Source organism: Hydrogenophaga crocea (assembly GCF_011388215.1).
In the GTDB taxonomy this organism is placed as follows: Bacteria; Pseudomonadota; Gammaproteobacteria; order Burkholderiales; family Burkholderiaceae_C; genus Hydrogenophaga; species Hydrogenophaga crocea.
In genome coordinates, this window is sequence record NZ_CP049989.1 from 171,538 (window position 1) to 228,307 (window position 56,770).

At 61.9% G+C, this 56,770-nt stretch carries 50 protein-coding genes and 2 pseudogenes (2 of these 52 running past the window's edge); 36 read left to right on the forward strand and 16 right to left on the reverse strand.

Annotated elements, in window-relative coordinates; all coding sequences use genetic code 11:
- The 3 genes from G9Q37_RS00795 to G9Q37_RS00805 form a co-directional block, all read right to left on the reverse strand.
- A protein-coding gene (locus G9Q37_RS00795) for a helix-turn-helix domain-containing protein (protein ID WP_166223145.1) crosses the window boundary here: on the reverse strand, window positions 1-345 show its 5' portion. It extends 111 nt beyond the left edge of the window; only the first 345 of its 456 coding nucleotides appear in the window; it begins with the start codon at window positions 343-345; its stop codon lies off the left edge, out of view.
- Window positions 346-507: 162 nt separating this feature from the next.
- Window positions 508-927: a hypothetical protein gene (locus tag G9Q37_RS00800; protein WP_166223147.1), complete on the reverse strand. Its 420-nt coding sequence runs from the start codon at window positions 925-927 to the stop codon at window positions 508-510.
- A 392-nt stretch (window positions 928-1,319) separates the two neighbouring features.
- A complete protein-coding gene (locus tag G9Q37_RS00805) occupies window positions 1,320-3,044 on the reverse strand; it encodes a recombinase family protein (protein ID WP_240936470.1) in 1,725 nt (574 codons plus the stop codon).
- 94 nt (window positions 3,045-3,138) lie between these two features.
- On the opposite strand from G9Q37_RS00805, the gene G9Q37_RS00810 reads away from it, so the two are divergent.
- The 3 genes from G9Q37_RS00810 to G9Q37_RS00820 are packed head-to-tail and all read left to right on the forward strand — an operon-like array spanning window position 3,139 to window position 5,692.
- The gene (locus G9Q37_RS00810) at window positions 3,139-3,552 is read left to right on the forward strand and encodes a DUF3489 domain-containing protein (RefSeq protein WP_205710700.1); all 414 of its coding nucleotides are present in this window, start codon (window positions 3,139-3,141) and stop codon (window positions 3,550-3,552) included.
- Window positions 3,549-3,929, forward strand: a complete 381-nt coding sequence (locus G9Q37_RS00815) for a DUF2924 domain-containing protein (RefSeq protein WP_166223151.1) — start codon at window positions 3,549-3,551, stop codon at window positions 3,927-3,929. Before G9Q37_RS00810 ends, G9Q37_RS00815 begins: the two co-directional genes overlap by 4 nt.
- Window positions 3,929-5,692, forward strand: coding sequence for a recombinase family protein (locus tag G9Q37_RS00820; protein ID WP_205710701.1), 1,764 nt, complete (start codon window positions 3,929-3,931; stop codon window positions 5,690-5,692). Before G9Q37_RS00815 ends, G9Q37_RS00820 begins: the two co-directional genes overlap by 1 nt.
- A gap of 6 nt (window positions 5,693-5,698) precedes the next feature.
- Here the strand turns inward: G9Q37_RS00820 and G9Q37_RS00825 are convergent, their stop codons facing one another.
- Complete coding sequence (locus G9Q37_RS00825; RefSeq protein WP_338074441.1) at window positions 5,699-6,028, reverse strand: helix-turn-helix domain-containing protein; 330 nt, start codon at window positions 6,026-6,028, stop codon at window positions 5,699-5,701.
- A gap of 184 nt (window positions 6,029-6,212) precedes the next feature.
- Between G9Q37_RS00825 and G9Q37_RS00830 the strand changes: the two genes are divergently transcribed.
- The gene (locus G9Q37_RS00830; RefSeq protein ID WP_166223153.1) at window positions 6,213-7,010 is read left to right on the forward strand and encodes a hypothetical protein; all 798 of its coding nucleotides are present in this window, start codon (window positions 6,213-6,215) and stop codon (window positions 7,008-7,010) included.
- Window positions 7,011-7,316: 306 nt separating this feature from the next.
- Here the strand turns inward: G9Q37_RS00830 and G9Q37_RS00835 are convergent, their stop codons facing one another.
- Window positions 7,317-8,213, reverse strand: coding sequence for a DUF3800 domain-containing protein (locus tag G9Q37_RS00835; protein WP_166223155.1), 897 nt, complete (start codon window positions 8,211-8,213; stop codon window positions 7,317-7,319).
- Window positions 8,214-8,289: 76 nt separating this feature from the next.
- Here G9Q37_RS00835 and G9Q37_RS00840 point away from each other — a divergent pair, with 76 nt between their 5' ends.
- Window positions 8,290-9,396 carry a DUF4238 domain-containing protein gene (locus G9Q37_RS00840; protein WP_166223157.1) on the forward strand — a complete coding sequence of 369 codons (1,107 nt, stop codon included), beginning with the start codon at window positions 8,290-8,292 and terminating at the stop codon, window positions 9,394-9,396.
- On the opposite strand, the gene G9Q37_RS22010 is transcribed toward G9Q37_RS00840, so the two are convergent.
- On the reverse strand, window positions 9,362-9,517 hold the full coding sequence (locus G9Q37_RS22010; RefSeq protein ID WP_420810302.1) for a RusA family crossover junction endodeoxyribonuclease: 156 nt from the start codon (window positions 9,515-9,517) through the stop codon (window positions 9,362-9,364). The two genes, G9Q37_RS00840 and G9Q37_RS22010, sit on opposite strands and share 35 nt — an antisense overlap.
- A 649-nt stretch (window positions 9,518-10,166) precedes the next feature.
- Between G9Q37_RS22010 and G9Q37_RS00850 the strand changes: the two genes are divergently transcribed.
- Window positions 10,167-10,604: an HU family DNA-binding protein gene (locus G9Q37_RS00850; protein ID WP_166223161.1), complete on the forward strand. Its 438-nt coding sequence runs from the start codon at window positions 10,167-10,169 to the stop codon at window positions 10,602-10,604.
- Between the two features lie 97 nt (window positions 10,605-10,701).
- On the forward strand, window positions 10,702-11,145 hold the full coding sequence (locus G9Q37_RS00855; protein WP_166223163.1) for a helix-turn-helix domain-containing protein: 444 nt from the start codon (window positions 10,702-10,704) through the stop codon (window positions 11,143-11,145).
- Window positions 11,146-11,363: 218 nt separating this feature from the next.
- On the opposite strand, the gene G9Q37_RS00860 is transcribed toward G9Q37_RS00855, so the two are convergent.
- From G9Q37_RS00860 to G9Q37_RS00875, 4 genes are all read right to left on the reverse strand, one after another.
- Complete coding sequence (locus G9Q37_RS00860; RefSeq protein WP_166223166.1) at window positions 11,364-12,161, reverse strand: hypothetical protein; 798 nt, start codon at window positions 12,159-12,161, stop codon at window positions 11,364-11,366.
- A 60-nt stretch (window positions 12,162-12,221) separates the two neighbouring features.
- Window positions 12,222-12,677 carry a hypothetical protein gene (locus tag G9Q37_RS00865; RefSeq protein ID WP_166223169.1) on the reverse strand — a complete coding sequence of 152 codons (456 nt, stop codon included), beginning with the start codon at window positions 12,675-12,677 and terminating at the stop codon, window positions 12,222-12,224.
- 68 nt (window positions 12,678-12,745) lie between these two features.
- The gene (locus tag G9Q37_RS00870; protein ID WP_166223172.1) at window positions 12,746-14,137 is read right to left on the reverse strand and encodes a UvrD-helicase domain-containing protein; all 1,392 of its coding nucleotides are present in this window, start codon (window positions 14,135-14,137) and stop codon (window positions 12,746-12,748) included.
- Window positions 14,130-15,857 (reverse strand): ATP-dependent nuclease, encoded by a 1,728-nt coding sequence (locus G9Q37_RS00875; protein WP_166223175.1) that lies wholly within the window; start codon window positions 15,855-15,857, stop codon window positions 14,130-14,132. The genes G9Q37_RS00870 and G9Q37_RS00875 overlap by 8 nt, the downstream gene beginning before the upstream one ends.
- 154 nt (window positions 15,858-16,011) lie before the next feature.
- Here G9Q37_RS00875 and G9Q37_RS00880 point away from each other — a divergent pair, with 154 nt between their 5' ends.
- Window positions 16,012-17,979, forward strand: a complete 1,968-nt coding sequence (locus G9Q37_RS00880; RefSeq protein WP_166223198.1) for a hypothetical protein — start codon at window positions 16,012-16,014, stop codon at window positions 17,977-17,979.
- A 503-nt stretch (window positions 17,980-18,482) separates the two neighbouring features.
- Here G9Q37_RS00880 and G9Q37_RS00885 read toward each other — a convergent pair.
- Together G9Q37_RS00885 and G9Q37_RS00890 are read right to left on the reverse strand one after the other, a co-directional pair.
- Window positions 18,483-19,643, reverse strand: a complete 1,161-nt coding sequence (locus tag G9Q37_RS00885) for a hypothetical protein (protein ID WP_166223201.1) — start codon at window positions 19,641-19,643, stop codon at window positions 18,483-18,485.
- A gap of 366 nt (window positions 19,644-20,009) precedes the next feature.
- Window positions 20,010-20,255: a hypothetical protein gene (locus G9Q37_RS00890; protein WP_166223204.1), complete on the reverse strand. Its 246-nt coding sequence runs from the start codon at window positions 20,253-20,255 to the stop codon at window positions 20,010-20,012.
- 1,023 nt (window positions 20,256-21,278) lie between these two features.
- Between G9Q37_RS00890 and G9Q37_RS21795 the strand changes: the two are divergent.
- The 12 genes and pseudogenes from G9Q37_RS21795 to G9Q37_RS00950 all read left to right on the forward strand — a co-directional run.
- Window positions 21,279-21,560: pseudogene (locus G9Q37_RS21795) on the forward strand (integrase core domain-containing protein); the annotation flags it as partial.
- Between the two features lie 218 nt (window positions 21,561-21,778).
- Complete coding sequence (locus tag G9Q37_RS00900) at window positions 21,779-22,657, forward strand: AraC family transcriptional regulator (RefSeq protein WP_166223210.1); 879 nt, start codon at window positions 21,779-21,781, stop codon at window positions 22,655-22,657.
- A gap of 205 nt (window positions 22,658-22,862) precedes the next feature.
- Complete coding sequence (locus tag G9Q37_RS00905) at window positions 22,863-25,805, forward strand: xanthine dehydrogenase family protein molybdopterin-binding subunit (RefSeq protein ID WP_166230828.1); 2,943 nt, start codon at window positions 22,863-22,865, stop codon at window positions 25,803-25,805.
- The gene (locus G9Q37_RS00910) at window positions 25,802-26,617 is read left to right on the forward strand and encodes an FAD binding domain-containing protein (protein ID WP_166223213.1); all 816 of its coding nucleotides are present in this window, start codon (window positions 25,802-25,804) and stop codon (window positions 26,615-26,617) included. Before G9Q37_RS00905 ends, G9Q37_RS00910 begins: the two co-directional genes overlap by 4 nt.
- On the forward strand, window positions 26,614-27,117 hold the full coding sequence (locus tag G9Q37_RS00915) for a (2Fe-2S)-binding protein (RefSeq protein ID WP_166223216.1): 504 nt from the start codon (window positions 26,614-26,616) through the stop codon (window positions 27,115-27,117). The genes G9Q37_RS00910 and G9Q37_RS00915 overlap by 4 nt, the downstream gene beginning before the upstream one ends.
- A complete protein-coding gene (locus tag G9Q37_RS00920) occupies window positions 27,110-28,657 on the forward strand; it encodes an AMP-binding protein (RefSeq protein WP_166223221.1) in 1,548 nt (515 codons plus the stop codon). The genes G9Q37_RS00915 and G9Q37_RS00920 overlap by 8 nt, the downstream gene beginning before the upstream one ends.
- 43 nt (window positions 28,658-28,700) lie before the next feature.
- Window positions 28,701-29,513: an enoyl-CoA hydratase/isomerase family protein gene (locus tag G9Q37_RS00925; RefSeq protein WP_166223224.1), complete on the forward strand. Its 813-nt coding sequence runs from the start codon at window positions 28,701-28,703 to the stop codon at window positions 29,511-29,513.
- A 40-nt stretch (window positions 29,514-29,553) separates the two neighbouring features.
- Window positions 29,554-30,738, forward strand: a complete 1,185-nt coding sequence (locus G9Q37_RS00930) for an ABC transporter substrate-binding protein (RefSeq protein WP_166223227.1) — start codon at window positions 29,554-29,556, stop codon at window positions 30,736-30,738.
- A 22-nt stretch (window positions 30,739-30,760) separates the two neighbouring features.
- Window positions 30,761-31,654, forward strand: a complete 894-nt coding sequence (locus G9Q37_RS00935; protein ID WP_166223230.1) for a branched-chain amino acid ABC transporter permease — start codon at window positions 30,761-30,763, stop codon at window positions 31,652-31,654.
- Between the two features lies 1 nt (window position 31,655).
- A complete protein-coding gene (locus tag G9Q37_RS00940) occupies window positions 31,656-32,708 on the forward strand; it encodes a branched-chain amino acid ABC transporter permease (RefSeq protein ID WP_240936471.1) in 1,053 nt (350 codons plus the stop codon).
- The gene (locus G9Q37_RS00945) at window positions 32,705-33,454 is read left to right on the forward strand and encodes an ABC transporter ATP-binding protein (RefSeq protein ID WP_166223233.1); all 750 of its coding nucleotides are present in this window, start codon (window positions 32,705-32,707) and stop codon (window positions 33,452-33,454) included. Before G9Q37_RS00940 ends, G9Q37_RS00945 begins: the two co-directional genes overlap by 4 nt.
- A complete protein-coding gene (locus tag G9Q37_RS00950) occupies window positions 33,454-34,161 on the forward strand; it encodes an ABC transporter ATP-binding protein (RefSeq protein WP_166223236.1) in 708 nt (235 codons plus the stop codon). Before G9Q37_RS00945 ends, G9Q37_RS00950 begins: the two co-directional genes overlap by 1 nt.
- A gap of 139 nt (window positions 34,162-34,300) precedes the next feature.
- Here G9Q37_RS00950 and G9Q37_RS00955 read toward each other — a convergent pair whose 3' ends face one another.
- Entirely contained in the window at window positions 34,301-35,080 is a 780-nt protein-coding gene (locus tag G9Q37_RS00955) for an IclR family transcriptional regulator (protein WP_166223239.1), read from the reverse strand.
- 156 nt (window positions 35,081-35,236) lie between these two features.
- Here G9Q37_RS00955 and G9Q37_RS00960 point away from each other — a divergent pair, with 156 nt between their 5' ends.
- From G9Q37_RS00960 to G9Q37_RS21735, 5 genes are all read left to right on the forward strand, one after another.
- Window positions 35,237-36,511 (forward strand): aromatic ring-hydroxylating dioxygenase subunit alpha, encoded by a 1,275-nt coding sequence (locus tag G9Q37_RS00960; protein ID WP_166223242.1) that lies wholly within the window; start codon window positions 35,237-35,239, stop codon window positions 36,509-36,511.
- Between the two features lie 42 nt (window positions 36,512-36,553).
- Window positions 36,554-37,534, forward strand: coding sequence for a Bug family tripartite tricarboxylate transporter substrate binding protein (locus G9Q37_RS00965; protein WP_166223245.1), 981 nt, complete (start codon window positions 36,554-36,556; stop codon window positions 37,532-37,534).
- Window positions 37,535-37,542: 8 nt separating this feature from the next.
- Window positions 37,543-38,322, forward strand: coding sequence for an SDR family NAD(P)-dependent oxidoreductase (locus G9Q37_RS00970; protein WP_166223248.1), 780 nt, complete (start codon window positions 37,543-37,545; stop codon window positions 38,320-38,322).
- Window positions 38,323-38,332: 10 nt separating this feature from the next.
- A complete protein-coding gene (locus tag G9Q37_RS00975) occupies window positions 38,333-39,301 on the forward strand; it encodes a PDR/VanB family oxidoreductase (RefSeq protein WP_166223250.1) in 969 nt (322 codons plus the stop codon).
- A gap of 1,301 nt (window positions 39,302-40,602) precedes the next feature.
- Window positions 40,603-40,857 (forward strand): hypothetical protein, encoded by a 255-nt coding sequence (locus tag G9Q37_RS21735; protein WP_205710702.1) that lies wholly within the window; start codon window positions 40,603-40,605, stop codon window positions 40,855-40,857.
- A 24-nt stretch (window positions 40,858-40,881) separates the two neighbouring features.
- On the opposite strand, the pseudogene G9Q37_RS00985 reads toward G9Q37_RS21735, so the two are convergent.
- From G9Q37_RS00985 to G9Q37_RS00995, 3 genes and pseudogenes are all read right to left on the reverse strand, one after another.
- Window positions 40,882-41,980: pseudogene (locus G9Q37_RS00985) on the reverse strand (IS3 family transposase).
- A gap of 1,023 nt (window positions 41,981-43,003) precedes the next feature.
- On the reverse strand, window positions 43,004-44,236 hold the full coding sequence (locus G9Q37_RS00990) for a phenylacetate--CoA ligase family protein (protein WP_205710703.1): 1,233 nt from the start codon (window positions 44,234-44,236) through the stop codon (window positions 43,004-43,006).
- 15 nt (window positions 44,237-44,251) lie between these two features.
- Window positions 44,252-45,034 (reverse strand): enoyl-CoA hydratase/isomerase family protein, encoded by a 783-nt coding sequence (locus tag G9Q37_RS00995; RefSeq protein WP_166223253.1) that lies wholly within the window; start codon window positions 45,032-45,034, stop codon window positions 44,252-44,254.
- 130 nt (window positions 45,035-45,164) lie between these two features.
- On the opposite strand from G9Q37_RS00995, the gene G9Q37_RS01000 reads away from it, so the two are divergent.
- The 11 genes from G9Q37_RS01000 to G9Q37_RS01050 form a co-directional block, all read left to right on the forward strand.
- Window positions 45,165-46,244, forward strand: a complete 1,080-nt coding sequence (locus G9Q37_RS01000) for a CaiB/BaiF CoA transferase family protein (protein ID WP_166223256.1) — start codon at window positions 45,165-45,167, stop codon at window positions 46,242-46,244.
- Between the two features lie 109 nt (window positions 46,245-46,353).
- Complete coding sequence (locus tag G9Q37_RS01005; protein WP_166223259.1) at window positions 46,354-47,592, forward strand: thiolase family protein; 1,239 nt, start codon at window positions 46,354-46,356, stop codon at window positions 47,590-47,592.
- A 32-nt stretch (window positions 47,593-47,624) separates the two neighbouring features.
- Window positions 47,625-48,383: an SDR family NAD(P)-dependent oxidoreductase gene (locus tag G9Q37_RS01010; RefSeq protein ID WP_166223262.1), complete on the forward strand. Its 759-nt coding sequence runs from the start codon at window positions 47,625-47,627 to the stop codon at window positions 48,381-48,383.
- A gap of 101 nt (window positions 48,384-48,484) precedes the next feature.
- On the forward strand, window positions 48,485-49,282 hold the full coding sequence (locus G9Q37_RS01015) for an ABC transporter ATP-binding protein (RefSeq protein ID WP_166223265.1): 798 nt from the start codon (window positions 48,485-48,487) through the stop codon (window positions 49,280-49,282).
- Entirely contained in the window at window positions 49,279-51,240 is a 1,962-nt protein-coding gene (locus G9Q37_RS01020; protein WP_166223268.1) for an AMP-dependent synthetase/ligase, read from the forward strand. The genes G9Q37_RS01015 and G9Q37_RS01020 overlap by 4 nt, the downstream gene beginning before the upstream one ends.
- The gene (locus G9Q37_RS01025; RefSeq protein ID WP_166223271.1) at window positions 51,237-52,121 is read left to right on the forward strand and encodes a branched-chain amino acid ABC transporter permease; all 885 of its coding nucleotides are present in this window, start codon (window positions 51,237-51,239) and stop codon (window positions 52,119-52,121) included. The genes G9Q37_RS01020 and G9Q37_RS01025 overlap by 4 nt, the downstream gene beginning before the upstream one ends.
- A gap of 2 nt (window positions 52,122-52,123) precedes the next feature.
- Complete coding sequence (locus G9Q37_RS01030) at window positions 52,124-53,176, forward strand: branched-chain amino acid ABC transporter permease (RefSeq protein ID WP_166223274.1); 1,053 nt, start codon at window positions 52,124-52,126, stop codon at window positions 53,174-53,176.
- 84 nt (window positions 53,177-53,260) lie between these two features.
- Entirely contained in the window at window positions 53,261-54,508 is a 1,248-nt protein-coding gene (locus G9Q37_RS01035) for an ABC transporter substrate-binding protein (protein ID WP_166223277.1), read from the forward strand.
- 77 nt (window positions 54,509-54,585) lie between these two features.
- Window positions 54,586-55,356, forward strand: a complete 771-nt coding sequence (locus tag G9Q37_RS01040) for an ABC transporter ATP-binding protein (protein ID WP_205710704.1) — start codon at window positions 54,586-54,588, stop codon at window positions 55,354-55,356.
- Window positions 55,357-55,399: 43 nt separating this feature from the next.
- The gene (locus G9Q37_RS01045) at window positions 55,400-56,551 is read left to right on the forward strand and encodes an acyl-CoA dehydrogenase family protein (protein WP_166223283.1); all 1,152 of its coding nucleotides are present in this window, start codon (window positions 55,400-55,402) and stop codon (window positions 56,549-56,551) included.
- Window positions 56,552-56,649: 98 nt separating this feature from the next.
- Window positions 56,650-56,770, forward strand: partial view of a TetR/AcrR family transcriptional regulator gene (locus tag G9Q37_RS01050; protein ID WP_166223286.1) — the start only. 575 nt of this gene lie beyond the right edge of the window; 121 of the gene's 696 nt are visible here — the first part of the coding sequence; the start codon lies at window positions 56,650-56,652; the stop codon falls past the right edge of the window.

Sequence of the window (56,770 nt, forward strand, 5' to 3'; positions counted from 1 at the left end):
CTTGTAAACCGACAAGGCAGATACCTCCAATAGCGCTGCCATCTGCGCTTGGGTCAGACCCAGTCGCTTGCGAATGACGAGTAGCCCCTCAGCGGTATATCCAGCTGGTCGCCTGCCGCGGCGCGGGCTTTGCGCTGCTGGACTTTCCTCGGCAGGCTTGGCTTTGCTCATCTGCTTGGCCAGTTGCTTCGTCGCGTCCTGCGCCGCTTTGAGCTCACGCTTGAGCGCTGCGATCTCGCCGCGGTGTGACGCCACCGTCTTTCGCAAGAGCTGAATCTCAGATTTCAGCTCTTTGCGCGCCAGGCGCGCAATTTCGGACTTCAGGGTGCTTGCGAGGTTAGGCATATGCGCATGCTACTTGCCGAAGATTAAGAAGGCCATCTTTGCATCGTGTTCTTTGGCTTTGGACGAAGTGCCTGCACAGGTGCGCAAGCAGCAAGCCGTACTCTGGGCAAAGATGGTGCTTGCATTCTTGAGATGGCGCCTCGCCCAGATCCCGCAAGAAGCTCAAACCCGCATCGCCGCCCAGGTGGTGGTCTTCGCATGTTCCGCGAAGTCCCTGCGCGTGACGCCTGTCTTGTTCTTGCGGGTCCAAACCACTCCCGTGGGGAGCATGTAGGTCACACCCACCTCGGGCGGCATGCCCGATGCGTCGAGATCGCTGCGGGTCGACTTTCTCTGCGTTGGCCGGCCAGCCATCGTATTGAGCTCGGTAAGCGTTTGCTCGGCCTCGATGCTGGTCATCATCTTCACCAGGTGCACCACAGCATCGCGCTTGGTCTTGCCCATGGTCTTGAGTTTGTCCGACAGGAAATTGAGCGTCGACTCGAACTCCCGCGTCGACTGCTGCTGCGCCTGACGGATCAATTCTTCGGCGCGCGCCTGAAGTTCTGCCGCACTCATCTGGGCCAAATCGCTTTCAATCACGTGATTCTCTGTTTCGCCGCGTCGGGCGCTAGTACGTTGTCGGGCAGGTTCGCATTTTGACGTGGTGCCCGGGTACACCCTGACGAGAGTGATCTTCCACCCGAAGTCGTTCCTTCGTCCCCCTCACTAGTCGGCAAGCCCATCCTGGATGATTGCTGCAGCAATCTCCCCCGCGATTGCTTGTGCCGCGGCCCTCCACGACCATTCACCAGTGAGCTCTGACCCTTCAGTGGCATCAAGTGCGATCGACAGTCGATCCTCAATCTCGGCACGAATGGCGGTTATCGATTGGACATCTACGTGTTGGCAGTGCTTGACTCGGTGAACGACCACCGCGTCAAGCGCCTGTTGGACGACCTCGCTAAACGCCCTGGGGTCCAAGCCGTCTGTTTTCATGGATGAGTTGCGCAGTTTTGCGTTTCAAGCGGCCGCTCCCGGGGCAGGCCAGCGTATGTGGCTGAGGGGTTCAGCCGTGCAAGTTGCTTCTTGAGCTCACGCACGATCGCCTCAGGCGTGTAGAGCGCCTTGACAGCACTTGGCGGATCCTGATGAACCCATGGTGGCAAACGTCGAAACTCTTCCATGCTCGAAACGCCAAACCAGTGGGCTTGGGGTCCTAGATCCATGGCCGCGAAGATCACCAAATCGCCTGCAGGCAGAGACTTCTTGAGCAGCAGCCACCGGTTTCCCGCTTCCGAGGGGTGCGGCCAGCAAAGCTGAACTCTTGCGCGGATGCCATTCTCAAGGATCAGAACCCGGCTCCTGGTGTGGGGTGTGCACTCGATGCCCTCACGCACGAGAAGCTTGACGAGGTCATACTGAACCAGATCACCGATTGCTCGTGCCACCAGTATCTGCTTCAGGTGGTGTTCTCGCACCTTGCCAACGTCTCTGCCAGCCAGCCGCATGGCGGCTTGGAGCGAGCCGAACGCACGGTTGTACGTTTCCTTTGACGGCATCCCCGTTCTCTCAAGATCCACCTGGCTTAGCAGGGGGTTCTTCTCGAGTTGGCGTCGCAGCGCTTCAAGAAGCTGATCGTTGGTGCGCCTCTTGAACCGACGTCGCTGCAGCTTGCACTGCACCGTGTCCCAGAGAGCTCGCGAGATGACTGGTTCGATCACACCGTCAGCACGCGTTTCGCGCTGATGGTTCTTCTTCTGTCGATAAGCTCTTCCCCAAACGAAGTTCCCTATGAACGCCTCGTTGCGCAGGAGTAATGAAACCGTGTCGTTCGTAAAGCGCTGACCGTTACCCGTGAGGACCCCTTCGTATTGGAGCTGTCGCGCAACAGACTTGAGCGACCCGCCTTCTGCGGCGTACATCTGAAAAATCCGCCTCACCAGATCGACCTCCCATTGAGGTCCGTGTACCCAGGCGACCCGCTCGGCCTGCGAGCCTTTGGGTTGCTTTCGTCCGAGCAGGCGCCGCTTCCCCAGGCGATCTACTGCCACGCGCGTGAGTCCCAGCGGGGGCAGGGGCCCGACTTGGAAGCCGAGTCGAATGGCTCTGTCCTGGCCGTCGCGGCATTTCATGCCCAGCTCGCGTGAGTATTCGGCCGCCATCGCGCGCTTGATGGTTTTCAGAAGCGCAGTCATCGCGTCTTGCTTGGCACCGAAGCTCTCTTTGACGTACACAACGGACACACCGTGCAGCCGACAGGTGTATTCGTAGTAGGCGGCGGCGTCGATATCCTGAAACCGGCCCCAGCGGCTGACGTCGTACACCAAGACAGTGTCAAAGGGCCTGGGGACCTCCATCACGTCGCGGATGAGGCGTTTCATGCCTTCCCGGTTGGCGATCCGTAGGCCACTCTTGGCAGCGTCCTCGTAGACGTCAACCAACTCGATCCCGTTGATGAGCGAGTAGTCCCGAATCGCATCGAGCTGCATGCCGATGGACAGATCCTGGTGATCGGTGGACATGCGGACGTAGGCCGCTGCTCGTATGACCTTGGCGCTGTTGTCGGCTGCATCCATCGTCAGGCTCCGGTTGCTCAGTCGCTCACCATGATGCGCCGGAGTGCCGGAAATGGCGAGCTTGCTGCGATCTGCCAATCCGCGGACGTATCCAGCACATTCATCAACGCGCCGCACATAGCAAGCGGTGCGTTGAATCATGACCAAACACCACGGCTACTGCCGATTCGACTTGGGTCTTCGCTGATGCAGAGCGTTACTACCTATGCGCCGCTGTTGGCGTAGGAGAACCTCAATGAAACGCGCTCCGTCGAAGACCTGTAAGCCAGCTTCCAAATCCCCCGCCAAGGCCTCCTCAAAAGCCACCGCCAAAACCCCGTCCAAGCCGAAGGCTCCTCAGGCCTCTGCTACCCGCCGCAGCCCCGCCAAGTCCGCTCGCCCTGCGGCCAAGCGCGCGCCCCAGAAACTCACTCCCACCCTCGCCGCCGTACCCCCCACCGCCACCAAGAAATCCCAGCTCATCGCCTTGCTGAGCTCCGGCGCCTCCATGGCCCAGATGACCGAGCTCACCGGCTGGCTCCCCCACACCGTACGCGGCATGCTCAGCGGCTCACTCCGAAAACGCCTGGGCCTGAACGTGCAGCACAGCCTGCAAGACGGCGTTCGGGTCTACCGCATCGTCCCGGCCGGGGAGGAGGTGGCCCAATGAGCTTTCCGGCAGAGATCCTGACCGCCGAGCGCGACGTGCTCGTCTCGCGCTGGAAGGCCGCCTTCCACCGCGAGCCCCCGCCACGCGTGCACACCAGCCTCATGCGCCGGGTGCTCGCCTGGCAGGCGCAAATCGAGGCCAGCGGCACGAAGACGCCTTTTTCCTCTCTGGCCCAGCCCCCATCGTCCAAGGCGGCCCCGCTGCTGCCTCCAGGCACCCGCCTGCTGCGCGAGTGGCAGGGCGCCACCTACGAGGTACTGGTCCTCCCAAAGGGCTTCCAGTACGGCGGCAAGACCTACACCAGCCTCACCGCCATCGCCCGCACCATCACCGGCACGCCCTGGTCGGGCCCGGCGTTCTTCGGGGTCAAGCGCTGATGGCGTCGAAGTCATCTGCCAAGGCCTTGGTCGCCGGCACGACCGGTACGAGCGGTGCGGCCGGCCAGATGGGTTTTCCGACGCTGGCTTGCGCGATCTACACCCGCAAATCCTCCGAAGAGGGCCTGGAGCAGGATTTCAATTCACTTCACGCCCAGCGCGAGGCCTGCGAGGCCTTCGTGCTCAGCCAGAAGAGCCTGGGCTGGACGCTCAACCCCACCACCTACGACGACGGCGGGTTCTCGGGCGGGAACGTGGAGCGGCCAGCGCTGAAGCGGCTGATCGCCGATGTGGAAGCCGGCAAGGTCAAGGTGATCGTGGTCTACAAGGTCGACCGGCTCACCCGGTCGTTGGCTGATTTCGCGAAGCTGGTTGAACTCTTCGATGCCAAGGGGGTTTCCTTTGTCTCGGTCACCCAGCAGTTCAACACCACCACCTCCATGGGGCGGCTGACCCTGAACGTCTTGCTGTCCTTTGCCCAGTTCGAGCGCGAGGTCACGGGAGAGCGTATCCGGGACAAGATCGCCGCATCCAAGCGCAAGGGCCTGTGGATGGGGGGAGTGCCTCCCGTGGGCTACCGGGCCAAGGGCCGAACCTTGGAGCCTGAGGCCCCGTACGCTGTACGGATTGCCGAGATCTACGCGCTGTACCTGCAGCTCAACTGCGTGCGCAAGGTGGCGGCCGAGCTGCAGGCCCGTGGCTGGCTCACGCCCGAGCGGGAGAACAAGCGGGAAGGATTTGGGGGCAACAAGCCGTTCAGCCGGGGACACCTGTACCGGATCCTGAGCAACCCCATCTACGTGGGTCTGCTCCCCCACCGAGGAGAAAACCACCCCGGCCAGCACCCGGCGATCGTGGAGCAGGCGCTGTGGGACCAGGTGCAGCAGCGCCTGGAAGCCAACCGCCAGGGACACAAGAGCCAATCCAAAGCGGCAGCCCCGAGCCTGCTCAGCGGCAAGCTCTTCGATGAAACCGGGCGCAGGCTCATCCCGTCGCACACCCGCAAGGGCAAAAAGCAGTACCGGTATTACGTGACGCCAGCCGACGACCCGGGTGAGCCGATCCGGCTGCCGGCCAGTGAACTCGAGAAGCTGGTGGTCCGGGCGATCATGGAGTGGAGCGCGAGTGAAAAGCGGGTGCTCGATGCCGTGGGCTGGAAGGACGCCAAGCGGGCCCAGGAAGCGCTCACCGGTGCCAAGAAGCTGGGGCAGGCGATTCAGCATGAAACAGGCGCACAAATCGCTAAGGCGGTGCGCCGGGTGGAGGTGGCGCCTGAGGAGGTGCGCGTCACGCTGGACCTGGTGGGCTGCGGGGTGCTGAAGGCGGAGATGAAGTCAGAGACAAAGTCCGCGACCCAAAACGGAGCAGGGCAGGGGAGTACCACGATCTCAGTGCCAGCGAAAAGAAAACGCTGCGGCATGGCGGTGCGCCTAGTGATCGGAGATAACGCCGCGGGGCAGACCACGAAGCGCGAGCCTGACCCGACGCTCGTGGCGCTGATGGCCAAGGGCAAGGCCTGGCTGCAGCAGTTCACTCGCGAAGGGCAGTCGATCGAGGAAATCGCCGAGCGCGAGAAGTTCAGCGTGCGCTACGTGAATCGGGTGATCAACATCGCGTTGCTGGCGCCGGACATCGTGCAGGCGATCGAGAAGGGTGAGCACCCTGAGGAGATCAATGCGGCCAAGCTGCTGACTTCGGTGCCGTTGCCTGAGGCCTGGGGCGCTCAGCGAGAAATGCTCCGGGTGGGAGGGCGGGCGCAATGACTGGCTTCAGGGAGCAGAGGCGTCACCGCTGCCCGGCAGCTGCTGGGACACAAAGTCCAGCACGGCCAGGCGCTGAGCGATGGACAAGCGGTGAAAGGCGAGGAGCAGGGCGGCTTCGTCATCGCTGGACGCGTAGAAGTAGGCAACTGGGACGTGCAGGACGTCGGCCAAGCGAGCCACCATGGAGTGATCTGGCGCGTGTTTGCCACGCTCGTACTGGTTCATCCGTGCACTGGCCGACATCTCGTCCACGCCGGCCAGCACGCCCAGCCGCTCTTGAGACAGCCCAGCCGCCAGCCGCGCGGCTTTAAGCCTCTTCGGAAAAACCAACAACACGCACCCCGTCTACGTCCAAGGCCGGGATCGTCTTGTTAACTCATGCGCTCTACACTAAGAAATACTGAGTGTAAGATGGCAATTAGATGGTGCTTGAAAGTGCGATTGCGTAAACGAGGGGAGGGTCGCTTGTAGGAGCAAGGGGTTCCGGTGAGTGTTCGTGATTCAAATCTAGAGCTGATTTATGAAAAACCTGATGATTCTTGTTTTGGTCGTGATGCTGTCGGGCTGTTTGCCCGATTCAATTTCGTTTGGCGGCGATAAGCCTGGGGAGGAAAAGATTGAAGAGGGCGCGGTGACCGCGGACGCGGGCACGTACTTCCGAAACCCGTCTTTGTACCTGGGCAAGCCCGTTTATCTGTACCTGCGTGAGGTGCAGGGCCCCACGAAGGAGCGGGTGTTCATGTCGCTGGACGAGCGCCCGCTGTTTCAACACACCGGGATGATCCCCACTGCCAAGTTGTTGGATCAGTGGCTGCAGGCCGGTCTTGATCCGGATGGCAACTACACCGTCACCTTCCGTGTGACCACGACGATTGAGATTCCAGGGACCCCGCCGGTTTACAAAACCGAGTTTGATCGATTTATCGTTAACACCGAGGACGGCCCGTCCATTGAAAATGGCCGCCGGCCAATGAATCTGACGTTGATCGATAGCCTGCCGCAAGAGCGGGTGAGGCGCCCAATTGCTAAAGTGGTCAAAGAGATCGAGAGCATTGCGCTCCATCCCGAGCGGTACGTTAATGGTCGCGTGCGCTCAGCGTTGACGATTCACAAAGACAAGCTTCGGGTACATGACGACAAGAGCTGGGTCGTCAAGTACAGGGACCTCAATGTCTTGCTGCCCAACTCCATCGCTCGATTCGACGCAACCGCGATGCCAAGTCTGTTCGACCTCGCTGTAGCTGGCACGCTCGAGTCGAAGAGGGATGGGTACTGGCTGACGGCTGATCAAGTCGGGTACCTTGTGCCAACCCGTTGAACTCGGCACGCACGGTGCGACGCAACTTCGTGTGAGGAGCCATTGGACCAGGCCTGGCTTTCAGCTCGTGTCGAATGGCGTTGGGCTGCTGTGCAGCGGTTGCGGTCGCTCAAGTAGCGGAATCGACATGCCGCAAACGGCTCTAAAGCAGTCAGCTATCTCGCTCGGCCCGACCTCGGGCGGCACTGTCAACGTCAGAGCTAGACAACATGTCGCCGAGCCCCGGCGAGCGGGCGGCCGCCTCCACTTGCGCAGCGCGTTCTCGTGTATCTCAAGGTCGGGCGCGTCACACGCTGTGGATAGCCGCTACCGGAGTCGGATCGGTCGCTTCGCATACCACTTCCACACACGCTCGAGGCCGACGCGGGTCAGGAAATTTTTGATCCACCGACTACGTTTACTGATGTGGTCCACCTGCTCCATGACGGACAACGCTCTCTCGGGAGGGAAGGCGCTCAGCACACGATCAATCGTCTTATTTACCGATCCCCGTTTTCCTTTCACGTCCTCGATGCCGGGCACAGTCGCGAAGTGCGCCGCCCACGATTCCAGCATCTCCTTCGGAATCTCCGCGACCCCATGATTGAAGATGATGGCGTCGGCGTACAAGCGTTGTTCGTCAGTGCACGTTGGCTCTGACAGCAGCCGCCGAAACCACGCGAGCATGTCCGCGGCTTGAAGTCCGGGCTCGTTGTCGTCGCTCCGGAAGACTGGTTTCGGTCCCATCAGCGCTTGGACTTCTGGCGCCTGCATCTGTCGCATGGGCTCGTACCAGATGGCCGCATCGGTCCCAAGCTTCCCTTGCTCATCGAAGATGAAGTTGATGGGACCTTGCAAGCCGAGCTCATTCACGGTCCGGGCCGAAGTGACCGCGAAGGCGATGAAGCATGAAAAGTAAGGGTGCCGGAGATCGTAGGGCGAGTGGTCTTCAAGAATCTCCTTGAAGTCGCGGGTACTCACAGACACCTCCACCGACACCGGCCGGTGATTCGCGATGACTTCGACGAGCTGCCGCAGCTTGATCAGTCGTTCGTCGTGAGACCAACCCTTGAAGGACTGCGTCATGTGCAAGGTGCTGAGTGGCTTCCCTGCCTTGAGCGCGGCCAGCCAGTCCCAATTGAACGCCGGCCAGCGATCCTCAGGAAGCATGTACCCGGCGAGAAAGAGCCGTCGCTCACCGACATGCGAGGTGGAGTCATCCACGTACGCGAGTAGCACGATCCCTCCCTGTTGTGGCAGTTCGAATGGTATCCGCGAACAAAGCGGGAATAATTCGCGGATGGCGGATGAGCCTCGGATTCATCACTACATCCCGCAGGCGTACCTTCGAGGCTTCGGCTGGAAGAATGGGAAGAACTGGTACGTGAACGCGGCGGACCTGAAGAAGCTCGCGTACTTTCAGCCGAACACGAAGAACGTCTGCGCAGAGCGCGACTTCATGCGCTTTGAGACGAAGGACCATCCTCCGGACAAGCTCGAAAAGGAGATGGCGAAGTTCGAGGGGAAGGCACGTGAGGCGATCCTCCGGATCGAACAGACGAAGACGTTTGAAGGCGAGGACAAGCTCATGGTCCTCAACCTCATGGCGCTACTGGCCGTGCGCCATCCCCAGATGCGCGAGAACATGCGCGACTTCACTGAGCGCGTTTCGAAAGTGACGATGAGCATGGCCCTCGCGACGAAGGAGCGCTGGGAAGGGCAGATGCGTCAGATGAAGGGCGACGGCAAGCCCGTCAATGAGAACGTCACCTACGAGCAGATGAAAGAGTTTCACGAGCGTGGCGAGTACAAGGTCACCGTCCTCCGAGAGCTCCAGATCAAGAGCGAGCTGAAAGTACTCGATACCGTCCTTCGAACACTCGTCGGTCGGAAGTGGAAATTGCTCTACGCCGCACCGGATCAGGGTGAGTTCATCACATCCGATCATCCAGTGGTTATCACTTGGAACAACCCGGACAAGGTGCCGCCGATGATGCGGCATAGCCCTGGCTTCGGCATGATCGACACAGAGGTCATCTTTCTGCTCACGCACTCCTGCTGCTTGCTGGGTCGCTTCGAGGGGATGGAGGACGGCGTGGAAGAGGCGCAGGGGATGCTCATCGCCATGTGCAACACCCGCATGTTCTCGCACGCGTTCGACTTCGTATTCACGGTGGACAAGCGCTTTCCGTACATGATGCCGCTGAACGACCCGTGCTGGGACGATCAGTTCATGCAGCGGGCGAAAGACTACCGCGACAAGCACCCTCCGAAGGAGGAGAAGGTCATCGAGTGGAGCGCTGAGAAAGGTCCGCCGATGCCAAAGGCAATGCCGATGCCGGACCGCGAGGAGCGGTGGAGAGCGGCTGGCTTCAGCCAGGCTCCGCACCGACCGGAAGAACAATGAGCTCGATCCGCGGATTCGTTTTGTCGTAGTCTTTCCGGAGCGTGAGCTCCACGATCTGCGAGTCATCCTCCCAAAGCAGCCCGGTACCTGCATCCAATAGGATGCGTATTGAAGTTGTCAATGTCGCGCTTCCTCTTCGTGCCTAAGTAGAACGTGACCGACACACGAAGAGCCTCGGTGAGTGGGGCTCGGTGGGACTGGATAGGGATTCCATGCGACGGGCCGAGGCGAAGCTGCTGCGTGTGCCGCGGACAAGAACCTGGGCGCCGCGCAATTGTTGCTCGGTCATACCTGGTTCAAGGGTACCGTCCAAAATCTGCAATCTAGGCAGGCGGAGATGAAGGTTTCCTACCTGAAACGCTCTTGGGAGACGCCCTGCGCAGCGCACCATCTGATCGCAGGTCAGTAGGGTGCTACAAGCGGGCAACAAGAAGCGAAATTCGGGCGTCTGCGAGGCGGTCGTTCTTGCCGACCGATACGATCGGCAGCCAAAGGTGCTTCAGAGGCAACACACGGGCGCCCGTTCCCTGCCAATCGGGGTCGCTCGCCCCGTATGTGAGCCAACGTCCGGTATCAGTGACCGCCGTCATTCGAGCGGTTCATCTGGACGGGCCGCACCCAGTCTGCCGCGGACCTACCCTTCAGTCAGCAGCGTTCAGTAACCGCAGAGCGGGCGAATCCGAGTGCTGCTGCGTGTGGCTAGCCCTGTAGACTCCGGGCGCCGCGCGGCTCGCGCGGCAATTCGCAATGAAAACAGGAGCTCTCGAAGCATGGCAACTGCAAAGAAGGCGGCCCCGAAGGCCGCCGCCAAGAAGTCCGCGGTCAAGTCCAAAGCCGTGAAGGCCGCCCCCAAGGCTGCTGTGAAAGCTGCGCCAAAGGGCGCCGGCGTGCTGAAGCCGATCAAGGAAACCTTCAACAAGACGAGCCTGGTGAATCACCTGGTGCAGGCCTCCGGCACTGACGCCAAGACCGTCAAGAGCGTCCTAGGTTCGCTTGAAGCCACGATCCATGCGTCGCTGTCCAAGAAGGGTGCTGGCGCTTTCACGTGGCCCGGCGTGCTCAAGATCACCGCGCTGCAGGTCCCGGCCAAGAAGGCGCGCAAAGGCATCGATCCGTTCACCAAGGTCGAGCGCATGTTTGCAGCCAAGCCGGCATCGGTGAAAGTCAAGGCGCGCTTCTTCAAGAAGGTGAAGGACGCTGCGCTGTAATAGGCAAGGTCTCCAACGCAAAGGGCTCCCACGGGAGCCCTTTCTTCTGCGCGCTCTGAATTTGCCCCTCGGTTTACCAATTGAGTACTATGGGCGCATGCCTAACCTCGCCCAAACCCTCAAGCAAGAGATTTCGCGCATCGCTCGCAAGGAGGTTCGTGAGGACCTAGCGGCGCTTCGCAAGTCCGTCACTGCCCACCGTTCCGAGATAGCCTTGCTCAAGCGGACAGTCAAGGAGCTCGGCACGCAGCTACGCTCGGCACAGAAGGCGGTGATGCACGCTGCACCGGCCGTTGTCGAGCAGAAGGACGCAGAGCGACCAGGGCGCAAGCGAAGCTTCAATGCCGATCGGCTAAAGGCGAAGCGCCAGGCGCTGGGGATGAGTCAGGCGCAGATGGCGCGACTGTTTGGCATCTCCTCCCTCAGCTTGTGGAAATGGGAATCCGGTCAGGTTACCCCGCGCGCCTCGATGCTCGAGCGCTACTTTGCGGCCATGAGCATGGGTAAGCGCGAAGCCTGGAAAGTAATCGAGGCCAACTGACCAGGCGGCGCGGATGGCTCGCGCTGCATTGCCGCTACCGTTTGGGTGCAATGTGGGAACAGCGCCCGCTTCAGACTGGTGTGAGTCACTCGGGCTGCATGGCTGGATGTCGGCTCTGTCGAACAGCGGTCAACTGACATTAATCGACTCAGGGCAGGCTCTTCGTCGGAGACATCCGCATTGAAACCAAGCCCGCGGAACGGACGCCATTAGGGCACTCACTTTTTCTCAACGGCGCTCTTGGCACTCTTGGACTTGGCGGGTGTGGCCGGTTGCGTCGAAGTCGTCCCCGACAACTTGGGCGCGCCCACCGTTGGAACATTGCCCGCCGCCTGGGCGCCCTGCCACAAGAGTCTGTTTTTGGCTGATTTCAAACTCCATGTTCCCGCGTGCATGCCGACGACGATATTGAGTTGGTATGAAGTCTCCATTGCGGCAATCATTTTGAGGTGCAGCGCGCGGGCTGTGCCGCCAACGAACAACGTCGGTGCGAGGTGTCCCTTGCGTGCAGGAGCAACCTCGGTTCCGTTTGGGTACCAACGGTGCGCTGTGACCAACATGCCGACGAAGCTCACCATCAATTCCGGAAAGGGATTCATGGATTTGCACTCGTGCGCAGCCACGACCTGATCGCTCTTGACTGAAAAGAGCTTGCGCTTCCCTGCAGCGAAGTCCGCGTTGGTGGCCGCGTCAATGGTGGAGTCCTTCAGTAGCACCAGGATGTCAGGTGTGAACCGGATGTCCGATGCGACATGAGACTCGACACGGACCTGCTGACGCACCTCGAACTCGCCATCTTTGCCACTGAGGGTCACGTAGGAGAAGTTGGCTGGGTTGCCGGAGGGCGAGGTCAGGTACCTGTATTCCCTGTTCTTCAGGTTTTCGAGCGCAAGTGTGTAACCCTGACGCTTGTAGAAGCGCAGAAGCGCATGCAGGCAAGCAATTTCGAATGCCGCCGAGAGTTGCCTCTCCGTTGCGCTGAGTACGAGCTTGTGATCGGCCGCGAACTTGGTCATGAGGGCCCGGGCTAGCGCGAGCCAAGCTGGAACTGAGGGGGGTGACGTGGTTGCCAAGACTCAGCCTCGCTCCAGCGTGCGTTCGAACGAAGCAACGGCAAACACCACATCTCCACAAGTGTTGGAATGCAGCCAACTCTGCTGTAGCTTGAGCATATCGACCATCACCAGAAAGTCCTTCAATGCAACCTGTACGTTGCCTGCCGTCTTTCGACTGAAAGTCGCTGTGCCATGTCTGACCGGAATGGTGCTTCCGAGTCCCTCGGGACCCGCCTTTGCTGCCGCTTGGATCGGTCCAAGGACCTGCTGGTAAACGCTATTCAGGACAAAGAGGACTTGCAGACGTTCGTCGCTCCAGCCACGTCTTCGAATGAAGCTGACGTTTTCGTCTTCGCGTCCAGCCAAGAAGGCAAGTTCTCGCTCCATTGCGTCGATGCGACGCAGTACACCGCGCCGCACCCGAGCGTCCAGTGAACGGAGTACCGGGTCAGCAATACGGCGAACTGAAGGCGTCATGCGACATTTCCCTCGTAAACAAGGCCAGTTTTGTTGCAGATTTCCAGATGCACGCGTTGCTCTGAAGGTCAGGGGATCGAAAGTCGAAGGGTGGGGCTTGACGACGAAATCGTTAGCGACCGCGTGGCTCGCGAGATGGCAACGTAGAACAGTTTTGCCTGGGCGAGGCGCTCTCTCGCGAAGTGCGAGGCATCCGGTATGACGACGTGGTCGAACTCAAGGCCTTTGAGCAGCAGTGGCGTCGAGACGGTTCGCCGGGGAAGATTACGCCCTGAACTGCTTACCCTCTGGCGCACGATCACCGTCGCCTCAAGCATCGCCGTAACCCTGCCTGATGCCAGGTCCGAAACGGCCCGCTCGCAGTCTCGCCACAGTTCGCCCCTGTATAGCTTCCAACGGGGCCGCTTGCGGGCCAAGTTCAGCAACTCGGCGGCTGCAGAGGCGCCGTCGCCTTCGCCCAGGGTCCTTGCAGCCTCCAGCATGCGCGCTCTAATCGCCTCGTCGTCCAAGTCCACCGGCTCGCCTTCTGCTGGAGTCCGCTTATGAAAGCAGTCGTCGATGAGGGATGTCACAGACCGCAGACGGGTCGCTGCGTCTCCCGCCCTATCCCACTCAGAGGCGAACTGGCGCAGGCGATTTGCCGCAATTTCCTCGATGGCCTGGTATCCGCCATTGGCGGCCCTCGCAAGCCGGTAGCAAAGGCCTTTGTTGCAGTGGATGGCTGCGAAGCTGCCCTCTTTTCCTTCTAGCCCATTGAAGAGGGTTCCCATGTCGAAGGCATCGCCCGATGATCGAAAAGAGATGCGAGGATCCCTGAGGTCGATAGACTCGCCCCTAATTAGCTTGCTCCGAGTCTCAGAGATCCATTCGCCCAACTCAGGATTCTTCCCGGCCCAACGGTAGGGTGTCTCAAGAGCGCCGGCCAACGGGAAGGTGGGATGTATGTCCCGATCCCAGTCCAAGGTCGCTCCGGCGAATTCGAAGATGCCTTGCATAGGGTCGCCGAAGATCAAGGTGGACACGATAGACGACAACTCAGCGGCAAGCTGGTGCTGCAGCCCATTGCAGTCTTGATACTCGTCGATCAGGATACGGTCGTAGGACGCGGCAACAACCTGGCGGATGGCGGGCACGCGGAGGGCCAGGGTCGCCCCCCGATGAAGTTGATCCCATTCGTCAGCGCTTTTTGGCATGTCGGATGGCGGCTTCGCCACGCCTGGGAAGGAGTGGGCGTAGCGCATGCACCACCCCGCAATGGTGTCCACGGCAACCCTTGAGTGCGCAATGCCCAGCCGCTTGAGCCTGCTGCGGATGGCGTGGACTCCCGCATGCGTATGCGTGAGGATCAATGCGCGCTGCCCTATGGCGGCGATGTTGGCGATGATCTCCGTCTTGCCATGCCCCGCGGGCGCGACCACGGCTGCATTGCCCAGGGCGGAGAGCTGCACTGCATCAGGCATACAGCCAAGCCTCGGCTTGTGAGAGGGCGGTAGCCAGTGGGGATCCCGAATCCTCCTCTGCGATCCTCCAGACCAGGGGTGACACCGCCCGGCCTAGCCTCTGGTCCTTGAACCATTTCTTCTTGTGGGCAACATCGGCGATGGCTTCGCGCAACTGTGCGCCACTGAGCACCGTGAATATCTCCCAGGCATCGAAGTCGAGCCGTATGATTGCGACATCCAGATCAGCGATCTTGTTGTCCAAGCAGCTATCGACCGAGTCGGCTGTGTGCTCTTCGCGAGCAAATGCCAACAGGGCTTGGACCATCTCATCGCTGGCCGCGTGGATGATGGCCTGCTCAGTGTTGAGGCCCCCTCCATACTCGAACACGGGTATGCCTGCAACTGCCAGGGCAGCCGCCTCATCCGCCTTCATGGCTGCATCGGAGTCGCGATAGACCGCGACTGTGTATCCCAGCGCGGCCAGCGCTAGGGCAATGGCCGGGGCCTGGGCGCCATTGCCATCGGCGATGGTTGAGCCAAGATGCTCAATCGGCTGGCCCCCGCGCCTCTGGGACCACTGCTCGCGGATCCCCATCAACAAACCCAATTCTGTGTTGCCTTCCGTAACGAGGATGCGCCGCCCGAACAAGGCCCGAGGCATGTATCGAAGCAGGGGCTTGAGCAGATCGGGAGAGCTTGGCCGGACAACGCTGGCTGCGCGCCCGGGCCTGGCGGTCGCCACGACGCGGACGCTCTCGGCCCCCGCTTCGCCCAGTGCCACGTCCGAATGCGTGGTCATCAGGATTTGGCCCGTTGGCTTTCCTGCAGCTGCTGCGAGCGCCTGGTCGCCTTTGAGCTGGGAGATGGCGCCGAGGATCCGGTGGGGCTCAAGTCCATGTTCGATTTCATCGACAAGCACGATCGCGCCCTCCGCGATTGCGGACTTCTGGATGGCTAGCGTTGCCAGCCGCCGGGTCCCCAGACCGGCAAGGCGCAGCGGAACACCGTTGTCATGAAGCGCGATCGACCCCGATGAAAGACCGGAGCGGCCAAGCTCAAGGCCGGGCTCATAGGCGCCTTGTACGTAGGCTCCCAGGCCCTTGGCGAAGCCCTCTGCACGCGAAGCAGCGTCCGCAAGCGATTGGATCTCCCCTAAATTGGCGCTCGCCCGCGCCGCGCTGTAGGCCTCGGCCAGCCTGCCAGCCGCTTCCTTGCTATCCCCGGTGAGCTTGGCGAGAACCGAGCCTTGTCCCCATGCTAGATGACGGGCGTCCTCGCCGGCCAATCGCACCACGCCAAAGAGGGCCCGATCTCGATTGGACAGTGTTCGCGGCTCATCGATGCGGTCGCACACCAGCTCCCAGACGGGCTCCATCGTGGCATCAACCGTGAGCCGCACCGTCAGGACGGGCTCATCATCGTCCTCAGGCTCGTCGCGAAGCTCTCCGACTGATGTCCAGCCCCGGATGTAAAGGCCAAGGCGCTCATCGGATTTCAAGGCTTTGGAGAGCTCGCCTGCCGTCACCTCGACCTTTATGGGCATGGTGGTGTCGCCGTCTAGGAAGTCCGGCTCCGTGAAGGAGAACCAACGGGACGAAAGCGCGGCTTCGACCGCGTCAAGGAGCGTGGACTTGCCCGAGTCTCCCGCGCCAATCAGGCAACAGAACGGCGAACCTGGCTTCCATTCCAAAGTGGCGATGCCTCGAAAGTTCTGGATCCTGAGCTGTCTGATCTGCATGTGCTCCCTTTCGCCTCCGGGGTGCTGACTCTTGAATTGCACCCTGAAGATAGTATGTCAATGGACCCGTCCTGTTCGCGTCTGATGTGAAGCACACGGTGCGCCAGAATGTCGGCGGGCGCGGATCCATTGCGCCAGGGAGATGGAGATGGAGATGGCAAGGGTGTACCCCCTCCGTTTTGGAGAGCAGGGCAAGTACGAGCTTACTGAGGCGGCGCTCAAACACATATTCGTCGGTGAGACGGCTGTCCGTCCGGTCAATGCGCTCGGCAAGCGAATGCCCGAAGTGGTCCTGTCTGGGGGGCTTCACACATGGACCGGTTGGGAGCAGCTGCTAAAGGAACACGCGGGCGTCGTGCACCTGCTCGAGTACGACGTCGACTGTCACGTCGATTGGTTCTATGCGCGGGAGCTTCAGAACGGTGTCATTACTCTGAAAATTCCGCGAAGGATGTTTACAGGCGACGCGGCTGCTATCACCAGGATGCCGGACGTCAACTACAAGTCAGGCTATTTATGGAAGACCCTGTACCCGTTGGGCTACTCGGAGGACGACGTCATCAAGACTCTCGCCGAGGCCCTTGAGAACCTGGATCGGGAGGACTCCACGCATCCGACGGCGGCGCAACCGGCCGGCCTACTGTACGGGTACGCATTGCTTGATGAGCCACTTAAGTCCATGAAACTGCGCATTCAGGTGCGGGGCAATCAGATTCAGTCGGCTTTCCCTGCATGGGAGCAGCCGGCGACCGGCAACAACGGCAAGCCTTACTCTCACTCCGACTCGATCAATTTCGCCATCGCACGATCTACTGTGCGCCATGAGCACTATGCACGTGTCTGGGGCAGCGTGTTCCCCTCAAATCGTTTCAGTGCTGATGAACTGTTGAGGCTCACTCCGGCGTTCATCTTGCAAAGAACCAGACGCGATCCGACCGTTCGCATCGCCAAATGGCGCAAGGAGCGCGAGACGGAATTGATGGCACATGCGTCGGCGCTGCAACTCGACGAGCTAAAGCGAGTAGTGGCCTACGTGAGCAACTTCGTCTGCAGCAAGGATCCTTTCGGCGTGCAGTCGAACCTGTATCTCCACTGCGCAGATGAGATCCGACACATCGAACCGTTTTTCAATGCAGCCCAGTTGAGCGAGAACGTCGCCGAGTGCATCCAGGTGCTGAGTCACTACGACTTGGGGCACGGTACTCGACTGGCCATGGATGCGATGGTGAGGTTCATGCGGATGGCCATCGTGCACACCGGTGGGCTCAACACGCTGATGTTCAAAAGGGTTCTTGGCGAGTTCGTGGAAGCTGCTTCAGGGCATCATGACAAGGACTCGCTCCGAGAGTTCTTTGCCGCGCTTGCAGCTTCGCCCTGCCGAGCCTCGCTGTATACGGAGTTTGATCTCAACCCATTCGTGAAGAAGAACGACGAGATGGGGTGGTCGGTGATCGGCGTATCGGAGGTCGACATGGAGTTAACGCCAGACCACCTCTTTGAGTTCATTGCTTTCAATCTGGGTGAGAACTACCTGCGCTTCTCAAAGGATCAACGTTTGGCGATCGCCAAGGGGCTTCATTCGCGACGAGATCAGATGGAGTTGGTGGTCGACGCAATGTCCCTACTATCAGGCCGCGACTTTCAGTTCTTCATGCCCGTACGGTTGGATCCAGCGCAGATCGCGGAGAAGTCGCCGCCAGCCGAAGACGATCTGATCACAGTCGCAACGGACTACGGTCGAATGTTGGTCATGTACAGGCAGCGCGTGGTGGGCGAGGACCCTGCAGCCTACGCGGCCGAAGTCAACTATGAGCGGGCCGGAACCCCGGAGTTCTTCGAACTGATACGCCAGAAGCACAAGCGCAGCTTCGTACTGGCGATGCACGAGAACATGCTGAAGAAGCTGATCGACTACGCGGCTGGCGTGGGTTATGCGAGGCTGAAGACGAAGTTGGAGACCACGCTCAATCAGCTCCCGAGAGAGGCCATCCCGCTCCCGAAGGCCATTCCCGCCTATCTCACGCAGGGGCGAGCTCAGCCCGCCCCGTTCGTGGGCGACACCGCTGCGTTGGTTCAAGCTATCGTAGGCAATGGGGGAGACGACGCATCGGCGATCGAATGACTGGAACGGATCAGCTTCAACTAAGCGGTGGGATCTCAACGAAAGTCCTGTGACTCTTTCTCGTGCCTGCCCAGCATCGAGGATATTTGAGTTGATTGCGGTTGATCCGAACCGCCAGTGCGCTGGCTTATTTAAACGCCGGGCGGCGACCTGACGCGAGTGGCCTAGGTCGAACACTTAGCCGACTTGAGGCGGGCGAATACGAACGCGTTGACGACTGGCGCGAACCGGGCGAGCGGCTCGACGCTACATTGAGTCGCTTGCACGACGCATCTAAACGGCAGCGACCGCTTGGTGTCACAAAGAAGTCCGGAAACTCAAAGCGCCGTAGGACCGCAACCGCTGCGTAGCCGAAGTCCGGGATCCGTGTGGCGGCTCAAGACTGGACCGAGACGTTCGCGTCCGCGAATCGAACGTCAGCGGCCTCCGAAACCGGCCCTTCGAGCGCGCTGGCGACGAGCCACAGCTGAATCTCTGAAGTAAATGGTCAACGCCAACTCCACTCACTTCTTGAGCGGCACGACGTCGGATTCCTGCTGCCCTAACAGACGGCCAAGCTGACGAAGTGCCTCGACCTCATCGGATACCACGGGGCAACCGAACGTCTTGTCGAGGGCAAGCTTTCCACTAGTCAACAACACTCGCAACGGGTTCTCAGTCAACATAAGGTCGTGATACCCCACCCCTGCAGTCCCGTGGTGAAGGTCGCGCAGAAAGTTGCCGGTGAACTTTCGCTGGGCATCTATTCGAATGCCCGCGTGACTCATTGAATGGATGAAAAACGTAGGCATGCGCTTGGCCATCTTCAATGGGGCCAGACGAAAAGCATTCACCAGCAGAGTACGCAGCGTCGACCGGAGGTGAAGTACTTCCTCACCACTGAGGGAGTCGCGTTGATGACCTCTCTCGGCGAATATCTGCAACGCTACGGTCAACGCGTCATCGGCGTACACATCCAAAGAACCAGCGACCTCAGCAACGAACGCTTGTTCGAACGAGCGAATCTCACTCTGGTACTTTCGCATTTCAGAGTTGAGACGCGCCGCCGTCTCCTCAAACTTGAGCGAGGTATTCAGATGCGAGCTTGAGGTCTTCATCAGCTCGGAGAAGGGCATCTCCCAAAGCTCATCGACCAAGCACTTTTGAAGCACCCGGTTATCTTCTCTAGACAAGCTCTTGGTTACGGGCAATTGGGGCCCAAAGATGAAGCAACCCTTCGTCCAAGACTTCTCTATCAGTGCCCCCCTAGCATCTTCAACGTCAGGAGTCCGTAGGAATTCCTCCAGCTCTTGACGTCCGCGTATCTGCTCGGTTTGCAAGGCAACCCCAAAGCTCAAAGCATCAAACACCTGACCGGTGGCCATTCGAGTCGCGTCGTCGGTCTGGGAAGAGAGCTCCATAAAGGCCACATCACTCACCGGGCAGACCAACTGGCTCGCACGTACCCCCGCTTGCATTTGCTCCAAGAGCTGCAAATGCTCAGCCCTCTTTGGCTTACCAAGCCATGCGTCACGAAGAAATACCCAGTATCTTGTGTCGAGGTAAATTTTCTTGCGGCTTTTGACCCGTCGACCAACCTCAGCCACTCGCTGGCTAACATGGTCTGCAATGCTCACTTGCGGATTGCTCTGATGCTCCGCAAAGAGCTTCTCGCGATCAATCATTGGCGCTCCTAGATTCGCTTTGCCGACATTTCACTCCAGGGCAGGCCGCGGTAGTCATCGCTGAGCTTCTTGAGGACGTGGTGACCAGCGATCAACTAACCGACCGCATCAAGTGCTACTTGTTGGGCATCACCATTTGGGCACCGAAGGAACTTGCCAACTGCGAAATGCTTTTCGACCTTGCCAAAGATCTGCAGCACGCAGGTCATCGTCGGAGTGCAGACGCCAATATGCCTTGAATATTTGCGGAGCCTTGAAGCTGTGTTCTACAGAATGGAGCCTTTCGTCCGAACTCGCTCGCCCTGTTTCTCCGAGTTGCTGGAGAAGACCATACTGGAGCGGTTGCAGAGACATCGATAACCAACTTCACTTCGCCGCTGCTTTTCGAGCCTTCTCGTTGGCTCGGTCAACATAATCCTTACCACGCTCTACTGCTACCTGACTGTTTGAGAATCGACCAATATTGAGCTTGGGCTGGGCACTTCCTTCACCCACATAGCAAACCCACCCCTCGGATGCTCCCCAGAAAGAATAGAACCATCGCGCCTTGATGCGCCATCCGCAGTACTCGACGTTCACCACGTTCTGGGAATTGATGGATTGGCTTGCCATTGGTGCAGTCTAACTAGCCGACCGCGCATAGCCGCCGCTCGGGCTCGCGCTGGTCGCCGGACTGGCATCGGCTGCATGGCGCATACCGTGAGTACACCCGCCGACGTCGAACTGCTTCTCACGCTGCAGTGCGGACCTTGACGCGCTGCCTAAGCTTCAGTGCTCGGGCGCGTCCCTTGGCCCAAGGCCACGGATGCACGGACTGACCGGTGCGTGGTTGGGCTGTAGAACTATCTGTGACCTGAGCGATTGACCACATCGCGGGCAGATGTGGCGATCCGGCTCTAACGGGATCGGCCGGATCCCGCGTTTGAGAGAAAACCCCTCGTGGCCCGCCCGAGAGGGCCACTGCCGGTACTTTTGAGAGCCAAGAGAAATCTCCCAGCCCCTCGCAACCCCGCACCACGCCTCGCATTCACCCAACAAAAAAAGCCCCTGCACTGCAGGGGCTCCAGACTCGCTGGCGGTGGGGGTAGGTCGGAGCGAACCGTTCTCAGCGGTTTGGGTGTCGATGGCAACTCCAGTGCGAATGCTGGAAACCCTTCAAAGAAGTGCGCGCGCGCACGCGCGCGTCTTGCACGGGAAAGGCCGAATTTCTGCTCCAAGTTGTTCGCAGCGGTTTGGTTGCCGGGGCTGCTCCTTTCTGGGTTGCGGCTGACGCGGTTGTGCGTGCGTGGGTACGTGCAGCCTTTGGTCATCTGCGTTGTGCATTTCCCTTTCTTGGTCCAAAGCGATCGCCTGTCGTTGTTGGGCCTCTGCGGTTCCCGGTGCAGGAACCGGAGAGGGTGACCTGCCCGGTTTCTTCAGTCCAACAGTTTCCAGGAAGATGGCTCCCAACCTGCGAGGAGCCCATGAGGAAGAGCCGATTCAGTGGCCGCCCACAGCGACGTGTACCCGCCACGGTGCTACTGCACCACGCGCACCGCGCGCTCGCGCACTTCGGGTGAGAACTTGTTCGACTTCTTGTTCATGGCCCAATCCTCTCGGAGAAATGAGCCTTCTCAAATCCCGGGGCGGTTCATGGAGTTCATCGCCAATGCCTTGGCCCAGTGGGCTCAGAGCAAGGGCATCGCCATGCAGCACATCCAACCCGGCAAACCCACGCAGAACGCCTACGTCGAGCGATTCAACAAGACCTACCGCACCGAGGTGCTCGATTGCTACGTCTTCGAGTCACTGCAGGAAGTACGTGACATGACGGTCGATTGGCTGCATCGCTACAACCACCAGCGCCCCCATGAGTCCCTCGGCCGAATCCCACCGGTCGAGTACCGTGTCAAACTGTTCCCCAACCTCTACTTCTGACTGGCTCAGGAATTCGAGGGGACTTCAACAATGGGGTGGGCGCATAGCGCGCTTCGCTCAGGGCCTCGCAATCAGCCCCGTTCGGTGGAGCACATGTACAAGTTCCTGCATTGCGCTTACCGGGGTCGCTCACCCTGGGAAACCACCCGGATGTCCTTGTCGACGGCACCTGTTCAGTGACCAGAGATCCCGGTATCGTTCGGTCCAGGAGTTCGAACTTGTCCTCAGCCATCAAGATCTTCCAGGGGCGTTTCGGCAGGGTTGCTCTACTAGACATGGACGCACCGCTGGTGGGGCACGCCCATCATCATTGCCACATCCTGATCAAGGCGGGCGGTGCCGACAGCGCCTTCCGCGTGCGGGGAGAGCGCGCACCGCTCACGGACGACACCGCCGTGCTCGTCAACGCCTGGGAACACCACGCCTACGAACACGAAGCGCCTCCCGGTGCGCGCACGCTGATCCTGGCGCTCTACATCGAGCCCGGCTGGCTGGCCGAGCTGCAGCGCTCATTGGCACTGTCCGGCCATCCGCGCTTCTTTCCCGAACCCTGCGTACGACTCACCGAAGCCACCCGCAAGATGGTGGAGGAGTTCGTGCTCGAACTCTGGTGGGACGATGAGGTCTCTCCCGGACGCCTGGAGGATCTGCTGTTCAATCTCATCATCGCCGTGGTCGAGAGCTATTCGGGCTGGCGCGATCTGGCCAGCCTGCTGCGCAGCAAACCGCCGGTGGCCATGGACCCCCGCATCCGCCACGCCATCGCCCTCATGCGCCAGGATGTGGCGCGCGAACTCGACGTCGACGGACTGGCCGCCGCCACCGGTCTGTCGCGCGCCCACTTCTTCACGCTGTTCCAGCGCGACACGCGCGTGACGCCGCTGGTCTACGCCAATGTGCTGCGTTTCGAGGCGGCGGTGCAGCGGCTCACCCGCAGCCAGGAACCGGTGGGCGATGTCTCGCACGAACTCGGCTTCTCCGCGCCCAGCCATTTCTCGCGCTTCTTTCGCGCGCACCTGGGTATCACGCCCAGTGACTACCGCCGCAAGGTCAACCTGTTCGAGCCGCCGGCCGGCCCACGCTCGCACGTGATCTGAGCGTGTCCGCAAAGTCACCAGACTTTTTGGACAGCCGGCAGATCGGCCGGTCATTCGCCCGACGCTGTCGATAACGCGCGCACCTCCTGCCTCCTGACACTGGCGCTGCACATGAACTGCAGCCGCTACGTCGGCACAGGAGACAAGCTTGCACGCAGAACCTTCACTGGTGGGTGCCGCCCGGCAGGCCTGGGTCGGCCAGCGCATGGAGCGGCTGGAAGACGATGCCCTGCTGAACGGTCGCGGCGCCTACGCCGATGACCTGGGCACACGCCCGGGCACGCTGCACGCGGCGGTCCTGCGTTCTCCCCATCCGCACGCCCGGCTGCTCGGCATCCACACGCAAGCGGCACTCGCCCTGCACGGCGTGCGCGCCGTGCTCACCGGCGCCGACGTGCAGGCCTGGGCCCAGCCCTTCGTGGTGGGTGTCAAGCAGCCAATGCAGCACTGGGCCCTCGCTGTGGACCGCGTGCGCCACGTGGGCGAACCGGTCGCCGTGGTGGTGGCCGAGGACCGCTACATCGCCGAGGACGCGCTCGATCTGCTGCGTGTCGAGTACGAGCCCCTGCCGGTGGTGATGGACATCGAACGTGCGTTGCAGGACGGCGCTTTGCCGCTGCACGAGGCGGTGGGCAGCAACGTGGTGTCGGACCGGGAGTTCTGTTACGGCGACCCCGGGGCGGCCTTTGCCCAACCCGGCGTGCGCACCGTTCGCACCACCGTGCACTACCCGCGCAACAGCTGCCCGCCCATCGAATGCGGTGTGGTGATCGCCGAGCACCTGCCTGGCGACGAGGGCTACGACGTGCTCTCGAACTTCATGGGGCCGTTCTCGCTGCACGCGGTGATGGCTATGGCCCTGAAGGTGCCCGGCAACAAGCTGCGCCATCGCGTGCCCCGCGATTCGGGGGGCAGCTTCGGCGTCAAGCAGGCGGTGTTCCCGTACGTGGTGCTGATGTGCCTGGCCTCTCGCAAGGCGGGTGCGCCGGTGAAGTGGGTCGAGGACCGCCTGGAGCACCTGAGCGCGGCCACCTCTGCCACCGCGAGGCTGACCACCATCGAGGCCGCCGTCACGCCCGAGGGCCGCTTGCTGGCGCTGCGCTACGACCAGGCCGACGAGGTGGGCGCCTACCTGCGCGCACCCGAACCCGCCACCTTCTACCGCATGCACGGCGCGCTCACCGGCGCCTACGCCATCGAGCACTTGGCGGTCCGCAACCGCGTGGTCGTGACCAACAAGACCCCCACCGGCCTGGTGCGTGGCTTCGGTGGGCCACAGGTGTACTACGCGCTGGAGCGGCTGATGGACCGCATCGCGGTCGAACTGGCCATCGACCCGGTGCAGCTGCGCCTGCGCAACTACGTGCCGGCCGACGCCTTTCCCTACACCGCGGCCGCCGGCGCGGTGCTCGACTCCGGCGACTACGCGCGCCTGACCCACATGGCCATGGCCGAAGCCCATGCCCGGCAACTCGGCGAGCGTCAGCGCGCGGCGCGGGCCGCGGGCCGGCTCTACGGCATCGGCGTGGCCGCCATCGTCGAACCGTCGGTGTCGAACATGGGCTACATCAGCACCGTGCTGACGGCCGAACAGCGCGCCAAGGCCGGGCCCAAGAACGGCGCCATCGCCAGCGCCACCGTCGCCATCGACCTGCTGGGTGGCGTCAACGTGACCATCGCCTCCGCCCCCGCAGGCCAGGGCCACATGACGGTGTGCGCCCAGGTGGTGGCGGACGTGTTGGGCCTGCACCCGACCCAGGTGGTCGTCAACGTGGAGTTCGACACCGCCAAGGACGCCTGGAGCGTGGCCGCGGGCAACTACAGCAGCCGCTTCGCCGGCGCCGTGGCCGGCACGGTGCACCTGGCCGCGCAGCGCCTGCGCGACAAGCTGGCGCGCATCGCCGCCGCGGGTTGGGGTTGCGACTGCGCCGACATCGGCTTCGAGGGCGGCAAGGTGTTCAACCGCCGACAGCCAGCGCAAACCCAGTCGTTCACGCGACTGGCTGCCAGTCCGCACTGGGCCCCTGCGCTGCTGCCGGCGGGCGAGACACCGGGTCTGCGCGAGACCGCCTTCTGGACGCCCGAGACCCTGCGCGCGCCCGACTCCCAGGACCGCGTCAACACCTCGGCCGCCTATGGGTTCGTGTTCGACGTCTGCGGCCTGGAGATCGACCCCGACACCGGGGCGGTGCGTGTGGACCGCTACATCACGGCGCACGATGCCGGGCGTCTGCTCAACCCGGCGCTGGCCGACGGCCAGATCCGCGGTGCCTTTGCGCAGGGACTGGGCGCCGCCCTGCTTGAGGAGATCCGCTACGGCGCCGACGGCAGCTTCCAGAGCGGCACGCTGGCGGATTACCTGATGCCCACCACGTGCGAGACACCCGATCCGGTGATCGTGCACCTGGAGACACCGAGCCCCTTCACGCCGTTGGGCGCGAAAGGCCTGGGCGAAGGCAACAACATGAGCACGCCGCCCTGCGTCGCCAATGCCTTCGCGGACGCGCTGCGTCCGCTGCGCGACGTCGCCGACATCCGACTGCCGCTCACGCCCGATCGCGTGCTCCGTCACTTGCAGACGGCCGACCCCGCGCCGCGCCACCCGAAGGCGCCTGTCCCCGCGTCGGTTGCGGCGGGCGACGGTCTGTCGCTTGCCGCGCAAGGCACGGTGGCCATTGCCGCACCGCCCGAGCGCGTCTTTGCCGTGCTGCTCGACCCCGCGGCGCTGGCCCGCGTCATCCCGGGTTGCCACGCACTGCAGGCCGATGGCGAGAACCGCTACCGGGCCGATGTGACGGTGGGCATCGGGCTGATCAAGGCGCGCTACGAAGCGCGCATCACGCTCTCCGACATCGAGGCGCCGCACCGGCTGCGGCTGGCCGGCAGCGGCAGCTCCAGCCTGGGCACGGGAGCGGGCGATGGCCTGGTGCGGCTGGAAGCCACGGCCGGTGGCACCTTGCTGCACTACGACTACCGCGCCCAGGTGGGTGGCAAGGTGGCCATGGTGGGCAGCCGCATGCTGGAGGGCGCGGCGCGCGTGATCGTGGCGCAGCTTTTCGAATCGCTAGGGCGTCAGGCCGCGGGCGGCGATGCCGCGCCGGTGGCCTGGTGGCGCCGCTTGCTGCAGCGCCTGGGAGTCAAGGCATGAAGCCCGCGGCGTTCGACTACGTGCGCGCCGACAGCGCTGCCGTCGCCGCCGAGCTGCTGCAGCGCCATGGCGAAGGCGCACGCATCCTGGCCGGAGGTCAGTCCTTGATGGCCGTGCTCAACATGCGGCTGGCCCAGCCCGCGCTGTTGATCGACATCTCGCGTAGCGCCGAGCTGGCGTCCATCGCGGTGGAGCCCGGCGTATTGCGCATCGGCGCGGCCGTCACGCAAGCGCAGTTGCAGGCCCATCCCGATGTGCCACCGCTACTGGCGCTGGCGATCCCGCACATCTCGCACGTCCAGATCCGCAACCGCGGTACGGTGTGCGGCTCTATCGCGCACGCCGACCCGTCGGCCGAGCTGCCGCTGTGCCTGGTGGCCTTGCAGGGCACGGTGCACCTGCGCAGCGCACGCGGCCGCCGCCAAGTGGCTGCCAACGACTTCTTCACCGGCCTGCTGAGCACCGTGCGCCGGGCCGACGAACTCATCGAAGCGGTGAGTTTCCCGCGCCCCGCCGCAGGTCAGTCCTTCGGGTTTGCGGAGCACGCCCGCCGCCACGGCGATTTCGCGCTGTGCGCGGTCGCGGCGATCGCCCATGCACAAGGCATGCGGGTGGCGGTGGGCGGCCTGGGTGACCGGCCGCACGCCGTCGAATTGCCGCCGTTGGCCGATGACGCGCTCGACGATGCCCTGAACGAACTCGCGTGGTCGCTCGACGTTCGTGATGACGCCCACGCCAGCGCGGCCACGCGCCGCCACCTGCTGCGCCGTCTGGCGCGACAGGCCATCCAGCAAGCACGGAGACCTGCATGAACCACCCCGTTCTCGAGCGCGAGGCCTTGCACACGGTGCGCCTCACCCTCAATGGCCGCACGCGCAGCGGTCAGACCCGACCGCGGCTGCTGCTCAGCGATTTCCTGCGCCATGAACTCGGTGCCACCGGCACCCACGTGGGCTGCGAGCACGGTGTCTGCGGCGCCTGCACGGTGCGCATCGACGGCGTGGCCGCCCGTGCCTGCCTGACGCTGGCGGTCCAGGTGGACGGACGCCAGGTCGACACCGTGGAGAACCCCGGCGGCAACGACGCGGTGCTGGACGCACTCAAGGCCGCCTTCAAGCGCCACCATGCGCTGCAGTGCGGCTTCTGCACCGCGGGCATCCTCATGTCCAGCGCCGACTGGCTGCAGCGCCAGCGCGCCAACGGCCAGGTGCCCGACGAGGCCGCGGTGCGCGACATGCTCAGCGGGCACCTGTGCCGCTGCACCGGCTACACGCCGATCGTCAACGCCGTGATGGAGGTGGCCCGTGCTTGATCTCGGACGCACCTTCCTGCAAAGCGTGGACCGCGCGGCCGCAGCCACCGCACTGGTCGATGGCGCCCTGCGCCTGAGTTGGTTTGAATGGGCGCGTGCCATCGGTGGCGTGCAACGCGGTCTGGCGGCCTTGGGCCTGCGCCCGGGAGATCACGTCCTCGGGGTGCTGCAGAACCGGCACGAGGCCGCCACGCTGCACTGGGCCTGCCAGTTTGCCGGCCTGGTGATGACGCCACTCAACTGGCGCGCCAAGCCGGAGGAGATCGATTACGCGCTGGGCGACTCGGGCGCGAAACTGCTGGTGTACGAAGCGGTGTCGCAGGAGGCGGTCTCGCAGTCGCTGCTGGCACGGGCCGTGGTGCGCATCACCGTTGGGGATGTGGCCGGCGACGACCCCCGCTTTGCACAAGCCTTCGCCGAGCTTGCCGATCCGACGCCCTTGGCGCGGGCCGAAGACCTATCCCTCATGCTGTACACCTCGGGTACGACCGGAGCGCCCAAGGGCGTGCCGCGCCGGCAGCGCGCGGAGCGCGTGGCCGCCCTGGCGCACGTGGCGCAGAACCGCTATGGCTACGGCGAACGCACGCTTGGCGTCATGCCGCTCTACCACACCATGGGCGTGCGGTCGCTGCTCACCATGGCACTGGTGGATGGCCGTTTCGTCTGCATGCCCCGCTTCGACGCCGCGGCCGCGCTGCGCGCGATCGAAGCCGAGCGCGTGAGCCATCTCTACCTCGTCCCCACGCTCTATCACGACCTGCTCTCGCACCCCGATTTCAAGCGCACCGACACGCAATCGGTGCGCAAGCTCGGTTTCGCCGGCGCGCCCATGCACGACGCGTTGCTGCTGCGCCTGCAGCAGGCCTTCCAGCCAGAGCTGTTCGTGAATCACTACGGCAGCAGCGAGATCTACACCTTCTCGATCAACCAGAACGCCGTGGGCAAGCCCGGGTCGGCCGGCCGCGCGGGCATCAACACCCGCCTGCGGGTGATCAAGCTCGACTCGAAGAACCCGCAGCATGTGGCTGCACCGCTCGAGGAGGGCCAGATCGTGGCCGACCTGCTCAGCGACGAAGCATTCGAGGGCTACCACAACCGCCCCGAGGCCAATGCGCGCAGCCTGCGCGACGGCTGGTACTTCACCGGTGACACCGGCTATGTCGACGAAGAAGGCGATTTGTTCGTCACCGGCCGTGTGGACGACATGATCATCAGCGGCGGCGAGAACATCTCGCCCGTCGACATCGAATCCGTGCTTTCGCTGCACCCGTCGGTGGATGAAGTGGCGGTGGCCGGACTCAAGGACGAGCGCTGGGGCCAACGTGTGGTGGCCTTCGTGAAGGCGCGCGACAACGTGGCCGCCGAATCGCTGGACGCGCATTGCCGCGCCTCCGACCTCGTGAACTTCAAGCGCCCGCGCGAGTACGTGTTCGTGCGCGAGATCCCCAAGTCGCCCGTGGGCAAGGTGCTGCGCCGCAAGCTGGTGGCCGGCGAGTTCGACGCCGCGCCCCCACCGCTGCCCGCCGTGCCACCGGCCTGACGGCTGCCTCCCTTTCGTTTCTCCCACCCCCCGCAAGGACGCCATGCAACTCAATGACCTGAAACACCCCGCGCTCACCCTGAGTGCTGCGTTCGACGGCTACCGCGTCGAGATCGACCCCGCGCGCCAGCGCGCCGACATCGTGCTCTGTCGACCGCCGTTCAACGTCATCTCGATGACGCAGCGCGAGCAGTTGCGCATTACCTTCGAAGCCCTGGACGCCAACGACGACGTGCGCGTGATCGTGCTGCGAGCCGAAGGCGAACACTTCTCCAGCGGCGGCAACATCAAGGGCTTTCTCGAGGCCTCGCCCGAGCACGTGAGCAAGCTGGCCTGGAACGTGGCCGCACCAGCCCGCTGCAGCAAACCGGTGATCGCTGCCGCACGCGGCTATTGCTTCGGCGTCGGTTTCGAGATCTCCCTGGCCTGCGATTTCCGCCTGGTCACGCCGACCACGCTGTACGCGCTGCCGGAACAGAAGCTGGGGCAGATCCCCGGTTCGGGCGGCTCGGCCCGGCTGCAGAAGATGGTCGGCATCACGCGCACCAAGGACATCGTGATGCGCAGCCGCCGCATCGCCGGTCCCCAGGCCTGCGACTGGGGCGTGGCCACCGAGTGCGTGCCCGACGCCGAACTCGAGGCCGCCACCGACGCGCTGGTCGACGAACTGCGCGGCTTCTCGCCGCTGGCCCAGCGTACCGCCAAGAAGCTGCTCAACGACACCGAGGACTCGCCCCTGTCGATCGCCATCGAGCTCGAAGGGCATTGCTACTCGCGCCTGCGCAGCTCGAACGACTTCCGTGAAGGCGTGGAAGCCTTCCACGACAAGCGCCGCCCTCGTTTCAACGGCACCTGATTTCCCCGCCGCCACCACCACCCCACCTGAGGAGACAGACATGAACACCACCACCCTTCGCACCGCATCCCTTCCGCTGGCGCTCGCCCTGGCCGGTTTTGCCGGCAACACCCTGGCACAGGCGCAGCCCATCCGCATCGGCGTGGTCACGCCGCTGTCGGGCACCTACGCCGGCATCGGCCAGCAGGTGAAGTGGGGGCTGGACCTGGCCGCGCGCCAGATCAACGCCGCCGGTGGCGTGGCCGGGCGTCCGCTGGAACTGATCTACGAAGACGAGGAGGCCAACCCCGCCGTAGCCGTGCAGAAAGCCGAGAAGCTGTTCCAGGTGAACAAGGTCGACTTCCTCACCGGCACCGTGAACAGCGGATCCACCCTGGCCGTGGGCCAGCTCGCCGAGCGCAACGGCCGCCTGATCGCGACCACCGTGTCGTTCGCGGACTCGATCACCGGCGACAAGTGCTCGCCCAATGTGTTCCGCGTCAACGCGAGGGCGGGCATGCAATCGGCCGCGCTGGCCGACTGGGTCGCGGGCACCAAACCCAACGCCAACGTGTTCTACCTCGGACCGGACTACGAGATGGGTCGCAGCACGGTGGCCGCCTTCAAGTCTGCCGCCGAGGCCAAGGGATCGAAGTCGGTCGGCGAGGTGTTCGCACCGCTCGACAACAAGGACTACTCACCCTTCTTCGGCCAGATGCGCTCGGCCCGTCCGGCGGTCATCTACACGTCGGTGGCGGGCAACGACACGGTGCGCCTGTTTTCGCAGATGGCCGAGTTCGGCATCAGCCGCAACGTGCAGGTGGTGGGCGCCTCTGGCACGGTGACCTCGCAGAACCTGCCCGCCATCGGCAAGGCCGCTGACGGCTTCGTGACCGGCGTCGGCTATGCCACCAGCATCGACTCACCCGAGAACCGCAAGTTCGTGGCCGACTTCGAAGCGGCCAACAAGTCTGCGCCCGACCTGTACGGCGCCGACAGCTACGGCGTGCTGTTCTTCTACAAGGCCGCGGTCGAAAAAGCCGGCAGCACCGACACCGACAAGGTCCGCACCGCGATGCGGGGCCTGCAATGGAGCACGCCGCAGGGCACCAAGACGATGCGCGCCGGCGACCACCAGGCCATGCAGGACATGTATGCCATGCGTGTGAATGGCGGCAAGTTCGAACTCGTGGGGCAGGTCAAGGCGGACGCGGCGATCGGTCCCGACGTCTGCAACCGCTTCTGATCAACGCCTGGAGCCCAACACCATGAGCAACGCCCTGGAATGGCTGCAGTTCGTGCTGGCACCGCAGATGATCAATGGCCTTTCCATCGGCGTGGCCGTGGCGTTGATGGCCCTGGGCCTGACGATCATTTTCGGATTGCTGGATGTCATCAACATGGCGCACGGCGAGTTCTACGCCATCGGTGCCTACCTGGCCGTGGCCCTGTTGGGCCTAGGGCTGTCGTTCTGGTGGGCGCTTGCCCTCACGCCGCTGCTGATGGCAGTGTTGGGTTACGCCACCGAACGTGGCCTGATCCAGCGCGTGTTCCACAGCAAGGACCGCCACACGCTGACCCTGCTGCTTACTTTCGGCGTGGCGGTGGTGCTCGAAGACGCGCTCAAGATCGTCTTCGGCGCCAACCCGCTGCGCATGGAGGCGCCCATCAGCGGCGCCACCGAGATGGTGGGTTTGTTCTTTCCCAACTACCGCCTGTTCGTGATGCTGTTCGGCGGCGCGCTGATCGCCGCCGTCTGGCTGCTGGTGTTCCGCACGTCGGTGGGCGCGGTGGTGAGAGCTGCCGCGTACGACCGTCACATGAGCGCTTCGCTCGGCGTGCCGGTGCACCGCGTCTATGCCGCGACCTTTGCCTTCGGTGTGGCGCTGGCGGGCATTGCGGGCGTGCTGCTCGCGCCGATCTATTCGGTGTTCCCCACCATGGGGCGCGACTTCGTACTCATCGCCTTCAGCGTGGTGATCATCGGCGGCATGGGCTCCATCAAGGGCGCTGTGCTGGCCGGTCTGCTGCTCACGCAGGTGCAGTCCATCTCCAGCCTCTACATCTCGCCGGTGTGGAGCGATCCGCTGCTGTTCGGGATCATGGTGCTGGTGCTGATGTGGCGTCCGCAAGGGCTGTTCGGAAAACTCGGGAGCGCTTGAGATGACCACACCCGCATCTCCTTCCGCGATCGCCTCGGGGCGCAAGGCCATGGACGCCCTGGCTCCCCCGGCACGGCGACGCTCCGCCGCGTCATGGCTGGCCATCCTGTTCTTTGCCGGGGCCCTGGTGTTCGGCGCCACCGCGCTCGCCCTGGGCGACGTGTTCTACCTGCGCCTGGCCACGGAGGCCCTGATCTTTGGTGGTCTGGCGCTGTCGGTGGACCTGCTGCTGGGTCGCGTCGGATTGCTCCCGCTGGGACAAGCCTTGTTCTTCGGCCTGGGCGCGTACGTGTCGGCACTGGTGCTCAAGCATTGGAGCGACTCCCTGTGGCTGGCCATGGCCAGCGCGCTGGCGTTCAGCATGGTGGCCGGCCTCATCGGTGGCCTGATTGCCATACGTTCCAAGGGGGTCTATTTCGCGCTCATCAGCTTCGGCATGGCGCAGGTGCTGTCCAAGGTGATCTACAACATGCGCGAGCTTGGGGCCTCCGACGGCATCATCGGCGTGCCCGCAGCCACGGTGATCCCCGGCCTGAACTCGGGCACGCCCGAAGGATTCTTCCTGCTGGTGCTGGCGTTCATCGGCGCGATCTACATCGGACTGCGTTACCTGATGGACACCCCAGCGGGCCGCCAGCTCGATGCCATCCGCACCAACGAGCACCGCGTGGGCTTTCTCGGGGTCGACCCCTGGCGCTACAAGTTGGGCGCCTTCGTGGGGGCCGCCTGCATCGCGGGTACGAGCGGCGCGCTCTACCCCATGCTGCGCGGGTTCGTTTCGCCCGAACTGATGTTCTTCCAGGTCTCGGGCAATGCGGTCATCAACGTCATCGTCGGTGGGACCGGAACCTTGATTGGGCCGCTCTACGGCTCGGCCATCCTCACCGGTCTGCGCTCGGTGGTGGGGTCCTTCACCGCGCATCACCACATCGTCATTGGCGTGATGTTCGTGATCGTCGTCATCGTGATGCCACGCGGCTTGATCGGCTATGCCACGCCGGCACTGCAGCGCTGGCTGGACCGCCGCCACCCGCGCAAGGAGATCCGCCCATGAGCGCCATCCTCTCGGTTCAGGGCCTGAGCGTGCAGTTCGGCGCTTTGAAGGCCGTGCACGACGTGAGCTTCGAGGCCCAGCCCGGCCGCATCACCGCGGTCATCGGGCCCAACGGGGCAGGCAAAAGCAGCCTGTTCAACCTCATCAGCGGTGCCATCCGCCCCACGGCCGGCAGCGTGCGCTTCGATGGCCGGGACGTCACCAGCCAGGCACCGCACCAGCTACTGGCCAACGGGCTGTCGCGTTCTTTCCAGATCACCAACCTGTTCTTCGATCTGACGGTTCGCGAGAACCTTCGCCTGGCCGCACAGTTTCTGGAGCGTGGCCGCGGCCTGTTCCGGCCACTGGTGCGCAGCACCATCGCCTCGCACCGGGTCGACGAGCTTCTCGGTCAGTTCGAGCTGCGCGCCAAGGCCGACGAGCTGGCCGGCTACCTGTCGCATGGCGAACAAAGACGTCTGGAGATCGCGGTGTCGTTGGCCTCGCGACCGCGCATGCTGCTGCTCGACGAGCCCACCCAGGGCATGAGCCACACCGACACCCGCGAAACCGAGTCCCTGATCCGGGGCCTGTCGCGTGACCACGGGCTGTCCATCCTGCTCGTCGAACACGACGTCGATCTGGTGATGCAGTTGTCGGACCACGTGGTCGTGATGCACCAGGGTCAGAAGCTGGCCGAGGGCCCACCGGCCGAGGTGCGCGCCAATCCGGCGGTGCAGGCCGCCTACTTCGGGGAGAAGCACTGATGCTCGAACTCAAAGGCGTTCATACCCACTACGGTCTGAGCCACGTGCTGCAAGGCATTGACCTGCGCGTGGGCAAGGGCGAGGTGATCGGCCTGTTCGGACGCAACGGCGTGGGCAAGACCACCGTGATCAAGACCATTGCGGGTTGGCTTTCTCCGTCGAGCGGACAGGTGCTGTTCGATGGCGAGCGTCTCGACGGCGTCAGTGCCGATCAGATCTGCCGCCGCGGTATCGGCCTGGTGCCCGAGGACCGGCGCATCTTTCCCGGACTCACCGTGGAAGAGAACCTGCGACTGGGCCAGATGCAGTGCCCATCGCGCAGCCGGGCCGAATCCCGTCGGCGCCTCGACGACACCTACCAGCGATTCCCCCGGCTGGCCGAACGGCGGCGCCAGATGGGTACCACCTTGTCAGGTGGCGAGCAGCAGATGCTGGCGATCGCGCGTGTGCTGGCGGGCGCTCCGCGCCTCCTGCTTATCGACGAACCCACAGAGGGGCTAGCGCCGATGATCGTCGACGAGATATTCGAGCTGATCGGCAAGCTGGCCCATGAAGGGACACCAATAGTGCTTGTCGAGCAGAACGTGCATCGCGCGTTGAACCTGACTACGCGGCACTATCTGATCGAACGTGGTCAAGTGGTCGCCGAGGGTAAATCAGCCGATCCAGGCGACCGTCAGGCGCTAATCGGCCGCATCAGCGTGTAGTCCCGCCAGCACGGTTGGCGGCGGCTGCCGATGTTCGCGAGCAGTTGTGCATTGATGGTGGGACTGTCGTGAATCTAGGGGAGAAGCAGTCTGTTCGAGTGGTCGCAGGTGTCGCAACTCGCACTGTTGGCCGCTTCGATCAGCCTTGCCGTCTGATTGGCACTTTGTCAGCGTAGCCCAGGGCCGCAGAAAGTTTCGCACCTTCCTCCTTCAGCAAGGTCACACAAGCATCGACGCGCTGTGCGTCCATTCGAACGCTGGGGCCAAAGACGGCAAGAGACCCTTTTACACGTCCGTTGCTGTCGAAATAGGGCACAGCGACGGCCACGGCACCCTGTATCAGTTCATCACGACTTATCTCGTATCCCCGTTCTCGTATGGCCGCGAGCTGCTTGAGATAGCTCGCAACGTCAAACTGGGTTGCACCCTTGTCCTCCAGATACACCTCGGGCAAGGCTGTGTGCGCTAGGATCACGCGGCCGCTGGCGCCCAGGGTCACGTCTGTGCTGTACCCAACTCCGCGCTTGAAACTCAAAGGCTGCGCACTTGGCAACTCGGCAACACAAGTGCGGCTGCGGCCTTGATGGACCAATAGAGATACCGTCTCACCCGTTGCTTCCCAAAGCCGGCGCATCATGGGCTGCGCCACGCTGGCGATGTCCAAGCCCGCTCCCCACACGTGCGCCAGATTGGCCACCGATGGGCCGAGCTCGAATCGCTGCGGCTCACCCGACGAGACGATGAAGCCCTTGTGCTCCAGCGTGCGCAGCAGTCGGTACAGCGTGGGGCGACTCAGGTTCACGCGCCGGGCCAGTTCCCCAGCCGTTAGCCGGTGGTCGGTTGCCGTGAATGCCATCAGGATGTCCAGCGCCCTGTCCACCGCGCGGACACCTTCCCCTGCTTTTTCAGCCGTTTCCATGCTTTGTGCTCCTGACAACCCGGCGATTGTCGATCTTACGGAATCGATATGTCCATCTGATGGACATGATGTCTGGCTGTTGACATAGATCAAGTGTGTCCACATAATGAATCAACTGTCCATCAGGAGGACATATTTCATGTGGAGACACAAGCAATGAACAAGGAAATGTCGGAGACCCTGACCCGCGTGGGTCCTGGCACCCGCATGGGCGAACTGCTGCGCCGTTACTGGGTGCCCGCGCTCGCATCGAGGGAAATCGCCGAAGCCGACGGACCGCAGGTACGCGTGCAACTGCTGGGCGAAAAGCTGCTGGCCTTTCGCAACACGGAGGGCCGCGCCTGCCTGATCAGTGAGTTCTGCTCGCACCGTGGCGTATCGCTGTACTTCGGTCGCAACGAAGAAAACGGCATTCGTTGCGCGTACCACGGCGTCAAATTCGACGGCGACGGCAAGTGCGTGGACGTCCCGTCTTCGCCCCAGTCGTGCGCGCGCATGCACATCAAGGGCTATCCCTGCGTGGAGCGCGGCGGCATCGTCTGGGCGTACATGGGTCCAGCCGAGCACCAGCCCGCCCCGCCCGAAATCGAGTGGTGCACACTGCCCGAGAGCCACGTGTACGTGTCCAAGCGGCTGCAATACAGCAACTGGCTGCAGGCGATGGAAGGTGGCATCGACACCGCGCACGTGTCCTACGTGCACCGCTACGAGGTGGACACCGACCCGATGCACCAGGGCGTGAAGGCGCTCGACTACATCAAGGCCGATGGCAACGTGGTGTTCGAGATCGAAAAAACGCCATACGGCCTGGGTCTGTTCGGCCGTCGCAATGGCGAGCCCGACTCCTACTACTGGCGCGTCACGCAGTGGCTGTTCCCCTGGTTCACGCTGATCGCGCCTTTCGGCGAGCACGCACTGGGTGGCCACGTGTGGGTCCCCATCGACGACCACCATTGCTGGGCGTGGAGCATCAACTGGCAGCCCTTCCGTCCGCTGACCGACGAAGAGCGTTCGGCCATGGAGGCAGGTCAGGGCATCCACGTGGAGTACGAGGCCCCGGGTAGTTTCGTCCCCAAGGCCAATCGCGACAACGACTACCTGATGGACCGTGTGGCGCAGCGCGAGAAGCGTTCGTACAGCGGCGTGTTCGGCTTCTCCGCGCAGGACTACTCCCTGCAGGAAAGCATGGGCCCGATCCAGAACCACGAGGCCGAGCAACTGCTGCCCACCGACAAGGCCATCGTGATGGCGCGTCGCATGCTGGCAGAAGCCGCAACGGGAATTGAACAGGGGATCACTCCTCCTGCGCTGGACGCCAGCCAGCAGCGGGTGCGGCCCGCCGGCGTCCTGCTGCCCAAGGAGCAGAACCCCGTCGAGTGGGCCAAAGAGCATCTGGCCAACAGCATCGAGAAGCCGGTTTTCACTCTGTAAGGGCCTGAGCCGGCCACACACACCAACCATAGGAGACAAGACATGTTCCCACGCCGATCCCTTCTCGCCGCCGCCCTGCTGGGTGTGGCCGCCGCCAGCCCCTCGTGGGCTCAGAGCGCGGCCGACTGGAAGCCCATCAAGCCGGTGCGCATCATGGTGCCCATCGTGGGCAGCACCAACGACGTGCTCGCCCGCCTGGTGGCGCCCAAGCTGCAGGAGGTGTTCGGCCAGCCCTTCGTGGTGGAGAACAAGGGTGGCGCGGGCGGCAACATCGGCGCGCTGGACATCGTGCGCTCCGCGCCCGACGGCCACCACCTGCTGGTGGGCTACAACGGGCCGCTGGCCATCAACGTGAGCCTCTTCAACAAGATGCCCTACGACCCGATGAAGGACCTGGCGCCCATCACGCTGGCGGTGAAGTCGCCCCAGTATCTGGTGGTGAACCCGGCCACGGGCATCACCAGCGTCAAGGAATTCATCGCAACCGCCAAGACGAACCCGCAGAAGTTGAACTACGGCTCGGTCTCGGTGGGCAGCGCCTCGCACCTGACGATGGAGATGTTGAAGTCGGAGGCCGGCTTCAACATCACGCACATCCCCTACCGGGGCGCCGCACCCGCGGTGTCCGACCTGGTGGCCGGCATGGTGCAGACCGGCTTCTTCGTGCCGGGCAACGTGCAGGGCTTCGTCAAGGAAGGCAAGCTGCGCTTGCTGGCCAGCACTGGCCTGAAGCGATTCCCCAGCACGCCCGATGTGCCCACGCTGGCGGAGTCGGGTCTGAAGGACTTCGAGGCCACTTCGTGGATCGGCTTCCTCGCGCCGGCGGGTACGCCGCCGCACATCATCAAGCGCTACAACGAAGAGATGGTGAAGATCCTGAAGTCGCCCGACATCCTGGCCCGCCTGCACGAGATGGAGTTCGAGGTGGTGGCCGGCACGCCGCGCGAGTTCAGCGCCTGGATCTCGTCTGAGATCACGCGCTGGGGCAAGGTCATCAAGGACAACGGCATCAAGCTGGATTGAGGACAGGCATGGCATCGTTGCGACTGGCCGGCCGCGTGGCCATGATCACGGGCGGGGGCGCCGGCATCGGCGCGGCCGCGTCCGCCCTGTTCTGCCGCGAGGGCGCGGCGGTGGCGATGGTGGACGCTGACGCGCAGGCGCTGGAGCGCACGCGCGCGGCGATCCTCGAAGCGCAGCCCGAGGCGCGCCTGTTGTGTGTCGCGGCCGACGTGTCGGACCCGGCGCGAGCGCAGGCCGCAGTGGCCCACTGCCTGGACGATTGGGGCGCGCTGGACGTGCTGGTGAACAACGCCGCCATGCGCAACTACCTGCCGGCGGCCGAGGTGTCGCCCGCCGACTGGCAGGCCATCGTGTCGGTGAACCTGGCGGGCATGTCCAACTACTGCCAGGCCGCGCTGCCGGCGCTGCGCCGCTCGGGCGCGGGCGCCATCGTCAACGTGTCCTCCTGCTACGCTGTCACCGGCCGCAGGGGCATGGCGCTGTACGACGCCACCAAGGCCGCACAACTGGCCTTCACACGCACCTTGGCGTTCGAGGAATCGGCGCACGGTGTGCGCGTCAATGCGGTATGCCCGGGATCCACGTTGACCGATTTTCACGTGGGCCGCGCTTCGGCGGCGGGCAAGAGCGTGGAACAGCTCAGCACCGAACGCAAGGACACCTCGCTCATAGGACGCTGGGCGCGCCCTGAGGAGATTGCCTGGCCGATCCTGTGGCTCGCCTCAGGCGAGGGTTCCTTCATCACCGGCACCACGCTGATGGTGGATGGCGGCCTTCACATCATGTGAGGGATAGGCGATGACGACTGCCACCCTCAAGGCCCGCGTCCATTGCCTGCGTTACGAGGCGCGCGACGTGGTGAGCGTCGAACTGCGCCCCGAGCACGCGGGGGTGGTGTTCCCGCCGCACGCGCCTGGTGCGCACATCGACCTACACCTGGACAACGGCCTAGTGCGCAGTTACTCGCTGCTGAACCCGGCCGGTGAGACCGGGCGTTACGTGGTCGGCGTGCTCAAGGACCGCAAGAGCCGCGGCGGTTCAGTTTTCGTGCATGAGCAGTTGCGCGTGGGGCAACTGCTAACGATCTCGGCACCGCGCAACAACTTTCCTCTGCACGATTCGGCCGCGCATTCGGTGTTCGTGGCCGGCGGAATCGGCATCACGCCCATCCTGTGCATGCTCGACCGCCTGTCTGCCTCAGGGCGTTCGGCTGACCTTGTTTACTGCGCGCGCTCGCGCGCAGATGCGGCCTTCCTAGAGCGCCTGAACGAGCTAGCCTCGCCCACGCTGCGCGTGCACTGGCATTTCGACGACGAGGCGGGTGGGCCCCCGGACCTGCGCGAACGGCTGCGTCCGTTTGCCAAACACAGCCACTTCTACGCCTGCGGACCCGGTCCGATGTTGGACGCCTTCCTGTCGGCTTGCGAAGTGCTGGAGTTGCCTAACGCGCATATCGAACGCTTCGCGGCTGTGCCGACACTGACCGCGTCGACCGAGCCCACGACCTTCACCCTGGAATTGCGTCGCAGCACGCGGCGTATTGAGGTACGTGCCGACTGCTCGGTGCTGGACGCCATGCTGGAGGCAGGACTATCGCCCGATCACAGTTGCCGCGAGGGGCTTTGCGGCGCTTGCGAAACGCGCGTTCTTGCGGGCGAAGTGGAACACCTCGACAGCATCCTTACCGAAAGCGAACGTGCGGCGAACAAATCCATGATGATCTGCGTCTCTCGATGCAGATCTAGTGTTCTGGTGCTTGACGCCTAGGACGCTTGGTACTCAAGTCGCAGTCACCTTAACAAGGTCTCTGTGAAACCGGCAGCAGCCCAGAGAGCTGGTGGAAGTCCGTGGCGCACTTACGAAGCTGGATTCGCTCACTCCCGTGAGGCGACGCCTAACCCTTCGCTGGAGCGGGACCTCCACCGGAATGGCACTCGGCCCTCGAAGCGCTCGATATCGTCATCCGATTGGCGGGCCAAGCGCCATCCAGGTGCCGGCCCCTCAGCTCAAACGTTGAGCGTCCGCTCCGGAAGTACCCCACCGCCTGCTCCTGGCCGATAGCGGCAGTCTAGCCACACCCCAGCCCCCGGCAAGATTTCGCTCCAGTCGTTTCGTGGAAGAACGACTGCAACGGGGTACTTGGCGCCCACTTAGAGCTGACTATCGACCGGCAGCAACCGCTGCAGTGCGGACTATGGCGCGCTGCCTTAGCTTCAGCATGCTGGCGCGTCCCGTGGCCCAAGGAAACGGATGCGTTGGGCTGACCGATGCTTGGTTGCGCGGTCGAACCAGCCTTGACTCGGGCGAGTTCACATCGTTGGCAGACCTGTCGATCCGGACCTATTGGGATCGGCCGAATCCCGGATTTGAGAGAAAACCTCTCGTGGCCCGCCCAAGAGGGCCACTCCCGGTACTTTTGAGAGCCGAGAGAGATCTCCCAGCCCCTCGCAACCCCGCACCACGCCTAGCGTTCGCCCAACAAAAAGCCCCTGCACTGCAGGGGCTCCAGACTCGCTGGCGGTGGGGGTAGGCACGACTGAACCCTTCTCAGGCAGAAGTTAGTGAGCGTAAACGTATGGTCTGTTGCAGACCTTAAAAAAAAAGCGCGCGCACGCGGGCGCGCGCGCAAAAAAGGAAATTTGCCGTTTGAGTTTGCAAGCGGTACCCCGTGTCCACGCTTTTGTTGAGGACGCATTTTTGTGCAGCACCGCAAAAATTTAGATCTGTGAGATCGGTGATGGCAGGCTCTCTTGATTCGCTTCGAACTAGGCCTTGTCACTTTTTTCAAGATGCCCCACAAAGCCACCAGATCGAGCTACGAAGCCTTCCTCGCCGATGTATGTGGTTGGGGTGAGGGCTGATGCTTTACCCAGCTTAGGCTCGTCCCTCGCACGTACGTCTACTGCCTTTAGCGATCCCCAGGACCAGTGGTCAGATCTTCGGCGCCCCTTTTTGCTCTTTCTCTCCCATTCGTCGGTCTTGTCTGCCGTGGGTCCTATGTTTCGCTGACATTCTTGGCTCGGTGCGGATAGCGTGGCCTTGAGGTAACGGATGAGCGCGGACAGTCAGTGAGCCTGCGGTTCCCCCGAAGGGAGGAACCGCAGGAGGAACCGCAGGAGGAACCGCAGGAGGAACCGCAGGAGGAACCGCAGGAGGAACCGCAGGAGGAACCGCAGGAGGAACCGCAGGAGGAACCGCAGGAGGAACCGCAGGAGGAACCGCAGGAGGAACCGCAGGAGGAACCGCAGGAGGAACCGCAGGAGGAACCGCAGGAGGAACCGCAGGAGGAACCGCAGGAGGAACCGCAGGAGGAACCGCAGTGAAGTCCCCTCGAATTCCTGAGCCAGTCAGAAGTAGAGGTTGGGGAACAGTTTGACACGGTACTCGACCGGAGGGATTCGGCCGAGGGCTTCATGGGGACGATGGTGGTTGTAGCGGTGCAGCCAGTCGGCCGTCATGTCACGGACTTCCTGCAGGCTGTCGAATACGTAGCAGTCCAGCACCTCGGTGCGGTAGGTCTTGTTGAATCGTTCGACATAGGCGTTCTGCGTGGGCTTGCCAGGTTGGATGTGCTGCAGGGCGATGCCCTTGCTCTGAGCCCACTGGGCCAGCGCGTGGGCGATGAACTCCGGCCGTTGTCCAGGCGATCGACAGCGGCGCACCTCGCACCTCCACCAACTCGTTGAGCGCCCGGATGACGCGCGCAGCAGGCAAAGCTGGTGTCGACCTCGATGCGCAGGCCCTCGCGGTTGAACTCGTCGATGACGTTAAAGGTTCTGAAGCGCCGCCCTGACCACAGCGCATCGGCCATAAAGTCGCAGCTCCATCCCTGGTTGGGCTGGCCTGCGGCGTGCAGGGCTGTTTGATGCGCGCAGGCAGGCGCTTTTGCCCCGCCTGGGCAAGTTCAGCCGCAGCTCGCGGTACACGCGCCACAGCACCGTCTTGCCCCAGGGCTTGCCTTGGTGGCGGGCGCTGTCGTACAGCAGCCCAAAGCCGTGGCGCGGGTTCAGTGCCATGTAGGCCTGGATGAAGGTGATGACCCCGGAGTCGTCGCGTGCAACGGGTCGGTATCGCAGCGTGGAGCGGGCGATGCCGCTGGCCTGGCAAGCACGTCGCGTCGCTCGCTCATGCCGTGCTCGTCCACGAGCGCGCGCACGACCAGCTCACGACGCTCCGGGGTCAGAGCTTTCGGTCAACGACGTCCTTGAGCGCGTGGTGCATGAGCGCCAGGTCGGCGTACATGCGTTTGAGCTTGGCGTTCTCATCTTGCAGTTGGCGCAGCTGCGCTAGATGCGAGACCGTCATGCCCGAGAACTGGCTCTTCCACTTGTAGTACGTCGGCTCGCTCACGCCGTGCTTCCTGCACGTCTCGCCGACCTTCGCACCCAGCTCGACCTCCTTGAGGATGCCGACTATCTGCGCTTCGCTGAATCTGGATTTCTTCATGTAGAGACTCCGTCTGGGGGAATTCTCTACTTCCGGGTGGTTCAGGTTTTCAGGGGGACTTCAAGCGCACCTACACATGGATATCCTGAGCAGGTGCTGTCAATTCGTCAATCACAGATCTCCCAGGAATCTGAAAGATGTGCCGTGCTAGATCAGCGCATGAGTTTGACCTAGACTGCTTGAGCCATCTCTTCGCTTTGCATTCTTAACGGGTCAAGACCATGCCACTATTCGCTAGTACCCTTCAATCTCTCCAGCAAGCTGGTCAGGCTATTCACGATAGCCGAGAACAGCTTAAGGCAGAGGTGGCTCGCCACACCGAACGGCTCGTCTCAGCCATGGCAAGTCAGCCACTGGCGCCTGGCGTCGACAGCGCTTTCGCCCAGGTAAAGCAAGTGGCAAGGCTCCATCAGGAACTTCAAGCCCTAGAGGGTCAGCTGCTCACCATCTACCAGGCCGCTGAACAGATCAAAGGCGAAGAGATTCAGGTGATCGAGGCACTTCCGCATCGACGCTCGCGAGTCGAATCGGCTACCTCGACGGCTGAGGATGCTTGCCTGGTAGCCCATCCTGGCCCTCGCAAGTCCCGCAAAGCTCCACCAGCCAAAGAGACTCAAATGCACCGCGCGTCAAAGCGACGAGGCGGTCGGGTCAGTGCTAACGACGAAAAGGTCTTAAAGGCTCTACGCCGCTTGTTGAAGGTGCATAAGGGGGAGCCACTTTCTCAGTCACAGATCGCGAGTGAGGCGGACATTCCGGTAGGCTCAATCGCAGCCTCCATCAAGAGGCTCTTAGAAGTTAGGCGCGTGATACAGGTCGAGCGTGGCATGTACCAAATGACCTGAGTGTCAGTTTTGCCGATGCACTGAATTTTCGGGTGAGCGACGTCGCTGGAGGATTCGTCGCTACCAAGGTCGATTGAGAGCCCTTAAAAGTTACTGGCGACGTCGAAAAAACGGAATGAGTATGCGCAAGAGTCGCTCAAACGACTGGTACTTGCGCATGATCTAGACCTCAGTCGCTTCAAGCTTTTGCGTGTTTCCGATCGACAAGCGTTGGATCGCCCTCAGCGAGTTGGCCTATCTCCAGCCATTCGATGTTATCCAGCTTGAGCCGGGTTACCTGCTTGAAGGAGTCCATTAAGTGGTCTTCCACATCGGCCGGTATGCCTGTCGGCTTGAGCTCTGCGCGCAATGTCATGGTCTCTCTGTGGCCTTGCGCCTCCACGACAAGCTGCACACGGCTGAGTGCTGGTACGCGACTGAGCACTTCCTCAATGTTGCGAGGATAGACAAACACCTCGCGTACTTTGACACCCTGGCCAACGCGACCCTGCAGAAGGCCAATTCGGTCAACGAGGCCGTCATCTGTCTGGCTCAACGCCTGGGCGACGTCGCCTGTGCCGAATCGAATCAATGGCCACCCGCTCTCCAGGGTCGTAACCACTATCTCGCCGGTGCTGCCGATCGGCAGGGGTTCGCCCGACACTGGGTCGCACACCTGCACCATGCGCTCAGGGTGGATGCGGTACCCCTCTAGTCCATCTTCTTCGTAACCGATGAGACCAAAGTCACCGGTGGCATAGGCGGAGAACGTGTCGATGGCATAGCGCTGCTCAAGATCGCGTCGCTTCTGCATCCAGTTGCCCATTTCCCCGCCCAGCATGGCGTTCTTGACGCGCCAGTCACGAGGCAATTCGCAGCCCATGCGTTCCAAGGTTTCGGTCAAGGTAATGAAGAAGCTGGTTGACGCACAAATGCAGGTGATGCCCAACTCCAGGATGAGTTGGGCTTGCTGTTCAGCGCCGCCCGGACCGCAAGGGATGACCGTGGCCCCGGTAGATGCGATGCCTTGGTCGAGCAAAAGGCCAGCGGGCACAAGGTGGTACGACCAGGTGTTCAGCACGCGATCGCCGGGTCCGATACCCGCTTGACGAAAGACCTGTGCGAAGCCGCGCCCACTGACGTCGCTTGAAAATTCAGGCTCATAGATTGGACCCGGTGATACAAAGATGCGTCGAATGTCGCGTTCGTCTGCGGCCAGGAACCCGCCAAAAGGGGGGTGCGCTCGTTGGAGGGCGAGGAGTTGGTCTTTGGTCGTGACGGGAAGACGGGCAAGATCACTGGCGCCGTGCAAGTTGGCCGGCTCTATGGCCGCCCGTTCAAAAATGGCCCGTATGGCTGGAGCTTGTCGGTAAGCGTCGGTTTGAATGCGCTGAAGCGCTGCGAATCGGTTGGAGCGTGGGGACGTGGTCATGGGGCGGCCTGTGGATCACTTGCCGGTGAAACGCGGCGCACGTTTTCCCTGGAAGGCCTCCAGTCCTTCCTGAAGGTCAGCGCTGAAAGCATGAACTTCTGACGCCAGAAGCTCCAAGCGAAGTGCCGTGTCCTCTGGTTGGTCGAGCCCGTCGTCAACCAGTGCCTTCATGCGCTGAAGGCCCAGGGGACTCTTGGTGGCAATGGTGTCTGCCACCTTCTGGGTCGCCGCAGCGAGTTGCGCGTCGTCCACGACTTGATTCACCAACCCGGCCTCCCGCATGTCCTCGGCTGAAACGAACTCCCCGGTGTAGAGGAGGTACTTGGCACGCGTCGGGCCAATTACACGGGGGAGGCGCACCGAGCCGCCACCGCCGGGAAGCAGGCCGTAGTTGGCGTGCGCATCGCCAATCTTTGCACTTTGGGCTGCGATAACCAGGTCGCAGCACAGCACCAACTCCAGGCCGCCAGCGAGGGTAATGCCGTTCAGTGCGGCAATCACAGGCTTGGGGAACCGGTCCAGGCGGTTCATGGTCCGCAGGACACCCGCGAGAAAGGCGCTCGTGCCGTGCTCGCCCAACTGACCTCGTACGTACTTGAGGTCCGCCCCAGCGCAGAAGGCGCGGCCGGTGCCGGTGAGAACAACGGTCATTACGTCGGCGCGCTCGAGCGCCTGGTCCAGGGCTGTGTCGATGGCTTGGAGGACTTCTGGCGTGAGCGAGTTCATTGCATCCGGGCGGTTCAGGCGGATCCAAAGAGATCGATTCCGGACTTCGGTAACCACCACTGAATCTGACATGTCTTCTCCTTTAGAGGCGTACTTAGGGTTCCCTCGATTCTTTCTTTTGACTATCGGGTAAGTAACTCGGTGATTTCCCTTACCAATCAGCAAATCAACTTACCGTAGAGTAAAAACCAAAGGAGTTGCTATGAAGTCATCTAGCGAAGGCGGTCGTCTACCGTTGGCGGGAGTCAAGGTGGTGGAGTTCGAGGGAATCGGTCCAGGCCCCTTGGCGGGCCTTCACCTGGTACAGCTAGGCGCGAGCGTCACCCTGGTCGCCCGCCCCGGTCGAGGGGCTCTGCCACCAGAAATGACCCCGCCAACCGATAGCTTGATCAACCGCGGCAAGCACCGCGTCACGCTGAACCTGAAGACGCCACGAGACCAAGCGATTGCCATGGACTTGATCGCCCAAAGTGATGCCTTGATTGAAGGCAATCGACCGGGGGTGATGGAACGGTTAGGTCTTGGGCCTAAAGACTGCGCCAAGGTAAACCCCCGCCTCGTCTACGGCCGCATGACGGGCTGGGGACAGGATGGCCCGCTGGCCCAAGCTGCCGGCCACGACATGAACTACGTGGCACTGACCGGACTGATGTCTCTGACGGAGACACCCGGCCATCCACCGATCTTGCCCCCCACGGTCTTGGGGGATGCGGCAGGGGCCTTGGGTCTGACGATGGGAATCGTCGCCGGGCTGTTCGCCGCGAGAAATGGCGAAGGGCAGGGCTGCGTCGTCGACGGAGCGATTGTGGATGTGCTCGCGCTTCTCGCGCCTCTGGTTCAGCTTTTACGCAAGGGAGGCGCCCTGGAAGGGGTGGAGCCCAGCGTGTTTCATGACTCACCGTTCTATGACCGCTATCGGTGTGCGGACGGTCGATACATCACGGTGGGCGCTATCGAGCCTCCGTTCTATGCGCTTCTTCTGGAAAAGATGGGGCTGTCGGATGTGGATCCCGCTCACCAGATGAACAGGGCGTCGTGGCCGGCACTGAAGGTCCGACTGGCTGAGGCATTTGCGTCGAAGTCAAGCCGCCATTGGACTAGGGAACTGGAGGGCACGGATGCTTGCTTCGCGCCCGTCCTCACCTTGGGAGAGGCGGCGAGGCATCCCCACAACGCCAGTCGTGGCTTGTATCGCCTGACCTCCGATGGCGACGTCGAGACGGCGCGGGGATTGCGCTTCCTGCCCCTGGTTGAACGGGGCCATTTGGAGTCATCCCAATGAGGGTTTACCCCTCTCAAATTTTTTTAGTTTTACTCTAGAGTAAAACAAATGCACGGCAGGTAAACATGATTCTGGCTGCCGGCTTTCAACAGACATCAGGAGACCGAACATGAATGACATCTACGTGATTGGGGTTGGCATGACGCCGTTTGGCCGACACCTCGACCTGGACATGAAGGCGCTCACCAGGCAGGCGGTGGAGGCAGCCATCGCGGATGCCGGTGTGCAGAAGGAGCAGTTGGAAGCGGCCTTCTTTGGCAACACTTCGCAAGGACACATGGAAGGGCAGCACATGATTCGCGGGCAGATTGCCTTGCGCGCCATGGGCATTGGTCGAATTCCAGTGGTGAACATTGAGAACGCCTGCGCCAGTGGCTCCTCTGCGTTTGCGCTGGCGTGTAGCCACTTGAAGTCCGGTGCGGGCGATGTCGCTCTCGCAGTGGGAACCGAGAAGATGTTCTCCACCGACAAGGCGCGAATGTTTTCCGTGTTTGACAGTGCCTGGGATATCTCTCGTGCACACGAGATTCGAGATTCCCTCATGAGACTGGGCCGAGACGTGACAGTGCCCGAAGGAACGACCTCGCCCAAGCCTTACAGCGTCTTCATGGATGTGTATGCCGCTTTCGCGCGCTCGCACATGCGCACGTTCGGCACGACGCAGCGGCAGCTCGCGGCCGTGGCTGCCAAGAACCACGCCCACTCGGTGCACAACCCACTTTCTCAATATCGAGTGGCCTACACCATCGACGAGATCCTGGCGGCGCCACCCATCACCTATCCGCTGACTTTGCCTATGTGTTCGCCCATCTCTGATGGCGCGGCGGCTGCGATCTTGTGCACAGGCGAGGCCCTCAAGCGCCTCAACTTGGACGCCCGGCGAGCGATCCGCGTGTTGGCCACGGTGGTGCAAAGCGGCTCAGATCGCGAAGAGTCGGATTACCGCTCGCACTGCACGGCGCTGGCCGCCAAGAAGGCCTACGACCTGGCGGGCGTCGGAGCTGCAGATATCTCAGTGGCTGAGGTCCATGACGCTACCGCCATGGGCGAAATCATCCAGTCCGAGAACCTTGGCTTCTGCGAGTTCGGCATGGGAGGCGTCATCGCGGAGCGAGGTGACACAAGCCTCGGAGGGCGGATTCCGATCAACCCGTCTGGAGGTCTGGAGTCCAAAGGGCACCCTGTCGGGGCTACTGGGCTTGCACAGATTCACGAGCTGGTTACTCAGCTGCGAGGGGAGGCGGGGAAGCGCCAGGTTGAAGGCGCTCGACTTGCGCTCGCCGAGAACGGCGGTGGCCTGGAAGGCATTGAAGAAGCGGTGGCCTGCATCACGATCCTTGGCCGCTGACCCGAAGAACAAAGAACGAAGTAGGAGACAACATGGACATTCAAAACGTGGTGGCACTCGTCACCGGAGCGGGCTCGGGTTTGGGCTTGGCCACCTGCCAGGCGCTGGTGAAGGCGGGCGCCAAGGTGATGGCGGTGGACGTCGATGAGGAGCGCTTGGTCAACAGCGTGCTGCCGCTGGGACCCAATGTTCGCATTCAGCGGGTCGACGTGTCCAACGACGCTGAGGTGAAGGCCGCCGTCGACTTTGCGGTTCAGGCATTTGGGTCGCTGCAGGTGGCGGTGAACTGTGCCGGCATTCTTGGGCCGTGCAAGACCTTGAGCAAAGGTGAGTTGTTCCCCCTTTCGCTCTGGAACCAGGTCATTGCCGTCAACCTCACTGGCACGTTTAACGTGATCCGACACGCGAGCCTGGCGATGTCGCGCAACACAGCCAACGACGACGGCGAGCGAGGTGTGATCGTGAACACCTCTTCCGGTGCAGCTTGGCAGGGTCAGATGGGGCAAGCAGCCTACAGCGCCACGAAGGCAGGGGTGATGGGGTTGACGCTGCCCGTCTCACGTGACCTGGCGCAGCACGGCGTGCGGGTTGTTTCCATTGCACCGGGCCTGTTCGAGACGGGCATGTCAGCAGGTATGCCGCCCAAGGTCTCACAAGGGCTGATCGACCACTCGATTCTCTTCCCGCATCGCATGGGGCGACCGCAGGAGTTCGCTTCACTGGTTCAACACATCGTCGAGAACGCGTACTTTAACGCCACGACCATCAGCCTGGATGCGGGTACTCGCTGATGGTCCAGTCCCTCCAAAGAACGAACTGAACCTGTCACTGGGACTGACCGCAAAGGAGTTTCCATGCAAGTAAGACGACTGATGGATCACGGGGGAAAAACATGAGTGATCTTCCAGGGGGTAAGCCGCCTCAGATCGTGCTTTCCGCAAACCATCTGCTTCTGCAGTTTGGGGGCATCGTGGCCCTGAACGACGTTTCCATCGATGTACACGCCGACGAGCTGTTGGCGGTGATCGGGCCTAACGGCGCAGGCAAGTCGTCGCTGATGAACTGCTTGAGCGGCTTCTATCGTCCCAAGGCAGGCGAGATCCGCCTTGGCGAACACTCCATCCGAGGCATGGGCACGCATGAGGTCGCGGCCCGTGGACTGGCCCGGACGTTTCAAGGTACCCACATCTTCTCGGGCATGACGGTGATCGAGAACCTGATGGTGGGGCGTCACTTGCACATGCGCACCAACCTGATCCAGTCGTTCTGCCACTTCGGACCCGCTGTGCGAGAAGAGGTGGCTCACCGGGAAGCCGTGGAGGAAATCATCGAGTTCCTGGAGATCGAGTCGATCCGTCACGTGCCCGTTGGCAGCCTGGGTTATGGGCTTCGCAAGCGCGTCGACCTGGGGCGTGCACTGGCACAAGATCCCAAGATCCTTCTGATGGACGAGCCCATGGCAGGCATGAACACCGAGGAGAAGGAAGACCTGGCCCGGTTCATTCTGGACGTGAGAGAGGCAAAACGCATCCCCATCGTGCTGGTTGAGCACGACATGGGCGTCGTCATGGACCTGGCGGATCGGATTGCTGTACTGGACTTCGGGAAAAAGATTGCTGAGGGAACGCCCAAGGAGATCCAGTCCGATCCCGCCGTTTTGAAAGCCTATCTGGGCGAGGGGGTGGCATGAACATTCGCATGGCAACACTGCCGCAATTGCTGCGTGATCACGCCCGCCAATCACCGAAGCGGCTGTCTCAGCGACACAAGACGCGCGGTATCTGGCGCGAGTACGACTTCTCGCAGGTCCAGCGCAATGTCATGGACTTGGCCTTAGGTCTTCACCAATTGGGCATTCAACGGGGAGAGACGGTCGCCATCATCGGGGAGAACGAGCCTCAGCACTACTGGGCCGAATTCGCGGCGCAGGCCATTGGGTGCAAGGTGATCTCGCTGTATCCAGACCTCACCGCAGACGAAGTGCAGTACCTGCTGGAAGACAGTGAGGCCGTCTGCCTCTTTGCGCAGGATCAGGAGCAGGTGGACAAAGGGTTGGCGGTGAAGGCGGCAACTCCTAACTTACGGCACATCGTGTATTGGGACGACACGGGCATGTGGTCGTACCACGACTCCATCTTGCGCAAGTTTCATCAGTTGCAGAGCGAGGGCCGGGCTCTTGGCGAGAAGGATGCTCTGCTGTACGACCGTCTCGTTGATCAGGGCTGTCCCGACGACATTGCAGTGCTTTCGTACACCTCGGGCACCACGGGCAAGCCCAAGGGGGTGATCCTTTCCCATCGCAGCCTGGTCGACAACGCTCAACGCCTGATCAATGCCACCAAGGCCAGGCCTGGCACCCAGTACCTGAGCTACATCGCGCCAGCCTGGGCCACAGAGCAGTTCATGGGCGTGGCCCTGGGCATTGGTCTGCCCATGGTGGTCAACTTTCCTGAGGGTCCTGAGCAGGTGCTGCCCAACATCCGCGAGCTGGCGGTCGAGGCCATGACGTTTGCCCCTCGGCAATGGGAAAGCATGGCGTCATCCGTGCAGGCCCACATGCTCGACGCTGGCCCCGTGCGGCGGGGCATTTACGAGTGGGGTTTGCAGGTGGGGCATGCGGTGCACGTCGCGCGCTTGGACGGCAAACCGGTCTCATGGTGGAAGCGGGCTTTGCTGCCCCTCGCCAATGCGCTGGTCCTGAGGCCCTTGAGAGACCAACTCGGCCTGACGCGCCTAAAGGTGGCCATTTGCGGCGGTGCCACCATGGCCCCAGATGTGTTCCGTATGTTCCATGCCATCGGCGTTCCCTTGCGAAACATCTATGGCTCAACCGAGGTGGGGCTGCTGACGAGCCACCAGGGCGACCGTTTTGATCTGGAGACCGTGGGTCACTGGATGCAGACGCACCCGGAGGCAGGTTCTTCCCTTGAATGGATGCTCACGGCCGATGGTGAGTTGTGCGTCAAGGGAGGCAGCTCGTTTCTGGGCTACTACCGACGCGAAGGATCTGTCGAGGCCAAGGTCAAGGACGGTTGGTACCAGACTGGCGATGCGGTCACCAAGACGGACCGAGGTGAGTTGGTGTTCCTGGAGCGCATGTCTGACCTGAAGCGCCTCGCCAGCGGCCAGACCTTCCCACCTCAGTTTGTGGAAACGCGTCTGCGATTCAGCCCGTTCATCAAGGACATCATGACCGTCGGAGACGAGAGGCGCGACTTCGTGGCCGCGCTCATCAACATCGACATGAGCGTGCTGTCTCGCTGGGCAGAAGACAAGCGCATTGGTTTCTCGACCTTCACGGACCTCTCCCAGCGTCTTGAAGTCGCGGAGCTCCTCAGCCGAGAAATCGCGCGGGTTAATCAGTTCCTGCCGGCCCATGCGCGGGTGCAGCGCTTCGCCAATTTCCCGAAGGAACTTGATCCCGATGAGGGCGAGTTGACCCGATCGAGAAAGTTGCGCCGAGAGTTTCTGGAAGAACGTTATTCGGCGCTGATTCAAGGTCTCTACAACGGGGCGCCTGAAGTGACCGTGGACATCCCAGTGACCTATCAGGATGGGCGTCGCAGCCAGTTCACCGCGCAGGTTTTCATTCGCGACGTGGCGTCTGCCACGCCCAAGTCCGGTCTTTCCAACGGGAGAAGGCGATGATTGATTTTCTGAATTACCTGATCAATGGCGCGCTGACGGGCCTTTTGTATGCACTGATTGCCATGGGTTTTGTGGTGATCTATCGGGCATCGAAGGTATTCAACTTCGCTCAGGGGGAGTTGGTCGTCTTCGGCGGGTACATGGTCTGGTGGACAGTGATTCAAATGGGACTGCCGCTGTGGATAGGCCTGCCAGTGGCATTCGTGAGTGCGGCAATCTTTGGACTAATGATTGAGCGAATCTTCTTCGCGCGATTGGTCGGTGAGTCCATCTTTTCAATGGTGATGGTGACCATCGGTCTTCTGATCCTTATTCGGGGCGTGGTTCTGGTCCTGTTCGGTCCACAGGTCCGCGCCTTTCCGATGGTATTTCCGATTGAGCCGCTGATATTTGGCGACATCCTGATTTCACGCTCGATGCTCTATGGCGGGTTGCTCACGATTGCCATTGGTTTCGGACTTTCGTGGTTCTTCAATAAGACCCGCGCCGGCCTGACGATGACCGCGGTGGCCGAGGATCACCAGGTGGCGATGTCCATGGGAATCTCAGTGCAGCGATCGATTGCCTTCGCTTGGATTCTTGGTTCCATTCTTTCGACTTTAGGTGCCATGGTCCACCTGAGTGGTCGATCAATCAACATGCTGAGTTCTGATATTGGTTTGGCGGCGCTTCCTGTAGCTCTGCTAGCAGGCTTGGAATCGCTTGCCGGTTTGTTGCTTGCTGGGGTGTTGGTGGGAGTGATTCAAGGGTTGGCTTCTGCCTATCTCGACCCCCTAGTCGGCGGGGCAATTGGCTCAGTCTTTCCATTCATCATCATGTTGCTGATGCTCTTGATTCGTCCAACCGGCATGTTCGGGTGGAAAACCATTGAAAGGGTTTGAACATGGATCCCGCAGGAATTTTTTCAACCTCCTATCGTCAGGATCAATCGCTCATCCGGACGCGAAATCAGGCCATCACCCTGCTGCTGTTTATTGTGGCGCTGTTTGCCCTGCCGATGTTCGCTGAGGTGCGATCGGTGGCAGTGATGACTTCGATGCTCATCACTGCAGTGGTAGTCCTTGGTCTGCAAATTAATACTGGCCTGGCCGGACAGGTCAATATTGGCCAGGCAGCATTCATGGGGGTGGGTGCGTATTCGACGGCTGTGCTGGCCAGCAAACTGCATCTTCCGTTCTGGTTGGCGTTGCCTGCGGGGGGTGTGTTCGCAGCGCTTTTCGGCGTCATATTTGGTCTCGCTGCTGTCCGGATCAAGGGCTTCTACCTCGCGCTCACCACGATTGCAGCGCAAATCCTGTTTCACTTCTTTGTGCTCAACCTTCCGCAAAAATGGTTGGGTGGCTCAAACGGCATCACCATGCAGCCTGCGGAGCTGTTTGGCTTCAAGTTTGAGTCGGATGCTGGCGTGTATTACCTGTGTCTTGTGGTGGCGATGATCATGATCGCTGGAGGATACGGAATTGCGCGCAGCCGACACGGACGAATTTTTGCAGCCGTCCGTGATGACGACGTTGCCTCGGGGATGATGGGTATCAATGTGGTCAGGACAAAAGCCCTGGCATTTCTGGTGGGTGCCTTTTATGCCGGCATTGGTGGTGGTCTTTGGGCTTACTACGTCCGCTTTGTGACGATTGACCAGTTCACATTGATTCATTCGATCTGGTTTATCGCCATGATCATCGTGGGCGGTATGGGTTCGATTACCGGCGCATTGATTGGAGTGTTCGTCATTCGAATGGCCCAGGAGTCCATCACGTCCATGGGGCCTGTGCTGATCGAAAGAATTCCATTTCTTGGAGGAGACCTGGTGTTCGCGGCCATGAATATTTTTCTCGGCGGCATCATTGCGGGCTTCCTGATTTTTGAGCCTCGTGGCCTGATGCACCGTTGGAATATTGCAAAGCGGTCGTATCGGATGTGGCCATACCCCTATTGAGATCGCTATTTATTTCAACCCCATTTTTGCGCTGGTGGGCGGTTGATTTTGGTTGAACAGCGTGACCACAAAGGAGACAAGCAAATGATTCAGCAGACGATGGCCGTTTCTGTCAGCGCCCGCCAGGCCTTGGGTTCGGTGATGTTCTTGGCCGCCTTGGGTTGCGGTAGTGCCGCTCACGCTCAAGCGACATACAACATCGCCGGTATCGCAGACTTTACCGGCCCCTTCGCCGATGTTATGAAGGACATCACAGGCTGCCGCCGCGGGGTTCTTGACTGGTGGAATGATGAGGTGGGCAAGTCGCTTGGCGTGACGCTGAAGGTCAAGGAGCACGACGCCCGCTATGACGTCGCCCAGGTTGCCTCGCTCTGGCCAGGTATCAAGGCGGAGCTGAACCCTATCGCCGCTTGGGGCCTCGGCGGCCCGGACAGCAACGCGCTGCAGCAACGACTGCCCAACGACAAGATTCCGCTGCTGCTGGGCACGGCCGGCTATGGATTTGCCTGGAAGGGCGACAGCTGGGTGTTCAATGCCCGGGCCACATATCCGCATGAAGCGGCAGGCTTCTACACCTGGTATCAGAAGAAGATGGGGAGCGCCCCGCTGAAGGTGGGGGTGATCTCCTCTGAGGTTTCTCCTGCTTATGTGGACATCCACAAAGGCGTGGAGCGTTTTGCCAAGGACAACCCGCAGGTTCTGGAGATTGTTGAGACGATTTACACCGAGGCACAGCCGACGGACCTCACGCAGCAGGTGAGCCGTCTGCTCCGCAAAGGGGCGACGGTAATCCAGGTCTTTAACAACACGGCATCGGTGGTGGCAACCCGACGTGCGCTGCAAAGCTTGGGCAAAGGCAATATTCCCTTGGTGGTCAGCGCACATAACGGATTGCTGTCATCCGGCAAGGCGTTGGGCGACCTCAACCAGATGGAGGGAAGTTACGAGGTCTATGGCATGGCCATTCCGACGGACGACCCGACCACTGCTCGAGCCTTTTTCGAGAAGCTGCGCACCCAGTACAAGACCCAGGCCAACTTCACCTCGCCTTGCATGATGGGGCTGGCCACTTCCCTGCTCACTGTTCGCGCGGTGGAGCAGGTGGTAAAGGCCAAGGGGCCTGCTGGGGTGACGGGAGCTGATGTCCGCGCCGCTTTGCAGACCAATGCCGTTCCTAGCGAACGAACCTTTGGTGTTTTGCCCAACGTCAAGTTCAGCAACGAGGCGCCGTTTCCGACTTCTGGATTGGCCGTAAACATCGGAACGATTGAAAAGGGGAAGTACAAGCTGATCGAGCAGAACGCTCCCGTTCCAAACGTGAACAAGTGGTAATTGACCGGATCTCCAAGCCCGCGGCTGCAGGCTTGGAGTGACAACTGTCGGAGTTGCCTGTGCTTGAACTAAATAACGTGGAAGTCCTTTACAGCGATGTGATTCTGGCTGTGAAGGGGATTACAGCGCGCGTACCACAGGGCCAGTGCGTCACGCTGCTTGGCGCCAACGGCGCGGGCAAGAGTACGACGCTCAAGGCGATTTCAAATCTGATCCGCACCGAAGATGGTCGGGTCACCGCGGGATCGATCACGCTCGACGGCACCAACATCACCGGAGCCAACCCGGTAGAGGTGGTGCGCCAGGGTCTCGTGCACGTCATGGAGGGGCGCAAGGTCCTTCGTCACATGACAGTCGAACAGAACCTGGTGGTCGGTGGGCACATGGGTAGCGGGCGAGAGGCTAAGGAAAGGCTCGACGAGGTCTATTCCCGCATCAAGCGCTTGGCCGCCCTGCGCGACCGAACCGCAGGGTATTTGTCTGGAGGCGAGCAGCAACTTCTGGTGATTGGTCGCGCATTGATGTCCCAGCCCAAGCTGGTGATGATCGATGAACCATCGCTCGGATTGGCCCCCTTGATGGTGGAGGAGGTGTACGGCCTTCTTTCCGACTTGAAAGCCAGCGGTCTGACTTTGCTGATCGTTGAGCAGAACACCCGCGTTGCGCTCGAACTCGCGGACTACGGCTATGTGATGGAGAGCGGCCGCATCGTGTTGGAGGGGCCTTCTGGTCAGCTCAAGAGCAATGAGGATGTTCGCGAGTTCTACCTCGGCTTGACGGTGGAGGGGGAGCGCAAGAGCTTTCGGGACATGAAGCACTATCGTCGCCGCAAGCGCTGGCTCGGTTGAACTGTATTTTTTGACACAAAGAAGTTAAATCCAAGGACATCAGATGAGCAGTGTTTCCAACGCTTTCCTCAGCGAACAAGAGGTCATGATTCGGGAATCCGCGCGCCGCGTAGCGCAGGAGGTGGTGGCTGTCACGGCGGCGCAGCGAGACCAAAGCAGTGAATGGCCCCATGCCGAAATCCAGTCCGTGGCCGAATTGGGGTTTATGGGCATGCTGGCCCCTCAGTCGTATGGGGGTGCAGGACTTTCTTTTGTTGAGTATTGCTTGGCCATCGAGGAATTCGCCGCAGCAGATGGCGGCTTTGCCACGATGATGCACGTGCACAACTCATCAGCGCATGTCTTATGCAATTTTGGCACTGAGGAGCAGAAGGCTCAACACCTGCCTGGTCTGGCCTCGGCCAAGAACATCGGTGCATTCCTGCTGTCAGAACCACATGCCGGGTCGGATACCGCTGCCATCCGAACATCTGCTAAGCGCGATGGCGATCACTATGTGATCAACGGCAGCAAGCAATGGATTTCCAATGGCAGCGAAGCGGGGTTCGCTTTTGTGGTGGCAGCCACTGGCGAGCCTGGATCGCGCAATCGATTCAGTCTGTTCATTGCTGACCCCAAGGATCCGGGTTATCAGGTGCTCCGAATCGAGAACAAGCTCGGGCAGCACACGGCTCACACTGCCCAGATTCAGCTGGACAACCTGCGCGTTCCGGCCGGCAATCTGGTGGGCGAAGAGGGGAGGGGATACGGAAAGGCCCTGTCGCTTTTGTCTGATGGGCGAATCGCGATTGCCGCCCTGGCCATTGGTGTCGCACGTGCGGCGCTTGAAGCGGCCATTCGTTACGCCAAAGATCGGGAGGCCTACGGTAAGCCGATTTCGGCACTCCAGGCCGTCAGCTTTGATCTGGCCGACATGGCGATGCAGGTCGAGGTGGCCCGGCAGTACATGATCTATGCCGCGCGCCGGCGAGATGCGGGGCTTCCCTCAGACAAAGAGGCTTCGATTGCGAAACTGTATGCCAGCGAGATGGCAGAGAAAGTCTGTTCGGCGGCCATCCAAGTTCATGGCGGCTACGGCTACGTGTCGGACTTTCCGGTGGAGCGCTATTACCGAGATGTTCGTGTGACCAAGATCTACGAAGGCACCAGCCACATCCAGAAGCTGATCATCGCCCGCCAGATCTTGGCTGAATGAGTACCTGGGCACGCTGCCGAGGGCGGCTGCCCGGACTCGTTAGATATCATGGCTCACTCTCCAGTTTCTACCCCTAGCAAAGCACGACGTCTGATCTTATGAGCCAATCCATCGACGCAGAACCGAAGCCACGGGCGCGTTCAGCGACCAAGCGCACCACCAAGGGGGCGAGGTGGAACAATGCTGTCAGTGGTGCGGATGAGCAGTACGAACTCAAGC

What these genes read in the sequence shown, in the direction of transcription:
- G9Q37_RS00960 (WP_166223242.1), top strand. Translation starts at nt 35,237, where the DNA reads ATGAACAAGGAAATGTCGGAGACCCTGACCCGCGTGGGTCCTGGCACC.
- G9Q37_RS00995 (WP_166223253.1), bottom strand. Translation starts at nt 45,034, where the DNA reads ATGTCAGATTCAGTGGTGGTTACCGAAGTCCGGAATCGATCTCTTTGG.
- G9Q37_RS01005 (WP_166223259.1), top strand. Translation starts at nt 46,354, where the DNA reads ATGAATGACATCTACGTGATTGGGGTTGGCATGACGCCGTTTGGCCGA.
- G9Q37_RS01000 (WP_166223256.1), top strand. Translation starts at nt 45,165, where the DNA reads ATGAAGTCATCTAGCGAAGGCGGTCGTCTACCGTTGGCGGGAGTCAAG.
- G9Q37_RS01010 (WP_166223262.1), top strand. Translation starts at nt 47,625, where the DNA reads ATGGACATTCAAAACGTGGTGGCACTCGTCACCGGAGCGGGCTCGGGT.
- G9Q37_RS01035 (WP_166223277.1), top strand. Translation starts at nt 53,261, where the DNA reads ATGATTCAGCAGACGATGGCCGTTTCTGTCAGCGCCCGCCAGGCCTTG.
- G9Q37_RS00975 (WP_166223250.1), top strand. Translation starts at nt 38,333, where the DNA reads ATGACGACTGCCACCCTCAAGGCCCGCGTCCATTGCCTGCGTTACGAG.
- G9Q37_RS00990 (WP_205710703.1), bottom strand. Translation starts at nt 44,236, where the DNA reads ATGACCACGTCCCCACGCTCCAACCGATTCGCAGCGCTTCAGCGCATT.
- G9Q37_RS00930 (WP_166223227.1), top strand. Translation starts at nt 29,554, where the DNA reads ATGAACACCACCACCCTTCGCACCGCATCCCTTCCGCTGGCGCTCGCC.
- G9Q37_RS00945 (WP_166223233.1), top strand. Translation starts at nt 32,705, where the DNA reads ATGAGCGCCATCCTCTCGGTTCAGGGCCTGAGCGTGCAGTTCGGCGCT.
- G9Q37_RS01025 (WP_166223271.1), top strand. Translation starts at nt 51,237, where the DNA reads ATGATTGATTTTCTGAATTACCTGATCAATGGCGCGCTGACGGGCCTT.
- G9Q37_RS01015 (WP_166223265.1), top strand. Translation starts at nt 48,485, where the DNA reads ATGAGTGATCTTCCAGGGGGTAAGCCGCCTCAGATCGTGCTTTCCGCA.
- G9Q37_RS00910 (WP_166223213.1), top strand. Translation starts at nt 25,802, where the DNA reads ATGAAGCCCGCGGCGTTCGACTACGTGCGCGCCGACAGCGCTGCCGTC.
- G9Q37_RS01030 (WP_166223274.1), top strand. Translation starts at nt 52,124, where the DNA reads ATGGATCCCGCAGGAATTTTTTCAACCTCCTATCGTCAGGATCAATCG.
- G9Q37_RS00805 (WP_240936470.1), bottom strand. Translation starts at nt 3,044, where the DNA reads ATGATTCAACGCACCGCTTGCTATGTGCGGCGCGTTGATGAATGTGCT.
- G9Q37_RS00840 (WP_166223157.1), top strand. Translation starts at nt 8,290, where the DNA reads ATGGCGGATGAGCCTCGGATTCATCACTACATCCCGCAGGCGTACCTT.
- G9Q37_RS00810 (WP_205710700.1), top strand. Translation starts at nt 3,139, where the DNA reads ATGAAACGCGCTCCGTCGAAGACCTGTAAGCCAGCTTCCAAATCCCCC.
- G9Q37_RS00880 (WP_166223198.1), top strand. Translation starts at nt 16,012, where the DNA reads ATGGCAAGGGTGTACCCCCTCCGTTTTGGAGAGCAGGGCAAGTACGAG.
- G9Q37_RS00850 (WP_166223161.1), top strand. Translation starts at nt 10,167, where the DNA reads ATGGCAACTGCAAAGAAGGCGGCCCCGAAGGCCGCCGCCAAGAAGTCC.
- G9Q37_RS00940 (WP_240936471.1), top strand. Translation starts at nt 31,656, where the DNA reads ATGACCACACCCGCATCTCCTTCCGCGATCGCCTCGGGGCGCAAGGCC.
- G9Q37_RS00865 (WP_166223169.1), bottom strand. Translation starts at nt 12,677, where the DNA reads ATGACGCCTTCAGTTCGCCGTATTGCTGACCCGGTACTCCGTTCACTG.
- G9Q37_RS00925 (WP_166223224.1), top strand. Translation starts at nt 28,701, where the DNA reads ATGCAACTCAATGACCTGAAACACCCCGCGCTCACCCTGAGTGCTGCG.
- G9Q37_RS01020 (WP_166223268.1), top strand. Translation starts at nt 49,279, where the DNA reads ATGAACATTCGCATGGCAACACTGCCGCAATTGCTGCGTGATCACGCC.
- G9Q37_RS00970 (WP_166223248.1), top strand. Translation starts at nt 37,543, where the DNA reads ATGGCATCGTTGCGACTGGCCGGCCGCGTGGCCATGATCACGGGCGGG.
- G9Q37_RS00955 (WP_166223239.1), bottom strand. Translation starts at nt 35,080, where the DNA reads ATGGAAACGGCTGAAAAAGCAGGGGAAGGTGTCCGCGCGGTGGACAGG.
- G9Q37_RS00815 (WP_166223151.1), top strand. Translation starts at nt 3,549, where the DNA reads ATGAGCTTTCCGGCAGAGATCCTGACCGCCGAGCGCGACGTGCTCGTC.
- G9Q37_RS00950 (WP_166223236.1), top strand. Translation starts at nt 33,454, where the DNA reads ATGCTCGAACTCAAAGGCGTTCATACCCACTACGGTCTGAGCCACGTG.
- G9Q37_RS00870 (WP_166223172.1), bottom strand. Translation starts at nt 14,137, where the DNA reads ATGCCTGATGCAGTGCAGCTCTCCGCCCTGGGCAATGCAGCCGTGGTC.
- G9Q37_RS00855 (WP_166223163.1), top strand. Translation starts at nt 10,702, where the DNA reads ATGCCTAACCTCGCCCAAACCCTCAAGCAAGAGATTTCGCGCATCGCT.
- G9Q37_RS00905 (WP_166230828.1), top strand. Translation starts at nt 22,863, where the DNA reads ATGGAGCGGCTGGAAGACGATGCCCTGCTGAACGGTCGCGGCGCCTAC.
- G9Q37_RS00935 (WP_166223230.1), top strand. Translation starts at nt 30,761, where the DNA reads ATGAGCAACGCCCTGGAATGGCTGCAGTTCGTGCTGGCACCGCAGATG.
- G9Q37_RS00860 (WP_166223166.1), bottom strand. Translation starts at nt 12,161, where the DNA reads ATGACCAAGTTCGCGGCCGATCACAAGCTCGTACTCAGCGCAACGGAG.
- G9Q37_RS00965 (WP_166223245.1), top strand. Translation starts at nt 36,554, where the DNA reads ATGTTCCCACGCCGATCCCTTCTCGCCGCCGCCCTGCTGGGTGTGGCC.
- G9Q37_RS00820 (WP_205710701.1), top strand. Translation starts at nt 3,929, where the DNA reads ATGGCGTCGAAGTCATCTGCCAAGGCCTTGGTCGCCGGCACGACCGGT.
- G9Q37_RS00915 (WP_166223216.1), top strand. Translation starts at nt 26,614, where the DNA reads ATGAACCACCCCGTTCTCGAGCGCGAGGCCTTGCACACGGTGCGCCTC.
- G9Q37_RS00875 (WP_166223175.1), bottom strand. Translation starts at nt 15,857, where the DNA reads ATGCAGATCAGACAGCTCAGGATCCAGAACTTTCGAGGCATCGCCACT.
- G9Q37_RS00890 (WP_166223204.1), bottom strand. Translation starts at nt 20,255, where the DNA reads ATGGCAAGCCAATCCATCAATTCCCAGAACGTGGTGAACGTCGAGTAC.
- G9Q37_RS01045 (WP_166223283.1), top strand. Translation starts at nt 55,400, where the DNA reads ATGAGCAGTGTTTCCAACGCTTTCCTCAGCGAACAAGAGGTCATGATT.
- G9Q37_RS00830 (WP_166223153.1), top strand. Translation starts at nt 6,213, where the DNA reads ATGAAAAACCTGATGATTCTTGTTTTGGTCGTGATGCTGTCGGGCTGT.
- G9Q37_RS00885 (WP_166223201.1), bottom strand. Translation starts at nt 19,643, where the DNA reads ATGATTGATCGCGAGAAGCTCTTTGCGGAGCATCAGAGCAATCCGCAA.